This window comes from Endozoicomonas sp. 2B-B (assembly GCF_053470045.1).
On sequence record NZ_JBLZMU010000001.1, the window covers coordinates 4,471,777 to 4,529,447 of the forward strand.

The 57,671-nt window shown below is 44.5% G+C and carries 38 protein-coding genes (2 of these 38 only partly in view); 4 read left to right on the top strand and 34 right to left on the bottom strand.

Annotation, left to right across the window (positions count from 1 at the left end):
• The 7 genes from ACOMHB_RS17430 to ACOMHB_RS17460 all read right to left on the bottom strand — a co-directional run.
• Positions 1-452, bottom strand: the 5' portion of a protein-coding gene (locus ACOMHB_RS17430) for a WD40 repeat domain-containing protein (RefSeq protein WP_448217576.1). 529 nt of this gene lie to the left of the window's left edge; only the first 452 of its 981 coding nucleotides appear in the window; it begins with the start codon at positions 450-452; its stop codon lies off the left edge, out of view.
• A 30-nt stretch (positions 453-482) separates the two neighbouring features.
• The gene (locus ACOMHB_RS17435; protein WP_448217577.1) at positions 483-1,145 is read right to left on the bottom strand and encodes an F-box protein; all 663 of its coding nucleotides are present in this window, start codon (positions 1,143-1,145) and stop codon (positions 483-485) included.
• A gap of 384 nt (positions 1,146-1,529) precedes the next feature.
• Positions 1,530-3,332: an F-box/WD repeat-containing protein gene (locus tag ACOMHB_RS17440; RefSeq protein ID WP_448217578.1), complete on the bottom strand. Its 1,803-nt coding sequence runs from the start codon at positions 3,330-3,332 to the stop codon at positions 1,530-1,532.
• A gap of 178 nt (positions 3,333-3,510) precedes the next feature.
• Positions 3,511-5,313 carry an F-box/WD repeat-containing protein gene (locus ACOMHB_RS17445; protein ID WP_448217579.1) on the bottom strand — a complete coding sequence of 601 codons (1,803 nt, stop codon included), beginning with the start codon at positions 5,311-5,313 and terminating at the stop codon, positions 3,511-3,513.
• Between the two features lie 178 nt (positions 5,314-5,491).
• Positions 5,492-7,297: an F-box/WD repeat-containing protein gene (locus ACOMHB_RS17450; protein WP_448217580.1), complete on the bottom strand. Its 1,806-nt coding sequence runs from the start codon at positions 7,295-7,297 to the stop codon at positions 5,492-5,494.
• 340 nt (positions 7,298-7,637) lie between these two features.
• Positions 7,638-9,443: an F-box/WD repeat-containing protein gene (locus ACOMHB_RS17455; protein ID WP_448217581.1), complete on the bottom strand. Its 1,806-nt coding sequence runs from the start codon at positions 9,441-9,443 to the stop codon at positions 7,638-7,640.
• 177 nt (positions 9,444-9,620) lie between these two features.
• Positions 9,621-11,426: an F-box/WD repeat-containing protein gene (locus tag ACOMHB_RS17460; protein ID WP_448217582.1), complete on the bottom strand. Its 1,806-nt coding sequence runs from the start codon at positions 11,424-11,426 to the stop codon at positions 9,621-9,623.
• A gap of 113 nt (positions 11,427-11,539) precedes the next feature.
• Here ACOMHB_RS17460 and ACOMHB_RS17465 point away from each other — a divergent pair, with 113 nt between their 5' ends.
• The gene (locus tag ACOMHB_RS17465; RefSeq protein ID WP_448218589.1) at positions 11,540-12,625 is read left to right on the top strand and encodes an IS630 family transposase; all 1,086 of its coding nucleotides are present in this window, start codon (positions 11,540-11,542) and stop codon (positions 12,623-12,625) included.
• On the opposite strand, the gene ACOMHB_RS17470 is transcribed toward ACOMHB_RS17465, so the two are convergent.
• From ACOMHB_RS17470 to ACOMHB_RS17490, 5 genes are all read right to left on the bottom strand, one after another.
• Positions 12,617-14,416, bottom strand: coding sequence for an F-box/WD repeat-containing protein (locus ACOMHB_RS17470; RefSeq protein WP_448217583.1), 1,800 nt, complete (start codon positions 14,414-14,416; stop codon positions 12,617-12,619). The two genes, ACOMHB_RS17465 and ACOMHB_RS17470, sit on opposite strands and share 9 nt — an antisense overlap.
• 314 nt (positions 14,417-14,730) lie before the next feature.
• A complete protein-coding gene (locus ACOMHB_RS17475; protein ID WP_448217584.1) occupies positions 14,731-16,539 on the bottom strand; it encodes an F-box/WD repeat-containing protein in 1,809 nt (602 codons plus the stop codon).
• Positions 16,540-16,555: 16 nt separating this feature from the next.
• Positions 16,556-18,397 (bottom strand): F-box/WD repeat-containing protein, encoded by a 1,842-nt coding sequence (locus tag ACOMHB_RS17480; protein WP_448217585.1) that lies wholly within the window; start codon positions 18,395-18,397, stop codon positions 16,556-16,558.
• 166 nt (positions 18,398-18,563) lie between these two features.
• Positions 18,564-20,354, bottom strand: a complete 1,791-nt coding sequence (locus tag ACOMHB_RS17485) for an F-box/WD repeat-containing protein (RefSeq protein ID WP_448217586.1) — start codon at positions 20,352-20,354, stop codon at positions 18,564-18,566.
• A gap of 174 nt (positions 20,355-20,528) precedes the next feature.
• The gene (locus ACOMHB_RS17490) at positions 20,529-20,660 is read right to left on the bottom strand and encodes a hypothetical protein (RefSeq protein ID WP_448217587.1); all 132 of its coding nucleotides are present in this window, start codon (positions 20,658-20,660) and stop codon (positions 20,529-20,531) included.
• Between the two features lie 288 nt (positions 20,661-20,948).
• Between ACOMHB_RS17490 and ACOMHB_RS17495 the strand changes: the two genes are divergently transcribed.
• Positions 20,949-21,560: a hypothetical protein gene (locus tag ACOMHB_RS17495; RefSeq protein ID WP_448217588.1), complete on the top strand. Its 612-nt coding sequence runs from the start codon at positions 20,949-20,951 to the stop codon at positions 21,558-21,560.
• Positions 21,561-21,693: 133 nt separating this feature from the next.
• Here the strand turns inward: ACOMHB_RS17495 and ACOMHB_RS17500 are convergent, their stop codons facing one another.
• The 11 genes from ACOMHB_RS17500 to ACOMHB_RS17550 all read right to left on the bottom strand — a co-directional run bounded on the left by ACOMHB_RS17500 (position 21,694) and on the right by ACOMHB_RS17550 (position 42,841).
• Positions 21,694-23,538, bottom strand: coding sequence for an F-box/WD repeat-containing protein (locus ACOMHB_RS17500; protein ID WP_448217589.1), 1,845 nt, complete (start codon positions 23,536-23,538; stop codon positions 21,694-21,696).
• Between the two features lie 162 nt (positions 23,539-23,700).
• The gene (locus tag ACOMHB_RS17505; RefSeq protein ID WP_448217590.1) at positions 23,701-25,494 is read right to left on the bottom strand and encodes a WD40 repeat domain-containing protein; all 1,794 of its coding nucleotides are present in this window, start codon (positions 25,492-25,494) and stop codon (positions 23,701-23,703) included.
• Between the two features lie 103 nt (positions 25,495-25,597).
• Positions 25,598-27,418: an F-box/WD repeat-containing protein gene (locus ACOMHB_RS17510; RefSeq protein WP_448217591.1), complete on the bottom strand. Its 1,821-nt coding sequence runs from the start codon at positions 27,416-27,418 to the stop codon at positions 25,598-25,600.
• A 262-nt stretch (positions 27,419-27,680) separates the two neighbouring features.
• Positions 27,681-29,498: an F-box/WD repeat-containing protein gene (locus ACOMHB_RS17515; RefSeq protein ID WP_448217592.1), complete on the bottom strand. Its 1,818-nt coding sequence runs from the start codon at positions 29,496-29,498 to the stop codon at positions 27,681-27,683.
• Positions 29,499-29,676: 178 nt separating this feature from the next.
• Positions 29,677-31,494, bottom strand: coding sequence for an F-box/WD repeat-containing protein (locus tag ACOMHB_RS17520; protein ID WP_448217593.1), 1,818 nt, complete (start codon positions 31,492-31,494; stop codon positions 29,677-29,679).
• Between the two features lie 176 nt (positions 31,495-31,670).
• Positions 31,671-33,476: an F-box/WD repeat-containing protein gene (locus ACOMHB_RS17525; RefSeq protein WP_448217594.1), complete on the bottom strand. Its 1,806-nt coding sequence runs from the start codon at positions 33,474-33,476 to the stop codon at positions 31,671-31,673.
• Between the two features lie 265 nt (positions 33,477-33,741).
• Complete coding sequence (locus ACOMHB_RS17530) at positions 33,742-35,445, bottom strand: F-box/WD repeat-containing protein (protein WP_448217595.1); 1,704 nt, start codon at positions 35,443-35,445, stop codon at positions 33,742-33,744.
• Between the two features lie 166 nt (positions 35,446-35,611).
• Entirely contained in the window at positions 35,612-37,411 is a 1,800-nt protein-coding gene (locus ACOMHB_RS17535; protein WP_448218650.1) for an F-box/WD repeat-containing protein, read from the bottom strand.
• A 1,693-nt stretch (positions 37,412-39,104) separates the two neighbouring features.
• Positions 39,105-40,916, bottom strand: coding sequence for an F-box/WD repeat-containing protein (locus tag ACOMHB_RS17540; RefSeq protein WP_448217596.1), 1,812 nt, complete (start codon positions 40,914-40,916; stop codon positions 39,105-39,107).
• Positions 40,917-41,179: 263 nt separating this feature from the next.
• Positions 41,180-42,391, bottom strand: coding sequence for a WD40 repeat domain-containing protein (locus tag ACOMHB_RS17545; RefSeq protein ID WP_448217597.1), 1,212 nt, complete (start codon positions 42,389-42,391; stop codon positions 41,180-41,182).
• A 117-nt stretch (positions 42,392-42,508) separates the two neighbouring features.
• On the bottom strand, positions 42,509-42,841 hold the full coding sequence (locus ACOMHB_RS17550) for an F-box protein (RefSeq protein ID WP_448217598.1): 333 nt from the start codon (positions 42,839-42,841) through the stop codon (positions 42,509-42,511).
• Between the two features lie 459 nt (positions 42,842-43,300).
• On the opposite strand from ACOMHB_RS17550, the gene ACOMHB_RS17555 reads away from it, so the two are divergent.
• Positions 43,301-44,488: an RING finger protein gene (locus ACOMHB_RS17555; protein ID WP_448217599.1), complete on the top strand. Its 1,188-nt coding sequence runs from the start codon at positions 43,301-43,303 to the stop codon at positions 44,486-44,488.
• Positions 44,489-44,642: 154 nt separating this feature from the next.
• Here ACOMHB_RS17555 and ACOMHB_RS17560 read toward each other — a convergent pair whose 3' ends face one another.
• The 5 genes from ACOMHB_RS17560 to ACOMHB_RS17580 form a co-directional block, all read right to left on the bottom strand.
• Positions 44,643-45,683: a ShET2/EspL2 family type III secretion system effector toxin gene (locus ACOMHB_RS17560; RefSeq protein ID WP_448217600.1), complete on the bottom strand. Its 1,041-nt coding sequence runs from the start codon at positions 45,681-45,683 to the stop codon at positions 44,643-44,645.
• A gap of 64 nt (positions 45,684-45,747) precedes the next feature.
• Positions 45,748-46,803: a ShET2/EspL2 family type III secretion system effector toxin gene (locus ACOMHB_RS17565; protein ID WP_448217601.1), complete on the bottom strand. Its 1,056-nt coding sequence runs from the start codon at positions 46,801-46,803 to the stop codon at positions 45,748-45,750.
• 207 nt (positions 46,804-47,010) lie between these two features.
• A complete protein-coding gene (locus ACOMHB_RS17570; RefSeq protein WP_448217602.1) occupies positions 47,011-47,142 on the bottom strand; it encodes an aminopeptidase N C-terminal domain-containing protein in 132 nt (43 codons plus the stop codon).
• Positions 47,096-48,235 carry a hypothetical protein gene (locus ACOMHB_RS17575; protein ID WP_448217603.1) on the bottom strand — a complete coding sequence of 380 codons (1,140 nt, stop codon included), beginning with the start codon at positions 48,233-48,235 and terminating at the stop codon, positions 47,096-47,098. Before ACOMHB_RS17575 ends, ACOMHB_RS17570 begins: the two co-directional genes overlap by 47 nt.
• A 255-nt stretch (positions 48,236-48,490) precedes the next feature.
• A complete protein-coding gene (locus tag ACOMHB_RS17580) occupies positions 48,491-49,513 on the bottom strand; it encodes a hypothetical protein (protein WP_448217604.1) in 1,023 nt (340 codons plus the stop codon).
• Between the two features lie 527 nt (positions 49,514-50,040).
• On the opposite strand from ACOMHB_RS17580, the gene ACOMHB_RS17585 reads away from it, so the two are divergent.
• Positions 50,041-50,493: a hypothetical protein gene (locus ACOMHB_RS17585; RefSeq protein ID WP_448217605.1), complete on the top strand. Its 453-nt coding sequence runs from the start codon at positions 50,041-50,043 to the stop codon at positions 50,491-50,493.
• A gap of 108 nt (positions 50,494-50,601) precedes the next feature.
• On the opposite strand, the gene ACOMHB_RS17590 is transcribed toward ACOMHB_RS17585, so the two are convergent.
• From ACOMHB_RS17590 to pepN, 6 genes are all read right to left on the bottom strand, one after another.
• On the bottom strand, positions 50,602-51,039 hold the full coding sequence (locus tag ACOMHB_RS17590) for a hypothetical protein (RefSeq protein WP_448217606.1): 438 nt from the start codon (positions 51,037-51,039) through the stop codon (positions 50,602-50,604).
• Positions 51,024-51,818 carry a hypothetical protein gene (locus ACOMHB_RS17595; RefSeq protein ID WP_448217607.1) on the bottom strand — a complete coding sequence of 265 codons (795 nt, stop codon included), beginning with the start codon at positions 51,816-51,818 and terminating at the stop codon, positions 51,024-51,026. Before ACOMHB_RS17595 ends, ACOMHB_RS17590 begins: the two co-directional genes overlap by 16 nt.
• A 272-nt stretch (positions 51,819-52,090) precedes the next feature.
• A complete protein-coding gene (locus ACOMHB_RS17600) occupies positions 52,091-53,185 on the bottom strand; it encodes a ShET2/EspL2 family type III secretion system effector toxin (protein ID WP_448217608.1) in 1,095 nt (364 codons plus the stop codon).
• An 89-nt stretch (positions 53,186-53,274) separates the two neighbouring features.
• A complete protein-coding gene (locus ACOMHB_RS17605) occupies positions 53,275-54,504 on the bottom strand; it encodes a hypothetical protein (protein WP_448217609.1) in 1,230 nt (409 codons plus the stop codon).
• Positions 54,505-54,784: 280 nt separating this feature from the next.
• Positions 54,785-55,894 carry a hypothetical protein gene (locus ACOMHB_RS17610; protein ID WP_448217610.1) on the bottom strand — a complete coding sequence of 370 codons (1,110 nt, stop codon included), beginning with the start codon at positions 55,892-55,894 and terminating at the stop codon, positions 54,785-54,787.
• A gap of 204 nt (positions 55,895-56,098) precedes the next feature.
• A protein-coding gene (pepN, locus tag ACOMHB_RS17615; RefSeq protein ID WP_448217611.1) for an aminopeptidase N crosses the window boundary here: on the bottom strand, positions 56,099-57,671 show its 3' portion. It continues 1,064 nt past the right edge of the window; 1,573 of the gene's 2,637 nt are visible here — the last part of the coding sequence; the start codon falls outside the window, past its right edge; its stop codon occupies positions 56,099-56,101.

Below are 57,671 nucleotides of genomic sequence, written 5' to 3' on the forward strand. Positions count from 1 at the left end.
GATCCATCGTCCTTCAGACCGTAGATTTTCGCTGTGTTATCTTCACTGGCCGTTACCAAATGGCGGCCATCGGCACTAAAGGCAGCTGAGTTGACCTTATGATCATGAGAAATGACGGTTTCCTCTTCCCATGAACCATCGGTCTTTTGACCATAGATTTTCACTGTGCCATCGTTGGAGGCTGTCACCACACGGCGACTATTGGCACTGAAGGTGACTGAGTTGATCCGTTGGTGATGAAAAATGGTGATTTTTTTTACCCATGATCCATCGACTTCCTGACCATAGATTCTTGCTGTGTTATTGAAACTGGCGGTCACCAAATGGCTGGCATCGGCGCTGAAGGCGGCAAAGTGGACCCAGGCATCATGGACAATGGTGAGTTTTTCTTCCCATGACCCATCGTCTCCCTGAACACAGATTTTCGCCGTGTTATCCTTACTGGCGGTCACCAGTTGGCGGCCATCAACGCTAAAGAGGGCTCATTTGACAACATCGTCATGGGAAATGACGCCTTTTTTTTCCCATGTTCCATCAGTCCTCTGGCCATAGATTATCGCCGTTGCGTCGTCACTGGCCGTCACCAAGTGCCTACCATCGACGCTGAAGGTGGCTGAGTTCACCTTATCGTCGTGAGCAATAACGGCCTCTATATCGACATTATACGTTTCGTATTGAGACATCAGTCGGGCTTTGGCGAAATGGAAAAGGGCAGGAAAATAAACGGCCTCTCGGTGTGTTATGAGTGATTCAACTAACGCCTGATCTCTCGTAAACGGTCGCAGCCAATTTCGGAGATGTTCTTTATCCTCTACAGGAAGGCTTTTTTTCAATTGATATTGATGTGATAAAGAAAACCGGCCATACCATGTCCTTTCCAGAACATGTTCGTTTTTAATAAACCTGTTTAAGTGAGTAGATACCTGTTGCAAACTGACAATATCCCGAAGTTCCAAAAAGCGAAAAATTTTGAGGGTTAATTCCTCGGGCAAATCGTGTAATAAAACTGTTTTCTCTATTTCTTTGTCAACAACAGCGACGGACCTGCCCGCACCGACAGCCGATGGTTCTTGCGCCAATGAAGTGCTTACAGCTGGTAGCGAAGGTGAACCGGCTATGTCGGAATGATTAACGTCAGAATACATATCTGGTTTCTCTTAAGTCTTCACCTCCCCCGATGGGCAAAGACATTCAAAATGAATGAAGTCTGTTAAGTACTCAACCATACGGAATCGAATATTTCTGGCTTATTGGGCAGGTGCTCTGCAAGGCGCAACGACGGGAACATAGCAAGCTATGTGACCAGAGTTGCAACGCATCACGACTGCATGGATGCAGGAGCTAGAGCAACGCAGGAGCAGTTGCCGCGAGTGCCTGAACAATAAGTCAGAAAATATGATTTCGTATGGTTGAGTACTTAGAGTCAGCTTTGAAATAAAAGTTCATAATAGGTTGTTAATTGCCACTAAAGAAATTTCTGCCTTTCAGCACACCCGCAATGGCCTCCCTTTATTGATCACAGCAAACAATCAATCCTTCATCGACAGCTTATAAATCGTCAAAATATTATCGGGAAAAGGCGAAACCAGATGGTGGCCATTGGCGCTGAGGGCAGTTGATTCAGCCGTACCTCCATGGGTAACAGTGGCTTTTTCTACCCATAATCCATTGGTCATCTGGCCATAAATTTTTGCCGTTCCATCTTTACTGGTGGTCACCACCAGGCGACCATCGGCACTGAAGATGGCTGTTTTGAGTGAAGCCTCATGGGAAATGATGACCTTCTCGACCCAGGATCCGTCAGCCTTCAGACCATAGATTTTCGCTTTGCCATCAAAACCGGCGGTCACCAGGTGTCGGTCATCGGGGCTGAAGGTGGCTGAGATGACACCGTGACCGTGGTAAATGGTGCGCTTTTCTTCCCATGATCCGTCGTCCTTCTTACCATAGATTTTCGCTGTGTCATCATAACTTGTCGTCACCACATGGTGGCCATTGGGGCTGAAGGCGGCTGAGTCGACATTGCGATTATGGGAAATGATGGCTTCTTCTCGCCATGATCCATCGTCCTTCAGACCATAGATTTTCGCCGTGTTATCCTCACTGGCCGTTACCAAATGGCGGCTATCAGCACCAAAGGTAGCTGAGTTGACCCTGTCATCATGGGAAATGATGATTTCTTCTTCCCATGAGCCATCGTTCTTTTGACCATAGATTTTCGCTGTGCCATCGGTAGAGGTCGTCACCACACGGCGGCCATCAGCGCTGAAGGTGACTGATTCGATCAGTCGGTCATGGAAAATGGTGATTTTTTTTACCCATAATCCGTCAACTTCCTGACCATAGATTCTTGCTGTCTTATCGTCGCTGGCGGTCACCAAATGACGACTATCGGCACTGAAGACGGCAAATTCGACCCAGCCATCATGGGAAATGGTGAGTTTTTCTTCCCATGACCCATCGTCTCCCTGAGCACAGATTTTCGCCGTGTTATCCGAACTGGCGGTCACCAGATGGCGGTCATCGGCACTGAAGGTGACTGAGGAGAAACTGCCATCATGGAAAATGCTCAGTTTCTCTGCCCATGATCCCTCGACCTGACCATAGATTTTTGCCGCTCCAATGACACTTTCGGTCACCACATGGCGGCCATCGGCACTAAAGAGGGCTGATACGATATCGCGGTTATGGGAAATGATGGTTTCTTCTTCCCATGATCCATTGGCCTTCTGGCCGTAGATTATCGCCGTTGCATCGTCACTGGCCGTCACCAGGTGGCTACCATCAGCGCTGAAGGTGGCTGTGTTCACCTTGTCTTGATGAACAATAACGGCTTCTGCATCGACATTGTACCTTTCGTATTGAGACATCAGTCGGGCTTTGGCGAAATGAAAGAGAGCAGGAAAATAAACGGCCTTTCGGTGTTTTATGAGTGATTCGACTAACGCTTGATCCTTCGTAAACGGTCGCAGCCAATTTTGGAGCTGTTCTTTATCCTCTACAGGAAGGCTTTTCTTCAATTGATATTGGTGAGGTAAAGAAAACCGGCGATACCATGTCTTTTCCAGAACATATTCGTTTTTAATAAACCTGTTTAAGTGTGCAGAGACCTGTTGCAAACTGATGATATCGCGAAGCTCCAAAAAGCGAAAAATTTTTAGGGTTAATTCCTCGGGCAAATCGTGTAATAAAGGGGTTTTCTCTATTTCTTTTTCAGTCACAGCGACGGACCTGCCCGCACTGACACCCGATGGTTCTTTCCCTGGTGAAGTGCTTACAGGTGGTAGCGAAGGAGAACCGGCTATGTCGGAATTATTAACGTTATAATACATATCTGGTTTCTCTTAAGTTTTCACACTTCCCGGTTAGTAAAGACATTCAAAATTGATGAAAACGATTAGAGTCGGCTTTGAAATAAATGTTCATAATAGGTTGCTATTTGCCACTAAAGAAATTTCTGCCTTTCAGCACATGCGCAATGGCACCCCTTTTATAGATCACAGCAAACAATCAATGATTCATCGATAGCTTATAAATTCTCAATTTATTATGGCGAAAGGGCGAAACCAAATGATGGCCATTGGCACTGAGGACAGTTGATTGGGCCAAACCTCTATGGGCAACAACGGCTTTTTCTACCCATAATCCATCGGTCATCTGGCCATAAATTTTTGCCGTTTCATCTGTACTGGTGGTCACCACAAGGCGGCCATCGGCGCTAAAGGTGGCTGAAATGACAACACCCAGATGGGAAATAATGGCCTTTTCGCCCCAGGATCCGTCAGTCTTCAGACCATAGATTCTCGCCATGCCATCGTTACTGGCCGTCACCAAATGGCGGCTATCGGGGCTGAAGGTGGCTGAGCGGACGTAGTGATCATGGGAAATAGTGCGTTTTTCTTCCCATGATTCGTCATCCTTCTTACTAAAGATTTTCGCCGTGTTATCGAAACTTGTCGTCACCACATGGCTGCCATTGGGGCTAAAAGCGGCTGAGTTGACATAGCGATTATGGGAAATGATGGCTTCTTCTCCCCATGATCCATCGTCCTTCAGACCAAAGATTTTCGCCGTGTTATCCACACAGGCCATAACCAAATGGCGGTCATCGGCACTGAAGTTAGCTGAGTTGACAAGGCAATCATGGGAAATGATGGTTTCTTCTTCCCATAAGCCATCGTCCTTTTGACCATGGATTTTCGCTTTGCCATCGTCAGAGGCTGTCACCAAACGGTGACTATCGACGCTGAAGGTGGCTGATTGGATCAGTCGGTCATGGGAAATGGTGATTTTTTTTACCCATGATCCATCAGCTTCCTGACCATAGATTCCTGCTGTGTTATCGTGACTGGCGATCACCAAATGACGACTATCGGCGCTGAAGGCGACAAAGTGGACCCAGGTATCATGGGAAATGGTGAGTCTTTCTTCCCATGCCCAATCGTCTCCCTGAACACAGATTTTCGCCGTGTTATCCTCACTGACGGTCACCAAATGACGGCCATCGGCACTGAAGGTGACTGAGGAGAAACTGCCATCATGGAAAATGCTAAGTTTCTCTGTCCATGTCCCATCGATTTGACTATGGATTTTTGCCGCACAATCCCAACTGACGGTTATCACATGGCGGCCATCGGCACTGAAGATGGCAAATCCGACACCGTCTTGATGATAAATGGCGCCTTTTTTTGCCCATGATCCATTGGCCCTCTGACCATAGATTTTCGCCGTTGCATCGTTACTGGCCGTCACCAGTTGGCTACCATCGGCGCTGAAGGTGGCTGAATTCACGCTGTCTTTATGAGCAATGACGGCCTCTGTATCGACATTATACTTTTCGCATTGAGACATCAGTCGGGCTTTGGTGAAATGGAAAAGGGCAGGAAAGTAAACAGCCTCTCGGTGTGTTATAAGTGATTCGACTAACGCTTGATCTCTCGTAAACGGTCGCAGCCAATTTCGGAGCAGTTCTTTATTCTCTAAAGGAAGGCTTTTTTTCAATTGATATTGGTGTGATAAAGAAAACCGGCGATACCACGTCTTTTCCAGAACATATTCATTTTTAATAAACCTGTTTAAGTGTGTAGATACCTGTTGCAAACTGATGATATCCCGAAGTTCCAAAAAGCGAAAAATTTTGAGGGTTAATTCCTCGGGCAAATCGTGTAATAAAGCTGTTTTCTCTATTTCTTTTTCAGGCACAGTGACAGACCTGCCCGCATTGACACCCGATGGTTCTTTCTCTGGTGAAGTGCTTACAGGTGGTAGCGAAGGTGAACCGGCTATGTCGGAATTATTAACGTTATAATACATATCTGGTTTCTCTTAAGTTTTCACACTTCCCGGTTAGTAAAGACATTCAAAATTGATGAAAACGATTAGAGTCGGCTTTGAAATAAAAGTTCACAGTATGTTGTTAGATGCCACTAAAAGAAATTTCTGCCTTTCAGCACATGCGCAATGGCGTTCGTTTATTGATCACAGCAAACAATCAATGACTCATCGATAGCTTATAAATTCTCAAAGCGTTACGGCGAAAGGGCAAAACCAAATGGTGGCTATTGGCACTAAGGGCGTTTGATTCGTTCTTACCTCCTCCATAGGTAACAACCGCTTTTTCTAACCATGATCCGTTAGCCCCCTGACCATAAATTTTTGCCGTTCCAACCATACTGATGGTTAGCACAAGGCGGCCATCAGCACTGAAAGTAGCTGTTTTGATTGAATTTTCATGGAAAATAATGACCTTTTCGACCCAGGATCCGTCAGTCTTCAGACCATAGATTTTCGCCTTGCCATCGTTACCGGCAGTCACCACATGACGGTCATCGGGGCTGAAGGTGGCTGACCTGATACCGTAACCATGGGAAATGGTGCGTTTTTCTTCCCATAATCCGTCGTCCTTCTTACTTAAGATTTTCGCCGTTTTATCGCTACTTGTTGTCACCACATGACGGCCATCGGGGCTGAAGGCGGCTGAGTCAACATTGCCCTTATGGGAAATGGCAGCTACTTCTCCCCAGGATCCATCGTCCCTCTGAACACAGATTTTACCCGTTTTATCGTTACTGGCCGTAACCAAATGGCGGCTATCAGCACTGAAGGTAGCTGAGTTGACCCAGTGGTCATGGGAAATGATGGATTCTTCTTCCCAAGAGCTATCGATCTTTTGACCATAGATTTTCACTGTTTCATCGATAGAGGCCGTCACCACACAGCTACTATCCGCGCTAAAGGCGGCTGATCTGATCAAATAATTATGAGAGATGGTGACTTTTTCTTCCCATGATCCATCGTCCCGCAGGCAGAAGATTTTTGCTGTGTTGTCGTAACTGGCAGTCACCAAATAACGACTATCGTCGCTGAAGGTGGCCAGGTGGACCCAAGCACCATGGCAAATGGTGAGTTTTTCTTCCCATGACCCATCGTCTTCCAGCACAAAGATTTTCGCCGTTTTATCCTTACTGGCGGTCACCAAATGGCAGCCATCAGCACTGAAGATAATTGAAGTAACATCGTTATCATGGGAAATGGTGAGCATCTCTTCCCACGTCCCATCGACTTGACCATAAATTTTTGCTGTGTGATCCCAACTGGCGGTCACGACATGGCGGCCATCAGCACTGAAGATGGCAGATCTGACACCACCTTGATGAGAAATGGCGCCTTTTTTTGCCCATATTCCATCAGTCCCCTGGCCATAGATTATCGCCGTTGCATCCTCACTGGCCGTCACCAGGTGGCTACCATCGGGGCTGAAGGTGGCTGAGTTCACCCTGTCTTCATGAGCAATAACGGCCTCTGTATCGACATTATACTTTTCGTATTGAGACATCAGTCGGGCTTTGGCGAAATGAAACAGGGCAGGAAAATAAACGGCCTTTCGGTGTTTTATGAGTGATTCGACTAACGCTTGATCTCTCGTAAACGGTCGCAGCCAATTTCGGAGCTGTTCTTTATTCTCTAAAGGAAGGCTTTTTTTCAATTGATATTGGTGTGATAAAGAAAACCGGCGATACCATGTCTTTTCCAGAACATGTTCGTTTTTAATAAACCTGTTTAAGTGTGTAGATACCTGTTGCAAACTGATGATATCCCGAAGTTCCAAAAAGCGAAAAATTTTGAGGGTTAATTCCTCGGGCAAATCGTGCAATAAAGCGGTTTTCTCTATTTCTTTTTCAGGCACAGTGACGGACCTGCCCGCATTGACACCCGATGGTTCTTCCTCCAATGAAATGCTCACAGGTGGTAGCGAAGGTGAACCGACTATGTCGGAATGATTAACGTCAGAATACATATCTGGTTTCTCTTAAGTCTTCACCTCTCCGATAAGCAAAGACATTCAAAATTGATGAAGTCAGTTAAGTACCTGGCCAGTTGGTTTCGCATATTCTGGCGAGTGGATTTTTTCATCCTTCAAGGCGCAACGACGGGCGCGTAGCCATAGCTACGCAACCAGAGTTGGAACGCAGAAGGATGGAAAAAGCCGCCGTCCAGAATAGGCGAAACCAACTGGTTAGGTACTTAGAGTCGGCTTTGAAATAAAAGTTCACAGTGTGTTGTTAGATGCCACTATAAGAAATTTCTGCCTTTCAGCACATACGCAATGGCGTTCGTTTATTGATCACAGCAAACAATCAATGATTCATCGATAGCTTATAAATTCTCAAAGCGTTAAGGCGAAAGGGCAAAACCAAATGGTGGCTATTGGCACTGAGGGCAGTTGATTTGGCCGGACCTGAATGGGTAACAACGGCTTTTTCTACCCATAACCCATTAGCCCCATGACCATAAATTTTTGCCGTTCCATCCATACTGGTGGTCACCACAAGGCCGCCATCAGCGCTGAAAGTAGCTGTTTTGAGTAAATCTTCATGGGAAATAATGGCCTTTTTGACCCAGGATCCGTCAGTCTTCAGACCATAGATATTCGCCTTGCCATCGTAACCGGCGGTCACCACATGACGGTCATCGGGGCTGAAGGTAGCTGACCTGATACCGCAATCATGGGAAATGGTGCATTTTTCTTTCCATGATCCGTCGTCCTTCTTACTAAAGATTTTCGCCGTTTTATCGCCACTTGTTGTCAACACATGACGGCTATCGAGGCTGAAGGTGGCTGAGTCAACATTGCCCTTATGGAAAATGACAGCTTCTTCTCCCCAGGATCCATCGTCCCTATGAACACAGATTTTCGCCGTTTTATCCATACTGGCCGTAACCAAATGGTGGCTATCAGCACTAAAGGTAGCTGAGTTGACCCATTGATCATGGGAAATGATGGATTCTTCTTCCCAGGAACCATCGATCTTTTGACCATAGATTTTCGCTGTGTGATCGTTAGAGGCCGTCACCACATAGCTACCATCAGCGCTGAAGGCGGCTGATCTGATCAAATAACTATGGGGGATGGTGACTTTTTCTTCCCATGACCCATCGTCCCGCAGGCAGAGAATTTTTGCCGTGTTGTCGTAACTGGCAGTCACCAAATGACGACTATCGTCGCTGAAGGTGGCCAGGTGGACCCAACTACCATGGCAAATGGTGAGTTTTTGTTCCCATGCCCCATCGTCTCCCCGAACATAGATTTTCGCCGTTTTATCCATACTGGCCGTAACCAAATGGCGGCTATCAGCACTAAAGGTAGCTGAGTTGACACATTGATCATGGGAAATGATGGATTCTTCTTCCCAAGAGCCATCGATTTTTTGACCATAGATTTTTGCCGTACAATCCCAACTGGCGGTCACCACATGGCGGCCATCAACGCTAAAGAGGGCTGATCTGACAGCGTTTTGATGGGAAATGACGCCTTTTTCTTCCCATGATCCATCGTCCCGCAGGCAGAGGATTTTTGCCGTATTGTCGTAACTGGCAGTCACCAAATGACGACTATCGTCGCTGAAGGTGACTGAGTTCACCCTGTCTTCATGAGCAATAACGGCCTCTGTATCGACATTATACTTCTCGTATTGAGACATCAGTCGGGCTTTGGCGAAATGGAAAAGGGCAGGAAAATAAACGGCCTTTCGGTGCTTTATGAGTGATTCAACTAACGCTTGATCCTTCGTAAACGGTCTCAGCCAATTTCGGAGCTGTTCTTTATCCTCTAGAGGAAGGCTTTTTTTCAATTGATATCGATGTGATAAAGAAAACCGGCGATACCATGTCTTTTCCAGAACATGTTCGTTTTTAATAAACCTGTTAAAGCGAGTAGATACCTGTTGCAAACTGACAATATCCCGAAGCTCCAAAAAGCAAAAAACTTTGAGGGTTAATTCCTCGGGCAAATCGTGCAGTAAAGCGGTTTTCTCTATTTCTTTTTCAGGCACAGCGACGGACCTGCCCGCACTGACACCCGATGGCTCTTCCCCCAATGAAGTGCTCACAGGTGCTAGCGAAGGTGAACCGGCTATGTCGGAATGATTAACGTCAGAATACATATCTGGTTTCTCTTAAGTCTTCACCTCTCCGCTGAGCAAAGACATTCAAAATGGATGAAGTCAATTAGAGTCGGTTTTGAAATAAAAGTTCACAACAGGTTGTTAAGTGCCACTAAAGAAATTTCTGCCTTTCAGCAGATGCGCAATGATGTTCCTTCTATTGATCAAAGCCAATAATCAAGTATTCATAGATAGCTTATAAATTCTCAAATTGTTATTTAGAAAGGGCGAGACCAAATGATGGCTATTAGCACTGAGGGCAGTTGTTTTGGCCAAACCTCTATGGGCAACAACGGCTTTTTCTACCCATAATCCATTAACATCCTGACCATAAATTTTTGCCGTTTCATCTGTACTGGTGGTCACCACATGGCGGCCATCGGCGCTAAAGGTGGCTGATTTGACGACACTCAAATGAGAAATGATGGCCTTTTCGACCCAGGATCCGTCAGTCTTCAGACCATAGATTCTCGCCATGCCATCGTTACTGGCCGTCACCAAATGGCGACTATCGGGGCTGAAGGTGGCAGAGCTGACATAGTTATTATGGGAAATAGTGCGTTTTTCTTCCCATGATTCGTCGTCTTTCTTACTAAAGATTTTCGCCGTGTTATCGTAACCAGTCGTCACCACATGGCAGCTGTTGGGGCTGAAGGCGGCTGAGTTGATGACATTGCGATGATGGGAAATGACGGCTTCTTCTTCCCATGATCCATCGTCCTTCAGACCACAGATTTTCGCCGTGTAATCCTCACTGGCCGTTACCAAATGGCAGTTATCGGCACTAAAGGTAGCTGAGTTGACAAGGCAATTATGGGAAATGATGGTTTCTTCTTCCCATGAGCCATCGTCCTTTTGACCATAGATTTTCACTGCGCCATCCTTAGAGGCTGTCACTACACGGTGACTATCGGCACTGAAGTTGACTGATTGGATCCGTAGGTCGTGGAAAATGGTGATTTTTTTTACCCATGATCCATCAACTTCCTGACCATAGATTCTTGCTGTGTTATCGCGACTGGCGGTCACCAAATGACTGCTATTGGCGCTGAAGGCGGCAAATTCGACCCAATCACCATGGCAAATGGTGAGTTTTTCTTCCCATGTGCCATCGTCTCCCAGAACACAGATTTTCGCCGTGTTATCCTTACTGACGGTCACCAAATGGCGGCCACCCGCACTGAAGGTGACTGAGTAGAAATCATCATCATGGGAAATGGTGAGCTTCTCTTCCCATGTCCCATCGATTTGACTATAGATTTTTGCCGTGCAATCCCAACTGACGGTCACCAGATGGCAGCCATCGGCGCTGAAGATGGCAGATTTGACAATGTCTCGATGGGAAATGACGCCTTTTTTTGCCCATGTTCCATCAGTCCCCTGGCCAAAGATTATCGCCGTTGCATCGTCACTGGCCGTCACCAGGTGGCTACCATTGGCGCTGAAGGTGGCTGAGTTCACCCTGTCTTCATGAGCAATAACGGCCTCTGTATCGACATTATACTTTTCGCATTGAGACATCAGTCGGGCTTTGGCGAAATGGAAAAGGGCAGGAAAATAAACGGCCTCTCGGTGTTCTATGAGTGATTCGACTAACGCTTGATCCTTCGTAAACGGTCTCAGCCAATTTCGGAGCTGTTCTTTATCCTCTACAGGAAGGCTTTTCTTCAATTGATATTGGTGTGGTAAAGAAAACCGGCGATACCATGTCCTTTCCAGAACATGTTCGCTTTTAATAAACCTGTTAAAGTGAGTAGAGACCTGTTGCAAACTGGCAATATCCCGAAGCTCCAAAAAGCGAAAAACTTTGAGGGTTAATTCCTCGGGCAAATCGTGCAATAAAGCGGTTTTCTCTATTTCTTTTTCAGGTACAGCGACGGACCTGCCCACACTGACACCCGATGGCTCTTCCCCCAATGAAGTGCTCACAGGTGGTAGTGAGGTTGAATCGACTACGCCAAAGTTGTCAGCATTAGGATGCATGTCTGGTTTCTCCTGAATCAGACGCCCCTAGTGTAGTGCGACCTAATTAACAGTACATAAAGACTCCTAACGGTCTACTATGGATGTTATTCCAACCACTGCCTGTTTTTACTATGCGAGTTGCCACAGAGATAATACTTGATGCTTCTGAAGAAATACGACTCAGAAAGATTACTTCATCAAATACTTGCCCTCTTCGCTTGGCCCGCCGTGCCCAGATTGTTCTTCTCTCTGCAGAAGGAAAAAGCAATCTTGAGATTGCGCAAATACTGAAGATCGGTCGTCATCAGGTCAGCCGCTGGCGTGACCGATATGCTCAGGAAGGCTTCTCCGGGATTGAACAGGATCGAGCTCGCAGTGGCCGTAAAAAGAAGATTGATGCTGCTGAGATTGTGAGTCTGACCACAAACACCCTTCCGGAAAATGCCACTCACTGGAGCACCCGAACTATGGCTGCTGTTAGCGGTATCAGTGAGAGAAGTGTTCGCCGGATATGGCATGCATATGGCCTCAAGCCTCACCTGGAAAAGACATTCAAGGTGTCCCGAGACCCGAAATTTGTGGAGAAGCTTGAAGATATTGTCGGACTCTATCTGTCTCCTCCTGAACATGCGTTGGTGCTGTGCTGTGATGAAAAAAGTCAGGTTCAGGCACTCGATCGAACACAGCCTGGCTTACCGTTGAAGAAAGGGCGTGCCGCAACAATGACTCATGATTATAAACGACATGGTACAACCACTCTCTTTGCAGCACTGAATGTACTTGATGGTGCTGTCATCGGTCAGTGCCAGCAGCGTCATACCCATGTGGAATGGTTGAAGTTTCTTAAACAGATAAATAGGGAAACGGCAAAAGACAAAGAGCTGCACCTGATTTGCGACAACTATGCGACTCACAAACACCCGAAGGTGCGAGAATGGCTGGAAAAACATCCTCGTTTTCATATGCACTTTACGCCAACGTCAGCATCATGGTTAAACATGGTTGAGAGATTTTTTCGGGATCTCACGAGTCAGCGTTTACGCCGTGGTGTGTTTGTCAGTGTGCCACAGCTAGTCAGTGCGATTGATGAATATATTGAAAAGCATAATCAAAATCCAAAGCCGTTTATCTGGACTGCTAAGGCAAATGATATCTTAGAAAAAGTCGTTCGGGCTAATCGCCGGTTAAGTTGCAAAAAGAACGACGCACTACACTAGCCTATAAATTTGCACCCTGCCATCGGTACAGGTGGTCACTACATGATGGCCATCAAAGCTAAAGCTGGCTGAGTCAATCGAACCATCATTGAAAATGATGGCTTTTTCGACCCATGATCCATCCATCTCCTGACCATAGATTTTTACCGAACCATCGCGAGTGGCAGTCAACACGTGGCGACCATCGGGACTAAAGGAGGCTGTATTGATCCGGGAATCATGGGAAAGGGTGACTTCTTCCTGCCATGATCCATCGGTCTTCAGGCCATAGATTTTTGCCGTTCCATCTTTGCTGGCTGTCACCACACTGCGCCCATCGGCACTGAAGGTGGCTGAGATGATTGAGTTACGATGGGAAATGGTGACTTTTTCTTGCCATGATCCATCATCCTTTGGACCACAGATTTTCGCCGTTTTATCCGCACTGACGGTTACTGTGTAGCTGCCATCGGGACTAAAGGCGGCTGAATAGACACCGAGACTGTGGGAAATGGTGGTTTCTTCTCTCCATGAACCATCGGCCTTCAGACCAAAGATTTTCGCCGTCTTATCCCAACTGGCGGTCAACAGACGGCTGGCATCAGGACTGAATATGACTGAGCTGACCCAGTGAGCGTGGGAAATAGTGAGTTTTTCTCGCCATAATCCATCGTTCTCCTGGCTGTGGATTTTCACCTCGAAAGCGCGACTCATGGTCGCCAAATGACGGTCATCGGCGCTAAAAGTGGCTGATTCGATCCAGCTATCATGGGAAATGGTGGCTTTTTCTTGCCATGACCCATCAGTCTGTCGGCTAAGGATTTTTGACGTCATATCGTAGCTGGCGGTTACTACATGAAAGCTATCAGCGCTGAAGGTGGCTGAGTTGATCTGGTGATTATGGGAAATGGTGAGTTTTTGCTCCCATGACCCATCAACGCCCAGACCATAGATTTCTGCCGTGTTATCGTTGCTGGCGGTCACTACATAGCAGCCATCCGGGCTGAAGGTAGCTGACACGACGAAGCCTTCATGGGAAATGGTGGTTTTTTCTTCCCAGGACCCATCGGCTTTCTTACCATGGATTTTCACCTTGTTATCCCAACCGCAGACGGTCAACACGTGGCGGTCATCTGCACTAAAAGTGGCAGAATTGACAATGTGATTATGAAAAATGGTGATTCTTTCTACCCATTTACCATCGTCCTCCTGGTCATATATTTTCGCCGTGTTGTCGTAACTGGCCGTCACCAGATGGCGGCCATCGGTGCTAAAGACGGCTGATGAGACCCCAATATTATGTGCAATGGTAGCTTTTGTATCCAAATGGAATGTTTTACATCGAGACATCAATCCAGTTCTGGTGAAATGGAACAAAGCAGGAAAACAAACTGTCTTTCGATATTTTATGAGTGATTTTACTAAGGCTTCGTCCTTCGTAAACGGCCGCAGCCAATTACGAAGTTGTTCTTTATCCTGTGCAGGAAGGATTTTCTTTAGTTGATATTGATGTGGTGAAGAAAACCGTTGATACCATGCCTTTGCCAGAGCATGATCGTTTTTAATAACCCTGTACAAGTGACTCGACACCTGTTGCAGTCGGGCAATATCCCGAAGTTCCAACAAGCGAATAATTTTGACGGTTATTTCCTCGGGCAAACCTTGCAATGAAGCGGTTTTCTTTATTTCTGTGTCAGGTAAAGTGACAGTCCTGCAGACCATGACAGCAGATTCTTCACCCTCCGGTCTTGCCAGATTGGCCGGTAGCGAGTACGAGCCGGATATGCCGGAGTGACTAAAGTCAGAATGCATATCTGATTTCCCCTGAGCTATTATCCCCCCTCGATTAAGAGGCTGTCGCAAAACTCTAACAACTCGTTCCCACGCTCTGCGTGGGAATGCATACCTCCCCTGAAAAGCGGACTCTGCAGCGCGAGATGGGTATGGGTTCCCACGCTGGAGCATGGGAACCAGAGTTTTGCGACACCCTCTTAACAAAGAGGTTCTAAATTGATAAAAACAATTAGAGACGGCTTTGAAATAAAAGTTCCTGACAGGCTCTTAAGTTTCTATCTTTCAGCGAATGCAGAATGGCATACCTTTTATTTGTCACAGTAAACAAACAATCATTTATTCCTCTTGAGTTTATTAATTCGCACTTTGTTATCGTCAGATACGGTTACAAAGTGGTATCCATCGGCACTGAAAGTAACCGAGTTGATCCGGCTTTTGCGGGAAATAATGACTTTTTCGACCCATGATCCATCAGTCTTGTGACCATAGATTTTTGCTGTTCCATCCCGACTGACGGTCAGTACATGGCAGCCATCGTCACTAAAGGTGGCTGATTTGACCCCACCTCTATGGGAAATGATGGCTTTTTCGACCCATGATCCGTCAGTCTTCTGACCGCAGATTTTCGCCTTGCCATCCATACTGGCAGTCACCACATGGCGGCTATCGGGGCTGAAGGTGGCGGAGATGACATCGTCATTATGGGAAACGCTGAGCTTTTTTTCCCAGACTCCATCGTCCTTCTGACTACAGATTTTCGCCTTGCGATCCTTACTGGCAGTCACCACATGGCGGTCATCGGGACTAAAGCAGGCTGAGTTGACCCAATTATCATGCAAAATGGTGACTTCTTTTTCCCATGAGCCGTTGAATCTCTGACCACAGATTTTTGCCTTGCCATCTCTGCTGGCGGTCACCACACGGCAACCATCGGAGCTGAAATTGGCTGAAGTGACCCAGCAATCATGCAAAATATTGACTTCTTTTTCCCATGAACCATCAGCCCCCAGGCTATGGATTTGTACCTTGTTGCCTGTACCGGCGGTCACCACTAGACGGCTATCAGCACTAAAGCTGGCTAAGTAGACATTGTGATCAAGGGAAAGGGTGGTTTCTTCTACCCATGATCCATCGGTCTTCTGACCATAGATTTTCGCCTTATTATCTCTACTCATAGTCACCAGATGACGGCCATCGGGGCTGAAGGTGGGCGGGTTGAGCCAGTTATCATGCAAAATGGTGATTTTTTCTTCCCATGATCCATCGTCCTTTTGCCCACAGATTTTCGCCGTATTATCCTGACTGCTGGTCACCAGATGGCAACTATCGGGGCTGAAGGTCACTGAGTTGATATAGTCACCATGAGAAATGGTGGCTTTTTCTTCCCATGACCCATTGGCCTTCTGGCTATGGATTTTCAACTTATTATCCCAACCACTGACGGTCACCAGATGACTGCTATCTGCACTGAAGGTGGCTGAGTCGACAAAGTGATCATGCATAATGGTCCTTTTTTTTACCCATTTCCCGTCGTCCTTCTGGCCATATATTTTCGCCGTGTTATCAAGGCTGGCCGTCACAACATGGCGGCCATTGGAGCTGAAAGTGGCTGAGTTGACCCAGATATGGTGGGTAATGGTAACTTTTTTAACTACTCTGAAGGTTTCGCATTCAGACATCAGTCGGGCTTTGGTGAAATAGAACAGCGCAGGAAAATAAGTTTTCTTCCGTTTTTTTATGAGCGATTTGACTAACGCTTTATCCTTTGTAAATGGTCGCAGCCGGTGACGGAGTCGTTTTTTATCCTCTGCAGGCAGGATTGTCTTTAATTGAAATTGATCTGCTGAAGAAAACCCCTGATACCAAGCCTTTGCCAGAACATGATTGCGTTTAATAACCCCATGTAAGTGAGTCGACACCTGTTGCAAACGGGCAATATCCCGAAACTCCAACAAGCGAATAATTTTGATGGTTAATTCCTCGGGCAAATCGTGTAATGAAGCTGTTTTCCTTATTGCTTCGTCAGCTACAGTAACAGACCTGCCCGCAGTGATAACAGAGGGTTCTCGCTCCGATCGTGGGAGCTTGGTTGGGGGCGAGGATGAACCAACCATGCCGGATTTATTATTTACAGTATCCATATCTTATTTACAGTGATCAGGGTGGTGGGCTTATGGATCGTGGAAAAGCTCTGAACGTATACTTCTTCAGCAGCTGATCAACGGGTGCTAAAAAACTGGTGGTCAGCACATGGTGACCGTCAGCGCTAAAAGTCGCTGAGTGAATCGAAGCATTCTGTAGAATGATGGCTTTTTCGACCCATGATCCATCAAGGTTCTGACCATGGATTGTGACTGTTCCATTAATACTGGCGGTCATCACATGGCGGCCATCGGAGCTGAAGGAGGCTGAGCTGATCCAGTGATCATAGGAAATGGTAGCTTCTTCCCTCCATGATCCATCGATCTTGAGACCATAGATTTTTGCCGTTCCATCTTTACTGGCGGTCACCACGCGGCGTCCATCGGCACTGAAGGTGGCTGATTCGATAAAGTGATTATGGGAGATGGTGATTTTTTCTTCCCATGATCCATCAACCTTCGGACCACAGATTTTCACCAGGTTATCGTCACCGAAAGTCATTACGTAGCAGCCATCGGGGCTGAAGCTGGCTGATAAGACCCTGAGATGGTGAGAAATGGTGACTTCTTCTTCCCATGAACCACCCGTCTTGAGACCAAAGATTTTTGCTGTGTAATCGTTACTGGTGGTCACCACTCTGTGACTATCAGCACTGAAAGTGACCGAGCCGATCCAGCGATCGTGGGAAATGGTGACTTTTTCTTCCCATGATCCATCGACCTCAAAGCTGAGAATTTTGGCCCTGCTATCATTGCTGACGGTCACCAAATGGCGGTCATCGGGACTAAAGGTGGCTGAAGTGACCCAATTATTATGGAAAATGGTGGTTTCTTCTCTCCAGGTTCCATCGGTCTTCTGACCATAAATTTTTGCCATGTTATCGCAACCAACGGTCACAAGATGTTGGCTATCGGCGCTGAAACAGGCTGAGATGACCCTACCACTATGAGAAAGAGTGAGTTTATGTTCCCATGAGCCATCGCCGCTCTGACCGTAGATTTTTGCCGTGTTATCCTTGCTGGCGGTTACCACATAGCAACCGTCTGGGCTGAAGGAGGCTGAGTTGACCCATTCATCATGGGAAAAGGTAGCTTTTTCTTCCCATGAGCCATCGGCTATCTGTCCATGGATTTTCACTATATTTTCAAAACCACTGAAGGTCACCAGATGACTACCATCTCTGCTAAAGGTGGCTGACATGATCCAGTAATCTTGGGGAAAGTTCACTTTTTCAGCCCATGAACCGTCGACCTCCTGCCCATACAATTTCGCGTTCTTATGATTACAATTGGTTGTCAACACATGGCGGCGATCGTCGCTGAAGGCTTTTGAAAAAACACAATTGTTTGAAATGGTCGCCTTTGTATCTAAATTGAATGTCTTACATTGAGACATCAGTACAGTTTTGGTGAAATGGAACAAAGCAGAAAAATGAACGTTCTCTCGCTTTTCTATGATTGATTCAATTAACGCTTCATCCTTCGTAAACGGTCGCAGCCAGTTACGAAGTTGTTCTTTATCTGTGTTTAGAAGGATTTTCTTAAGTTGATATTGATGTGCTGAAGGAAACCGTTGATACCATTCCTTTGCCAGAGCATGATCGTTTTTAATAACCCTGTTTAAGTGAGTCGACACCTGTTGTAAACGGGCAATATCCCGAAACTCCAACAAGCAAATAATTTTTATGGTGAGTTCCTCGGGCAAATCGTGCAATAAAACGGTTTTCTTAATGTTTGTATCTGCTACAGCCACGGTTCTACCCACACTGACACCCGATGACTCTCTCTCTATTTGTGCGAGATTGTTTGGGGTCGAGAATGAATCGACTGAGCCTGAGTTATTAGCATCAGAAAGCATCTCTGAAGTTTCCTGAGTTAGTACCGCCCCGATAAATAAAGACGTTCAAAATTGATAAAGAAAATTAGAATCTAATTTGAAATAAAAGTTCAAAACAGGGTCTTAAAAAGTTTCTGTATTTCAGCACATGCAGAATGGCGTTCCTTTTATTTCTAAAAGCAAACAGTCAATCATTCATCGAAAGCTTATAAATCATCACGCTGTTATCGTCAAAGGGCGCCACCAGATGGTGGCCATTGGGGCTAAGGCGATTTACTTTGGTCGAATCTCTATGTCTATGGGTAACGATGGCTTTTTCTACCCAGAATCCAAAAGTATCCTGACCATAGATTTTTGCCTTCCCATCCGAACTGGTGGTCACCACAAGGCAGCCATCAGCACTGAAAGTGGCTGATTCGACAAAACTTAGATGGGGAATGATGGCCTTTTCGACCCAGGATCCGTCAGTCTTCAGACCATAGATTTTCGCCGTGTAATCGAGACTGGCCGTCACCACATGGCGGCCATCGGGGCTGAAAATAGCCGAGAGGACACGGTCATCATGATAAATAATGCGCTTTTCTTCCCATGATCCGTCGCCCTTCTGACCATGAATTTTCGCTGTTTTGTCGTCACTTGCCGTGACTACATAGTGGCCTTTAGGACTGAACGCGGCTGAGTTAACACGGTCATCATGGAAAATAACGGTTTCTTCTTCCCATGAGCCATCGATCTTCTGACCAAAGATTTTCGCCGTCTTATCGTAACTGGCCGTTACCAGATGGCGGCTATCAGCACTAAAAGTGGCTGATGTGACCGTATCATCATGATCAATGGAGACTTCTGACGCCCATGATCCATAGACGATTTTCACCTTGTGATCGTAACCAACAGTCACCACATGGCGGCTATCGGGGCTGAAGGTGGCTGAGAGGACAAATTTATCATGGAAAATGTTGGCTCTTTCTACCCATGATCCATCAGTCCTCTGACAATAGATTTTGGCCGTGTTATCGTCACTGGCCGTCACCACATAGCAGCCAACCGGACTGAAGCTGGCTGTGTTGACAGAACCATCATGGGAGATGGTGAGTTTTTCTTCCCATGATCCATCGGCTCCCTGAACGCAGATTTTCGCCGTTGTATCCATACTGGCGGTCACCAAATGGCGACTATCGGCGCTGAAGGTGGCTGAGTTAACCCAATCATCATGGGAAATGGTAAGTTTCGCTTCCCATGACCCATCGACCTGACTATAGATTTTTGCCGTTCGATCTTTGCTGGCGGTCGCCACATGGCGACCATCTGTACTGAAGGTGGCTGATCTGACATTGGTGACATGGGAAATAAAGATTTCTTCTTCCCAAAACCCATTGGCCTTCTGACCACAGATTTTCGCCCCATGGCTACCGGCAGTCACCAGTCGGGTTCCATTGGCGCTAAAGATGGCTGAGAATACATCTTCATCATGGCCAATGAAGATTTCTCTATCTACTTTAAACCTTGCGCATTCAGACACCAGTCGAACTTTGGTGAAATAGAATAGATCAGGAAAATAAACTTGCTCTCGTTGTGTTATGACTGATTCGACTAACGCTTCATCCTTCGTAAACGGTCTCAGCCAATTACGAAGTTGTTCTTTATCCTTTGCAGGAAGAATTTTGTTTAATTGATATCGGTGTGGTGAGGAAAACTGTCGATACCATGCTCTTTCCAGTTCATGATCGTTTTTAATAATACCGTTAAAGTAATGACAAACCTGCTGTAAGCAGGCAACATCCCGAACCTCCAACGAGCGAATAATTCGTGTTGTTACTTCTAAAGGTAAATTAAAAAATAAACTTTGTTCCGCTTCTTCCTTTACAGGTATGGCGGATCTACCTGCACTGACACCCGACAATTCTGCCTTCGATTGAGCGCGACTGGTTGACGGCGAAAGTGAACCGATCATGGTGGATATATTATCCGTAGCTTCCAAACCTTATTCCTCCTGGTAAGCATTCTCCCCGGATTAAAAAGGGTGTTAAAGATTAAGACAGTAAATCAGACTCGGTTTTGAAATAAAAGTTCCTGACATTGTCTTAAAGAGGCTTCAGTCGTTCAGCGCATGCACAATGTTGTCTCCATCGGCGCTGAAGCTGGCCGAGTTGACTCAGAGATGCAAGGCAATGGTGACTTTTCTGACTGCTCTTGGCGTTTCACATTCAGACATCAGTCGGGCTTTGGTGAAAATGATAGCGGCTTTTTGATGCATGCAACTTTTGACAGGATAATAAGTACTCAACCATACGAAATCATATTTTCTGACTTATTGTTCAGGCACTCACGGCAACTGCTCCTGCGTTGCTCTAGCTCCTGCATCCATGCAGTCGTGATGCGTTGCAACTCTGGTCACATAGCTTGCTATGTTCCCGTCGTTGCGCCTTGCAGAGCACCTGCCCAATAAGCCAGAAATATTCGATTCCGTATGGCTGAGTACTTAGTGCTGACTTCAGCGCTATTGTCTTCCTGCAGAATAATAAAAAAGTGCTACCTTCAGGGTTAGTTTTCAAAGTAAAGAAACCTGAAGCACATGAAAAATCACAGAGCCATTGCAATCACTCGAATTATTTTTATTATTTCTGTTTTTTACACATATAATGCCAATGCATCACCGCTCTATAATGCGTTCAACAGTCTGGCCACCCTCATTGATGAGTTACATTTAAAAGAGTTTCGACTAACTGGACAGGTCTTATACACTTTTTCTCATTCCGTGTTGAATAGAAATCTCGAGATGCTAGATCTATACCGCGCTTCATTACTTGCCAGAGAGCAGCCAGGAGCAGTTTCTTCAAAAAAGTTCTATGCAAGAAAAATGAAAGAACGACTGCTTCGCCGTGTGCCTGAATGTTCTTTGCAACATGAGGAGCAGAATTTAGATCAGTTAATATCTCGTTGTGAAGGAGTGGGTTACTTTCCATTTCATGAAAGAGGAGAAGTATATGATGACTGCCAAACTGTAACTTTTTCTGACATAGATAAGCTGGAAGATAAAGAAATCAGCGAAAAGGCAAAAGATTTTTTATCAAAATTCTACAATTTGTTGAAAAATGATGAGCTTTTTTTAACAAAGTGTACTAATTCTGGCTTGGAAAGTGAGCACAAAATAACGTTGGATTTAATGAGCGCAGCGTTACATTAACAGCCTGAACAAAATTGCCAGTAAATGGGTGTATTGCACGAAAGGTGACTGCTTAAGGTACCGGGCTTGCATAGTACCTGCTATCGGCCACCTATTCAGCCTTTCATATCAAGCTTTGTCCCGAAATTGTCCCCTATAAAGGTGGCGGGCTTATGGATCCCGGAAAAGCACTGAACGTATACTTCTTCAGCAGCTGGTCAACAGGTGCAAAAGAACGGGTAGTCACTACATGGTGACCGTCAGCGCTAAAAGCAGCTGAGTCAATTGAACCATTCTGTACAATGATGGCTTTTTTGACCCATGATCCATCAATCTGCTGACCATAGATTGTTGCTGCCCGATCTTTACTGGCGGTCACCACGTGGCGACTATCGGGGCTAAAGGAGGCTGAGTTGACCGAGGAAGCATGGAAAATAGTGACTTCTTCCCTCCATGACCCATCGGCCTTCAGACCATAGATTTTTGCCGTTCCATCTTTACTGGCGGTCACCACACTGCGTCCATCGGCGCTAAAGGTGGCTGAGTTGATTAAGTCATCATGAGAAATGATGGCTTTTTCTTCCCATAATCCATCAACCTTCAAACCACAGATTTTCACCTTGTTATCGTTACTGACGGTGATTACATGGCAGCCATTGGGGCTGAAGCTGGCTGAGTTAACCCTGTGATCGTGGTTGATGGTAACTTCTTCTTCCCATGTCTCACCCGTCTTGAGACCAAAGATTTTCGCTGTGCAATCGTTACTGGTGGTCACCATTCTGCGACTATCAGCACTGAATGTGACCGAGCTGATCCAGAGATCGTGGGAAACTGCGACCTTTTCTTCCCATGATCCATCGAGCTGAAAGCTGAAGATTTTCGCAATGTTATCATCGCCGACGGTCACCACATGGCGGTCATCGGGGCTAAAGCTGGCAGAGGTGACCCATTTACCATGGGAAATGGTGGCTTCTTTTCCCCATGATCCATCTGTCTTCTGACCATAAATTTTTGCTGTGTTATCGCAACTGATAGTCGCCAAATGTTGACTATCGGCACTGAAACAAACTGAGTAGATCCAATCATTATGGGAAATGGTGAGTTTTTGTTCCCATGAGCCATCGCCGCTCTGACCATAGACTTTTGCCGTGTTATCGTTACTGGCGGTTACCAGATAGCAACCATCCGGGCTGAAAGAGGCTGAGTTGGTGTAGTCATCATGGGAAATGGTCGTTTTTTCTTCCCATGAGCCATCGGCTTTATGACCATGTATTTTCACCTTGCCATCGGAACTGCTGAGGGTCATCACATGGCTGCCATCTGCACTGAAGGAGACTGAGTCGATCAAGTCATCATGGGAAATGGTTACTTTTCTTACCCAAGACCCATCGACCTCCCGGCTATAGACTCTCACCTTTTTATGATCACAGCCGTACGCCACCAGATGACAGCCACTGGCGCTAAAGGCTTCTGAAATGACCCAACTATTTGAAGTGGTGTTTTTTGTAACTAAATTAAATGTTCTACAGCGAGACATGAGTCCAGTTCTGGTGAAATGGAACAAAGCAGAAAAATAAACGCTCTTCCGCCTTTTTATGAGTGATTCAATTAACGTTTCATCCTTCGTAAATGGTCGCAGCCAACTGCGAAGTTGTTCTTTATCATTGGCGGGAAGGATTTTCTTAAATTGATCTTGATGTAATGAAGGAAACCTTTCATACCATGCCTTAGCCAGAGCATGATCGTTTTTAATAACCCTGTTTATGTGAGTCGATACCTGTTGTAAACGGGCAATATCCCGAAGTTCCAACAAGCGAATAATTTTAATGGTTAATTCCTCGGGCAAATCGTGCAATAAAACTGTTTGCTTGATTTCTCTGTCAGGTATAGTGACGGATCTACCCACACTGACACCAGGCGACTCTGCCTTTAATCGTGCGAGCTTGGTTGGGGTCGAGGATGAACCGACTATGCCTGATTCTTTAGCAGCATAAAGCATACCTGGCTTTTCCTTATTACCGCCCCGAAAAACAAGGACGTTCAAAATGGATGAAAGAGATTAGAATCAATTTTGAAATAAAAGTTCAAAACAGGGTCTTAAAAAGTTTCTGTATTTCAGCACATGCAGAATGGCGCCCCTTTTACTTCTGAAAGCAAACAGTCAAGCATTCATCGACAGTTTATAAATGATCACACAGCTATCGTTAAGAGGTGCCACCAGATGGTGGCCACTGGCGCTAAGGCGATTTATTTGGGTCGATTCTTTATGTCTATGGGTAACCATGGCTTTTTCTACCCAGGATCCAAAAGTATCCTGACCATAGATTTTTGCCTTACCATCGGAACTGGTGGTCACCACAAGGCACCCATCGGCGCTGAAGATGGCTGATTTGACATCACCCTGATGGGAAATAGTGGCCTTTTCGACCCAGGATCCGTCAGTCTTCAGACCGTAGATTTTCGCCGTGCGATCGAGACTGGCTGTCACCAGATGGCGGCCATCGGGGCTGAAGATGGCTGAGAGGACACGGTCATTATGGCGGATAGTGCGCTTTTGTTCCCATGATCCGTCACCCCTCTGACCGTAGATTTTTGCAGTCTTGTCCCAACTGGCGGTTACCACATGGCGGCCATTGGGGCTAAAGACGGCTGAGTTGACATAGCAATCATGGGCAATGATGACTTCTTCTTGCCATGACCCATCATCCTTTTGACCACAGATTTTTGCCGTTTTATCGCAACTGGCCGTTGCCAAATGTCGGCTATCGGCACTAAAGGTCGCCTCGACGTTGCCATCATGTTCAATGGAGGCTTCTGTTCCCCATGATCCGTAAACGATTTTCACCTTGTGATCGACACCGACAGTCACAACATGGCAGTTATCGGGGCTGAAGTCGGCTGATATGATACTAGCGTCATGGAAAATGGTGACTTCTTCTTCCCAGGATCCATCGTCCTTCTGCCCATAGATTTTTGCAGACTTGTCCAAACTGGCGGTCACCAAATGGCGACTATCGGCACTGAAGGTGGCTGAGACAACCCATTCATCATGGGAAATAGTGAGTTTTTCTTCCCATGTCCCATCGTCTCCCTGAACACAAATTTTCGCCGTGTTATCGCGGCTGGCGGTCACTAAATGGTGGCCATCGGCACTGAAGACAAGATCGGAGCAATCGTTATCGTGGGAAATGGCGAGTTTCTGTGCCCATATCCCATCGACTTGACCATAGATTTTCACCCTATAATCAAAAGTGGCGATCGCCAGGTGGCGGCCATCGTCGCATAAGATGGCCAATTCAACATTGTCTTCGTGGGGAATGAAGATTTCTCTTTCCCATGATCCATTGGCCCTTTGGCCGTAGATTTTCACGCCATCGCCTCCCTCGGTCATCAGGCGGCTGCCATCGGCACTGAAGGTGACTGAATACACACCGATTTCATGGGTAATCTCGACTTCTCCGACTGCATTATAGGTTTTGCATTCAGACATCAGCCGGGCTTTGGTGAAATAAAAGAGAGCGGGAAAATAAACTTTCTCTCGATCATTTACGAGTGATTCAACGAACGCTTCATCCCTGGTAAACGGTCGCAGCCAATGACGGAGTTGTTCTTTAGTCTTTGTAGCAAGGATTTTCTTTAATTGATCCTGGTGTGGTATAGGAAACCGGCGGTACCAGGCCCTTTCCAGTGCATGATCGTTTTTAACAGCCCAGTTAAAGTAATTACAAACCTGCTGTAAGCGGGTAACATCTCGAAACTCCAACAAACCAATAATTTTATTGGTTGTTTCAATAGGTAAATCGAAAAATAAAGATTTTTTCGTTTTTCTCTTATCAGGTATAGCGACGGACCTGCCTGCGCTGACACCGGATAATCCCTCCCCCTCCGGTTGATCACGATTAGTTGACGGCGAGAGTGAACCAAACCTGGTGGATTTATTATCGGTAGCTTCCAAACCTTGTGACTCCTGGTAAGCATTTTCCCCGGATTAAAAAGGGCGTTAAAAATTAAGTCAGCAAATCAGACTCGGTTTTTAAATAAAAGTTCATGACATTGTCTTAAGTGCCATTAAAGTTCAGCGCATGCACAATGGCGTCCCTTTTATTTGTAACGTCCCGAAATTGTCCCCTACAGGGCGGGCTTATGGATCCTGGAAAAGCAGTGAACGTATACTTCTTCAACAGCTGGTCAACGGGTGCAAAAGAACGGGTAGTCATTACATGGTGACTGTCAGCGCTAAAAGTGGCTGAGTCAATCGAACCATTCTCTGTAATGATGGCTTTTTTGACCCATGATCCATCAATTTCCTGACCATAGATTTTTGCTGTTCGATCTTTACTGGCGGTCACCACATGACGGCCATCAGGGCTAAAGGCGACTGAGTTGACCGAAGAGGTATGGAAAATGGTGACTTCTTCCCACCATGATCCATCGGCCTTTAAACCATAGATTTTTGCCGTTCCATCTATACTGGCGGTCACCACACTGCGTCCATCGGCGCTGAAGATCGCTGACTTGATAAAGTCATCATGGGAAATGGTGGCTTTTTCTTCCCATACAGCATCAACCTTCAGACCACAGATTTTCACCATGTGATCGTTACTGATGGTAATTACATAGCAGCCATTGGGGCTGAAGGTGGCTGAGGTGACCTCGTGATCGTGGTTAACGGTAACTTCTTCTTCCCATGACCCGCCCGTCTTGAGACCAAAGATTTTCGCTGTGTAATCGTTACTGGTGGTCACCACTTTGCAACCATCAGCACTGAAAGTGACCGAGTTGACCCAGGTATCGTGGGAAATGATAGCTTTTTCTTCCCATGATCCATCGTCCTTCAAACAGTGAATTTTGGCCATAAAATCATCGCCGACGGTCACCAGATGGCGGTTATCGGGGCTAAAGGTGGCTAAAGAGACCCAACCAGTATGGGAAATGATGGCTACTTCTCCCCATGACCCATCGACCTTCAGACCATAAATTTTTGCCGTGTTATCGCAACTAACGGTCACCAGATGGTGGCTATCTGCACTGAAACAGGCTGAGTTGATCCAATCGTTGTGGGAAATGGTGAGTTTTTGTTGCCATGAGCCATCGCCGCTCTGACCATAGACTTTTGCCGTGTTATCGTTACTGGCGGTTACCAGATAGCAGACATCCGGGCTGAAAGAGGCTGAGTTGATGTATTCATCATGAGCAATGGTGGCTTTTTCTTCCCATGAACCACCGGCTTTCTGACCGTGGATTTTCACCTTTTTAGCCAAACTGCTGAGGGTCACCACATGGCTACCGTCTTCACTGAAGGTGACTGAGTCGATCCAGTCATCATGGGAAATGGTCACTTTTCCTAGCCATGACCCATCGACCTCCTGACCATATATTTGTACCTTTTTATGATCACAGTCGAAGAACGCTACCAAATGGCGGCCATCCGCGCTGATGGTTTCTGAAATGACCCAATTATTTGAAATGGTGTCTTTTGTACCTAAATTAAATGTTTTACATCGAGACATAAGTCCAGTTCTGGTGAAATGGAACAAAGCAGAAAAATAAACGCTCTTACGGCTTTTTATGAGTGATTCAATTAACGTTTCATCCTTCGTAAATGGTCGCAGCCAACTACGAAGTTGTTCTTTATCATTGGCAGGAAGGATTTTCTTAAGTTGATATTGATGTAAAGAAGGAAACCTTTCATACCATGCCTTTGCCAGAGAATGATCGCTTTTAATAACCCTGTTTATTTGAGTCGATACCTGTTGTAAACGGGCAACATCCCGAAGTTCCAACAAGCGAATAATTTTGATGGTTAATTCCTCGGGCAAATCGTGCAATAAAACTGTTTTCTTAATTTCTCTGTCAGGTATAGTGACGGATCTAGCCACACTGACACCAGGTGACTCTCCCTCTAATCGCGCGAGCTTGGTTGGAGTCGAGGAGGAACCGACTATGCCTGATTTATTAACATCATAAAGCATATCTGGTTTTTCCAAAGTTAGTAACGCCGCAAAAACAAGGACGCTCAAAGTTGATGAAGTAGCTTAGAATCGATTTTGAAATAAAAGTTCAAAAAATGCTCTTAAAAAGTTTCTGTATTTCAATACATGCAGAATGACGCCCCTTTTATTTGTCACAGCACACAGACAATCATTTATTTTTCTGTAGTTTAATAATTCGCACCTTATTATCGTACGAATTGGTCACAAGGTGATGTCCATCGACGCTGAATTTGGCTGATTTGATCGGACGTTTGCCAGAGATGATGACTTTTTCGACCCATGACCCATTCTTCCTGAGACCATAGACTTTTGCCGCTCCATCTTCACTGGTAGTCAGCACTTGGCAGCCATCGGCGCTGAAGCTGACTGAATCGACCAGAGATTCATGGAAAATGGTGGTTTTTTCGACCCATGATCCGTCAGCCTTCTGACCACAGATTTTCGCCTTGCCGTCTTTACTGGCGGTCACCACATGACGGCTATCGGGGCTGAAGATGGCTGAGGTAACAGCTTTATCATGGCAAATGGTGAGCTTATTTTCCCATGATTCATCATCGTCCCTCAGACTAAAGATTTTTGCGGTCTTATCGTGACTGGCGGTCACTACATGGTGGTCATCAGGGCTAAAGATGGCCGACTCGATACAACGATCGTGGAAAATGGTGGCTTCTTGTTCCCACGAGCCATTGTCCTTCCGACGAAAAATTTTTGCTGTGCCGTCTCCGCTGCCGGTCACCACGCGGCGAGAATCGCCGCTGAAGTTGGCTGAGTAGACCCATTTATCATGCAAAATGCAGACTTCTTTTTCCCATTGACCATCAGCCTTCTGGCTATGGATTTTTACCTTCTTGCCATCGCCTGCAGTCACCACAAGACGGCTATCGTTGCTAAAGCTGGCCTGGTAGATATGATCTTTATGAGAAATGGTAGCTTCTTCCTGCCATGATCCATCGGTCTTCAGACCACAGATTTTCGCCTTTTTATCCGAACTGACGGTCATTACATGACGGCAATCGGCACTGAAGGTGGTCAGGAAGACCATATGATCATGCAAAATGGTCAGTTTTTCTTCCCAGGATCCATCGTCATTCTGACTGCAAATTTTCGCAGTTTGATCCCAACTGCCGACCACCAGCAGGTGACGACTATCGGGACTGATGGCAACTGTGCTGATCGAATCATTATGGAAAATAGTGTGTTTATGTACACATGACCCATCAGCCTTCAGATCATGGATTTTTGCCTGATTATCCCATCCGGCGGTCACTACCTGGCAGCTATCGGGGCTGAAGATGGCTGAGTTGACATAGCCATCATGGGAAATAATGGCTTTTTCTACCCATGATCCATTGGTCTTCTGACTATAAATTTTCGCCGTATTATCGTAGCTGGCTGTCACAATGTGGGAACCATCAGGGCTGACGCGGATTGACGCGAGCAAGTCATCATGGTTAATAATCGCTTTTGTAACTGTTTTAAATGTTTTACATTCAGACATCAGTCGAGCTTTGGTGAAATAAAACAGAGCAGGAAAATAAGAAATCTTTCGTTTCTTTATAAGTGAGTTGACTAATGCTTTATTACTTGTAAAGGGCTGCAGCGGTAGCCAAAGACAAAGTTGTTTTTTATCCTCTACAGAAAGGATTGTCTTTAATTTATCTTGATCTTGAGCAGTAAACCGCTGATACCATGCTTTCTCCAAAGCATGATCATTTTTAATAACCCTGTTAAAGTAAGTACTGACCTTCCGTAAACGTACAATATCCCGAAACTCCAGCAAGCGAATAATTTTGATGGTTAACTCCTCGGGCAAATCGAGCAATGAAGCTGTTTCCTTTAATTCTTTGTCAGCTGCAACGATGGACCTGCGAGCACCAAAATCAGATCGTTCTCCGCCGAACCGTGCCACCTTGGTTGAGGGCAATGGCGAACCGGTCATGCCTGAGTTGCTAGTCTTGATATCCATATCTGGTTTCTCCTTAATGAGTCCCCCCCTCGATTAACAAGGACTTTTTAAATTGATGGAGTAAATTAGAGTCGGGTGCGAAATAAAAGTTCAAAACAGGGTCTTACGTACAATTAACGAAGTTTCTGTCTTTCGCCGCATGCAGAATGGCGTCCCTTTTATTTGCCACAGTCAACGATCAATTATTGCTTGAATCCAACTTCATTCTTAACTTATTAATTCGCACTATGTGATCGCTAGTGATCGTCACCACGTAGTCGCCACCAGCCATAAAGCCGACTCTTGTGATCCAATCATTATGGGAAATAATAACTTTTTCGCTCCATGATCCATCAATTTCCTGACCATAGATCCTTGCTGTTCTATCTTTGTGGGTGGTCAGCACTAAGCGGCCATCGGGGCTGAAGATAGCTGGGTTATACGGATTATCACGGGAAATGATGGCTTTTTCGACCCATGATCCATCAACCTTCTTGCCAGATATTTTCTTGGTACCATCTCTGCATCTGGTTAACACATGGCAACCATCCGGGCTGAAGATGGCTGAGATAATATTGCTATCATGGGAAATGGTGAGTTTTTCTTCCCAAGATCCACCGTCCTTCTGGCCGCAGATTTTCGCCTTGTTAAGACTGATGGTCACCACATGGCGGCCATTGTGGCTAAAAGTGGCTGATCTGACGCCGCAATCATGGGAAATTGAGGCTTCCTCTTCCCATGAGCCATCGGTCTTCTGACCGAAGATTTTCGCAGTGTCATCGTCACTGGCCGTCACCACTCGGCAACCATCGGCGCTAAAGGTGGCTGAGTTGACCAATCGTTTATGGGAAATGGTGACTTTTTCTACCCATGATCCATCGACCTTCTGGCCATGGATTTTCGCCTTGCAATGACCACTGAGGGTCAACACGTGGCGGTCATCAGCACTAAAAATGGCCGACTTGAGAAAGTCATGATGGCGAATGGTGGTTTGTTCTTCCCATGAGCCATCGGTCTTCTGACAATAGATTTTCGCGGTTTTATCATAGTTGGCCGTCAACAGTAAGCGACCATCGGCGCTGAAGGTGGCTGCTTTGATCAATGAGTTGCAGATAGTGACTTTTTCTGACCATGATCCATCGTCTTCCTGACTATAGATTTTTACCCCCTTTCCGAAAACATCAGTCACCAAATGACTACCATCGGCACTTAAGACGGCAAATTGGAACCAATCATCATGGGAAATGGTGAGCTTTTCTTTCCATGATCCATCGTCTCCCTGACCAAAGATTTTCAACCTATCATCTCTGTAATTGCCAAACACCAAATGGCTGCCATCGGCACTAAAGCTGGCTAATCTGATATCGTCTCCATGGAAACAGGAGAGCGTACACTGCCATGACCCATTAACCTTCTGACTAATGATCTTCACCTCACCATCTCTACTGGCGGTCAACAAATGGCGACCATCGACGCTGCAGGTGTCAAAGTACACATGGCTATGATGAGCAAAGACAGCCTCTGTAACTAAATAATACTTTTTGTATTGAGACATCAGTCGAGCTTTGGTGAAATGGCAGAGAGCAGGAAAATAAGCTCTCTCTCGCTGTTCTACAAGTGAATTGACTAACGCTTGATCCTTCGTAAACGGTCGCAACCAATTACAGAGTTGCTCTTTATCCTTTATAGGAAGAATCTTCTTTAATTGATATTGATGTGGTGAAGAAAGCCGACGATACCATGCCTTTTCCAGAGCATAATCGTTTTTAATGACATTGTTAAAGTGAGTACAAACTTGCTGTAAGCGGGTAACATCTCGAAACTCCAGCAAACGAATAATTTTGATTGTTATTTCGAAAGGAAAATAGAGCAATAAAGATTTTTTGTTTTTTTCTTTTTCAGGTATAGTGACGGTTCTATCCGCACTAATACCAGATAGTTCTTCCCCCAACTGAGTGCGATTGGTTAACAGCGAGAGCGAACCGGCCATACTGGATTTATTATTCGTAGGATCCAAATCTGATTTCTCCTTTGTTAATATTCTTCCTGTAAAAAGATCATTAAAGATTGATACGGTTGATCAGACTCGGTTTTGAAGTAAAAGTTCATTAGAGGGTCTTAAGTGCAACTAATAAACTTTCAGTCTTTCAGCACAGTTAGGATTGAGTCCCTTTTATTTGCCACAGTCAACCATCATTCACTCGTCCGCAGTTTATTAATTCGCACTTCATTATCGCTGCTGATGGTCAATACATGGTTACCATCGGCGCTGAAAGTGGCTGATTTGATCGAGCGTTTGTGGGAAAGTATGGCTTTTACGACCCATGATCCATCAGTGTGCTGGCCAATAATTCTCGCCGTGCAGTCATCACTGGCTGTGACCACATGGCGACCATCAGGGCTAAAGGTGGCAGTGTTGACAGAATGATTATGGTAAAAGGTACGTTTTTCTTCCCATAATTCGCCCTTCAGGCCGAAGATTCTCACGGTGCCATCGTTACTGGCGGTCAGCAAATGACGATCATCAGGGCTGAAGGTGGCAGAGTTGACACTGCCATCATGGGAAATGGTGACATTTTCTTTCCATGATCCATTGGCCTGCCGACTGTGAATTTTGACCTTGTCATTTCTACCGACGGTCACCACATGGTGGCCATTGGCCGTTAACCTGGCTGATTCGACCCAGTGATTATGGGTAATGGTGGCTTCATGTTCCCATAATCCATCAGTCTTCTCACCATAGATTTGCGCCGTGTTATCAACACTTGCCGTCGCCACACGGTGGCCATCAACGCTGAAAGTAGCTGAATTCAAACGGTAATCATGGAAGATGGTCACTTTTTCTAACCATGATCCGTTCTCTTCCAGATGGTGGATTTTCGCCTTGTAATCACCACCGACGGTCACCGCATGGCGGCCATTGGCAGAGAAGGTGGCTGATAAGACCCAGTGATCATGGGTAATGGAGGCTTCTTCTTGCCATGAACCATCAGTCTTCTCACCATAAATTTTTGCCGTGTTATCAAAACTGGCAGTGATCAAATGACGACTATCCGAGCTGAATGCGACAGATGTGACCCAATTATTATGGGAAAGGATGAGTTTTTCTTCCCATAATCCATCATCCTCCTGGCTAATAATTTTTGCCGTGAAGTCGTCGCTGCAAGTTACCAAATGGCGACCATCAGGACTGAAGGAGGCTAAGCCGATAAAACCATTATGGGAAAGGGTGAGTTTATGCAACCATACCCCACCGACTTCCTGACCATAGATTTTCGACGTGTTATCCACACTGACGGTCACCACATGGTGGCCATCGGCACTGAATGTGGCTGAGGTGACGTGACCATGGTGGGAAATGACGGCTTCTTTTACCCATAATCGCTTATTATCATTCTGACCATAGATTTTCGCCTTTCTGTCGTTACTGGCGGTCACCAGATGACGGCTATCGGCGCTGAAGTTGGCTGATCTGATACGGTTACGGTTGGCAATGGTTGCTTTATTCTCTAAATCAAATGTTTTACATCGAGACATCAGTCCAGCTCTGGTGAAATAGAACAAAGCAGGAAAATAAACTTTCTTTCGGTATTTTATGAGTGATTCGACTAACGCTTCATCCTCCGTAAACGGCCTCAGCCAAAGACGAAGTTGTTTTTTATCTTCTGAAGGAAGGCTCGTCTTTAATTGATATTGGTGTGGCAAAGAAAACCTCTGATACCATGCCTTTGCAAGGGCATGGTTGTCTTTAATAACCCTGTGTAAATGGGTAGATACCTGTTGCAAACGGGCAATATCCCTGAGCTCCAACAAGCGAATAATTTTGAGGGTTAATTCCTCGGGCAAATCGTGCAATGAGGGTGTTTTTTTTATTTCTTTTTCAGCGACAGCGACAGACCTGCCCACACTGTAACCCGATAGTTCTAATGCCGATCGCGCAAACTTGATTGTGGGCGAGGAATAACCGACCATGCTGGATTTATTATTTGCAGCATCCATCACTGATTTTCCCTGAATTAGAGTAACCGACGATTGATAAGGAGGCTCAAAATTGATGAAGCAAATTAGAGTCGGTTTTGAAATAAAAGTTCAAAAAGTAGTGTCCTGAGTTTCTGTCTTTGAGTACATGCAGAATGGCGCCCCGTTTATTTATCACAGCAAAGAATCATTCACTCATCCATAGTTTAATAATTCGCACTTTATTATACCTACTGATAGTCAATACATGGTTACCATCGGCGCTGAAAGTGGCTGATATGATCGGTCATTTATGGGAAAGGATGGCTTTTACGACCCATGATCCATCAGTGTGCTGGCCAATGATTCTCGCAGTGCAATCGTCACTGGCAGTTACCACATGGCGGCCATCAGGGCTAAAGGTGGCTGAGTTGACAGAATCATTGTGGTAAAAGGTACGTTTTTCTTCCCAAGATCCGTCCTTCAGGCCGAAGATTCTCACCGCGCCATCGTTGCTGGCGGTTAGCAGATGGCGGTCATCAGGGCTGAAGGTGGCTGAGTTGACAGTGCCATCATGGGAAATGGTGACATTTTCTTTCCATGATCCATTGTCCTGCTGGCTATGGATTTTGACCTTCTTATCTTCACTGGCGGTCACCACATGGCAGACATCAGAACTGAAGGCGGCTGAAGTGACCCAGTAAACATGGGAAATAGTAGCTTCTCGTTCCCATGAGCCATCAGTCTTCTCACCATAGATTTTCGCCGTGTTATCCAAACTGGCCGTCACCAAATGATGGCCATCGTCGCTGAAGGTAGCTGACTGCACAAAGTCATCATGGGAAATGGTCACTTTTTCTAACCATGATCCATTCTCTTCCAGGTGGTGGATTTTCGCCTTGCGATCATCACCGACGGTCACCGCATAGCTACCATCAGCACTAAAGGTGGCTGATCTGATCCAATGATCATGGGAGATGGTGACTTTTTCTTCCCATGATCCATCGTCCCGCAGGTGGAGGATTTTCGCAGTGTGATCGGCACTGACGGTCAACACATGACGGCTATCGGCGCTGAAGGTGGCATAGTTGACCCAATCATTATGGGATAGGGTGAGCTTTTCTTCCCAGGATCCATCATCCTTCTGGCTAATTAATTTTGCTGTGTGGTCGTCACTGGCGGTTATCAAATGCTGACCATCTGGGCTGAAAGAGGCTGAATTGATGTAACCATTATGGGAAATGGTGAGTTTATGTACCCATGCCCCATCAACTCCCTGACCATAGATTTTCGACGTATGATCGAAACTGAGAGTCACCACATGACGGCTATCGACACTGAAGGTGGCTGAGTTGACATCAAAATTGTGAGCAATAGTTGCTTTTTCTACCCATTTTCCCTTGTCATTCTGGCTATAGATTTTCGCCTTTCTGTCGTCACTGGCAGTCACCACATGACGACTATCGGCGCTGAAGTTGGCTGATCTGACAATATCACGATGGGCAATGGTCGTTTTTTTCTCTGAATTAAATATTTTACATTGAGACATAAGTCCAGTTTTGGCGAAATGAAACAAAGCAGGAAAATAAGCTTTCTTTCGGTATTTTATGAGCGATTCGACTAACGCTTCATCCTCCGTAAACGGCCTCAGCCAAAGACGGAGTTGTTTTTTATCTTCTGCAGGAAGGCTTGTTTTTAATTGATATTGGTGAGGTGAAGAAAACCGCTGAAACCATGCCTTTGCCAGAGCATGATTGTCGTTAATTACCCTGTGTAAGTGAGTCGATACCTGTTGCAAGCGGACAATATCCCGAAGTTCCAACAAACGAATAATTTTGAAGGTTAATTCCTCGGGCAAATCGTGCAATGAGAGTGATTTCTTTATTTCTTTTTCAATGACGGCGATAGACCTGCCCGCTCCGTCACCAGAGGGTTCTCCGCCCGATCGTGCAAGCTTGGTTGGAGGCAAGGAAGATCCAACGACGCCGGAGTTGTTATTTGCGCTATGCATACCTGATTTTCCCTGGACTAGTCTTGCCGTCGATAAACAAGGAGGTTCAAAATTGATGGAGAAAATTAGAGTTGGATTTGAAATAAAAGTTCAAAACATGGACTTAAAAGTTTCTGTCTTTAAGCACATGCAGAATGGCGCCCCTTTTATTTGTCACAGGAAACCATCACTCACTCATCCGTAGTTTAATAATTCGCACTTTATTATCCCTACTGATAGTTAATACATGGTTACCATCGGCGCTGAAAGTGGCTGATTTGATTGAACGTTTATGAGAAAGGATGGCTTTTACGACCCATGATCCATCAGTTTGCTGGCCAATGATTCTCACCGTGCAGTCATCACTGGCGGTTACCACATGGCAACCATCGGGGCTAAAGGTGGCAGAGTTGACCCAATCATTACAGAAAAAGGTGCGTTTCTCTTCCCATGATCCATTGATCTTAAGGCCACAGATTTTCACCGTGCCATCCATACTGGCGGTCACCACATGGCGGTCATCAGGGCTGAAGGTGGCTGAGTTGATCCAATCATTATGGGGCAGGGTGAGCTTTTCTACCCATGATCCATTGACCTGCCGGTTATGGATTTTGACCTTGTAATCTCTACCGACAGTCACCACATGGCGGCCATTGCCAGTTAAGTTGGCTGATGTAACCCAGTGATTATGGGAAATAATGGCTTCTTGTTCCCATGAGCCATCAGTCTTCTCACCATAGATTTTCGCCGTGTTATCCAAACTGGCCGTCACCAGATGATGGCCATTGACGCTGAAGGTAGCTGACTCCACGTAGTTATCATGGGAAATGGTCACTTTTTCTAACCATGATCCATTCTCTTCCAGATGGTGGATTTTCACCTTGTGATCATCACCGGCGGTTAGCGCATGGCTACCATCAGCGCTAAAAGCGACTAACTGGATCCAGTAATCATGGATAATGAAGGCTTCTTCCTCCCATGATCCATCAGTCCTCTCACCATAAATTTTCGCCGTGTTATCGAAACTGCCGGTCATCACACGACGGCTGTCAGAGCTGAATGTGACAGAGTCGACCCGGTCATTATGGGAAATGATGAGCTTTTCTTCCCATGATCCATCATCCTTCTGGCTAATAATTTTTGCCGTGCGGTCGATACTGCCGGTTATCAAGTGCAGACCATCCGGGCTGAAAGAGGCTGAGATGACGAAACCATTATGGGAAATGGTGAGTTTATGTACCCATGACCCACCGACTCCCTGCCCATAGATTTTCGCCGTGCGATCCTTACTGATCGTCAACACGTGGCGGCCATCGGCACTGAATATGGCTGAGTTGACGTGACCATCGTGGGAAATGGTGGCTTCTTTTACCCATAATCGCTTATTGTCATTCTGGCCATAGATTATCGCCTTTTTGTCGTTACTGGCGGTCACCACATGACGGCTATCCGCGCTGAAGTTGGCCGATCTGACACGGTCATAGTGGGCAATGGTAGCTTTTTTCTCTAAATCAAATATTTTACATTGAGACATTAGCCCAGTTTTGGCGAAATAAAACAAAGCAGGAAAATAAACTTTCTTTCGGCATTTTATGAGTGATTCGACTAACGCTTCATCCTTCGTAAACGGCCTCAACCAAAGACGGAGTTGTTTTTTATCTTCTGCAGGAAGGCTTGTCTTTAATTGATATTGGTGCGGTAAAGAAAACCGCTGAAACCATGCCTTTGCCAGAACATGATTATCTTTAATTACCCTGTGTAAGTGTGTCGACACCTGTTGCAAGCGGACAATATCCCGAAGTTCCAACAAACGAATAATTTTGATGGTTAATTCCTCGGGCAAATCGTGCAATGAGGCTGTTTTCTGTATTTCTTTGTCGGGTACAGCGATGGATCTAACTTTACTGACACCTGATGATTTTCCCTCCAATCGAGCGTAACCATCTGACAGCAAGACTGAACCGGCTACGCCGGATTCACTATTCATAGAATCCAAACCTGGTTTCTCCTATGTTAGAACTTTCAATCAATTAAAAAAGAGCTTTCAAAACTGATGCAATTAATAAGTACTCAGCCATACGGAATCGAATATTTCTGGCTTATTGGGCAGGTGCTCTGCAAGGCGCAACGACGGGAACATAGCAAGCTATGTGACCAGAGTTGCAACGCATCACGACTGCATGGATGCAGGAGCTAGAGCAACGCAGGAGCAGTTGCCGCGAGTGCCTGAACAATGAGTCAGAAAATATGATTTCGTATGGTTGAGTACTTAAGAGTAGATTTCGAAATAAAAGTTCATTAATTGGAGTTAAGTGCTGATTGCCATTCTCCCCCACCTGAATCGAGGCTGTCGCAAAATTCTGGCTCCCATGTTTCAGCGTGGGAACCGGGTTTTGGAACACCGTATTCAGATGGAGAAGGATGTTAAATTCTTCATGATTACCCGGAAACGGTCAACTGGAGTGGAAGAGCGGTAAGAAAAGACGGAAAAGGCTCTATATCAGAATGCATACTCCTGTTCTGAAAAGGCTTGCAATCGATGCAGACGAATGACTAAGAATCATGAGTTGCAATAATCGATTCTATCGTGCTGTTGGGCGAATCAAGGCTTTGAAGGCTCATAAGTACAGTTCAATTATGGTTTTGTGAGTTAAATTATTGTAGTCGTTTATTTTGACTGTTTGATTCATTTTTTTGGTCTTATACTTCATCATTTTTACTGAATAACTTTGGTGAGATGACATTGTGTGTCTTTTAAAACCTATGCAGTCGTTTTTCAACGCTTTATTGAGTTTGCCGCTATTACCAAAGTAAAAGTTTGAGCCGTTGCGGTGAATCTTAAGCAAGATGAATTATAAATTAGTTTCTAATTTATAAAATTTTTGCGTGACCAGACTTTTTCTATTTTTGATTTATCTCCTTATTTATTATTTATTCTTTATTCTTCGCTTCGAAAGGCTGGGGATAAGGCCCAATAACTACTAAAAATCGAGATAAGGACGCAAACGGTGAACTTGATTCAGGTGCTTTGCTATTCCAGGTATCCAATGCTACTTTTTCATCGTAATGTAAATTTGAGACCACTTTAGTATGAGACTCACAAATACGATTTTAGTGTTATTAATATGTTTACTTCCTTGTTATTCAAGGGCAACAGTCCTCTCAACTGCTACTCGCCTCATCTCATTGAATGACAAAGCTTTAACAATATCATTTAAAAAAATCGAAGCTAGCCATACAATGCTTTTGAATGCTTTTGAATGCTTTTGAATGCTTTTGAATGCTTTTGAATCATCCAGGCTTTCAACAATGATTGTGTCAGTTAGAATGATGAGAGCAGTGCTTTTAAGTGAAGGTCAAACTAACCCGACAGATCCGAAAGATATATTTAGGGCAATTATGGAACTTGGTAGAAGCCGGCGTTGGCAATACTCCGTCTAATCTTTTAAGTACTTTTGCTAGCGATTCTCCATTGACCGGGCCAGGTGGTGTACTTGATACAACTCTTCAGGGTTTGCAAGAAAACAAAGGTTTGAATGAAGACTTAAAGAAGGTCTTGCTCATGGCTTCGTACGCGGTTGCAGCCAATTACGGAGTTATTCTTTATCCTCTGTAGGAAGGCTTGTCTTTTTGTCTTTCACAACCAGAATGGCGCCCCTTTTATTTATCACAGTAATCAATCATTCACTCATCCGTAGTTTATTAATTCGCACTCTATTATCACTACTGAAAGTCAATACATGGTTACCATCGGCGCTGAAAGTGGCTAATTCGATCGAACAATCATGGGAAAGGATGGCTTTTACGACCCATGATCCATCAATCTCCTGACCATGAATCTTTGCCGTTCCATCTAAATGGGTAGTAAGCAAATGGCGGCCATCGGTACTGAAAACGGCTGGGCGAAAAGAATCTCTATAGCAAATGATGGCTTTTTCGACCCATGATCCATCAGCCTTCTTGCCAGAGATTTTGCTGGTACCATACTTACAGCAGCTTAGGACATGGCAACCATCGGGGCTGAAGATGACTGAGATAATATTTTTATCATGGAAAATAGTGAGCTTTTCTTCCCATGATCCATCGTCCTTATGACCGTAGATTTTCACCGTGTTATTACAATCGGTGGTCACCACATGGCGGCCGTTAGGGCTAAAGCTGGCTGAGTTGACCCAGTGATCATGGAAAATATTAGCTTCTTCTTCCCATGCTCCATCGGTCTTCAGACCATAGATTTTCACCGTATTATCCTCACTGGCCGTTACCACTCGGTAACCATCGGTGCTGAAAGTGGCCGAGTTGATCAGTCGGTCATGGGGAATGGTGACTTTATCTACCCATAACCCATTGAGCTTCTGGCTGAGAATTTTTACCTTGTAATCTCGACTGACAGTCAACAGATGCTGATCATCAGCACTAAAGATGGCGGATTCGACAAATTCATCATGGGGAATAGTGGTTTCTTCTTCCCATGAACCATCATTCTTCTGAACATAGATTTTCGCAGTTTTATCAACACTGGCCGTCACCACTCGGCGACTATCGGCGCTAAAGGTGATTGAGGCGATTGTCAGATTATGGGCAAGAGTCAGTTTTTCTACCCATGATCCATCGACTTCCTGACCATAGATTTTCGCCGCAGTAAAGTTACTGGCAACCACCAAATGACGACCATCGGCGCTGAAGGTGGCTAAGTAGGACCAACTGCAATGTGAATGGGAAATGGTGAGTTTTTCTTCCCATCGCCCATCATCACCCTGACTACAGATTTTCGCCGTTTTATCCACACTGACGGTCACCAAGTGCTTGCCATTGGCACTAAAGACGGCTGATATGAGACCGTTTTCATGGGAAAGGGTGAGTCTTTGCTCCCAAGACCCATCGCCCTTCTGAGCAATGATTTTCACCTCGCCATTTATACTGCTGGTGACCCAATGGCGGCCATCGGTGCTAAAGTCGATTAGGTTCGGACTGCCATTATGAGCAATGACAGCTTCTGTATCCAAATAATACTTTTTGTATTGAGACATCAGTCTAGCTTTGGTGAAATAGAACAAAGCAGGAAAATAAACTTTCTCCCGGTGATTGATGAGTGATTCAACTAACGCTTCATCTTTCGTAAAGGGTCGCAGCCAATTACGGAGTTGTTCTTTATCCTTTGTCGGAAGGATTTTCTTTAATTGATCCTGGTGTGGTAAAGAAAACCGGCGATACCATGCCTTTTCCAAGGTATGATTGTCTTTAATAAGACTGTTAAAGTGAGAAGATACCTGTTGTAAACCGATAATATCCCGAAACTCCAACAAACGAAAAATTTTGATTTGTAATTCTTCGGGCAAAGAGTGCAATGAAACTGTTTTCTCAATGTCCTTACCAGGTAGAGCAATGGATCTGCTCGCACTAACACCCGACGACTCTCTCTCTATTGGAGTGTTCACAGGCTGTAGCGAGAGTGAAGCGACTGTGCTGGAAATGTTAGCGTTAGAGTCCATGCTGGGTTTCTCCTGAGTTACTACCTCCCCGTTTAAAGAGGGCATTCAAAATTGATGCTGTAAATTGGATTCGATTTTGAAATAAAAGTTCCATTAAAAAACTCAAAATACAATCACCACACATCCCAAAGAAAAATCAGGAAATCTACTTTCAAGAAGCTTATCATCCAACAGCACAGTTTTTTCCAATAAAGAATACAAGGAAACACAATACAAAGATTCTGCCCTTACATACGAAAAAGTTGTCTACGCTCATTCAACCATCAATCCTTCTTGCGTAGTTCAGTGATTCTCACCTTGTTATCTCGACTGACGGTCACCACATTGCGGCTATCAGCGCTGAAGCTGGCTGCGGTGAATTCTGTCTTTTTTTGAATGGCGGCTTTTTGCAGCCATGAGCCATTGGCCTGCAGGCCATAAATTGTTACGACACCATCGATACTGGCGGTCACCACATGGCAAGCATCGGCACTGAAGCTGGCCGAGAGAACCTTATCCTGGTGGACAATGTTGGCTTTTAGTTTCCATGATCCATCGGTCTGCAGGCTACTGATTTTCGCCGTGCCATCATCACTGACGGTCACCACATGCTGGCAATCGGCACTGAAGTTTGCAGAGGAGACCTTGTTATCGTGGACAATGCAGGCTTTTTCTTTCCATGATCCAGCATTCTGGCTATGGATTTTCGCCTTATGATCGTCACTGGCAGTCACCACATGGAGGCAGTCCGCGCTGAAATTGGCTGATTTGACCCAGAAATCATGTTTGATTGTGCCCATTTTTTTCCACGATCCATCAGCCTGTAGGTCACAGATTATCGCTGTGCTAGCAAAAGTGATGATGACCAGATGGCAGCTATCGGCACTGAACTGGGCCGGGCCGACTCCGCCCTGCTCTGTTTGAATGCTAGATGTTACTGCCCATAATCCAGCAGCTGACTGACCAAGGATTTCAATAACGAAACTCGCAGGATTGAAAATTATCATGTGATGGCCATCAGGGCTAAGTAGGGTCGAGTAGGTCGTATCTTTATGAAAAGCGTCCTCTAGTTCCCATGATCCATTGTTCCCCCGACCAGTGATTTTCACCGAATCACCAAGAGCGGCAGTCACTACGCGGCGACCGTCACCAATAAAGGTGGCTGAAAGGAGGAGATTATTATGGGTAATGATGGCTTTTTCTTCCCATGAGCCATCGTCCTCGAGACCATAGATTTTCGCTGTTTGATCGTGACTGGCGGTTATCAGATAGCGGCCATCGGGGCTAAAAATGGCTGATTTGACCCATTCATTATGTGTAATAATGGCTTTTTGTTTCCACGAGCCATCATCCTCCAGACCATAGATTTTCGCTGTTTCATCGCGACTGGCGGTTGCCAGATGCTGGCCATCCGGGCTGAAATTGGCTTCAAGGACACTATCACCATGGGTAATTTCCAGTTTTTCCACTAACTCGAATTTTTTACATAGAGACATCAGTTTACTGTTGGTGAAAAGTAACTGAGTAGGAAAATGAATATTCTTTTGTTGTTTTATGAGCGGCTCAATGGTCTCCTTATTTGCAAACGGCTTCAACCAATCACGGAGTTGATGCTAACCTTTTGTCTTAATAGTGGTCTTCAGTTGATATTGGTGTGATGAAGGAAAACGGCGATTCCATGCTCTTTCCAGCGCTTTATTTTTTTTAACACGATGACGAAAATATCTGCATACCTTTGCTAAACGAATAACATCACGTAAACCCAGACAGCGAATAATTTTTGAATGTATCAATTCGGGCAACTCAAAGAATGGAGAGTTATTGTTGTGATCCAGAGTAACCTCCCTGCTTTCACTGACACCCGTTGCTGCTTCTTCCCGTTGGGTTTGCTCAAATGTTCGCGAGACTGGTTCGTGTATGCTGAAATTGCTCTTAATAGGGTACATTCCTGATTTTCCCACAGCTCCAAAGTCATTATTTATCCTCCCTTAGAAAGGACATTTAAAATTAATTAAATCTGTTAGAGTGGGGTTTATAACGGAAGTTCAAAATATTGAGGTCATTGAAACCAGGGAAAAGAAGAGTTCTGAACTGTGAAAATGATAGAAAAAAGCTCTTTCATTGAGAGGCCACTATAAAATTGTCATTGGGCCTCGATATAACCTCTGGTTCACAGTTCTTTGGAACCGTTTGATGACCTTTTCTTCGACACACTGCCTCAAAAAAGAAAAATTGTATTTTTCATCAACGAAAACAGCCAGTTAGAAGCATTTTGGCTACATGAACCCCCAACAGTCGGCGATACCTCCATTAGAACGAAACCTCCTGTATGCCCGGTTAGGAACTTTTTCTTGTGGAAATAGTCAAAGATATGAAATTAACCAATAAGATAAGTGAGGTACAACATGAATAACATCAGCAATGGCACACAGCCCAAATGCGCTATGCCTGAGAATAAAGCCCATACTTCGGAATCAACGTCTCCAGCTAATAATGCAAACTTTAAGGGACACCAACTTCAAGCTACAAAGTCATCTCGGCGAGTAGAAGCTGCTCTTCAAGGTAAGTGCAGTATTTGCCTGGATCTTTTCACCAATACTGAAATCAAACCATTATCCTTGTTGCCATGCTTCCATGTGTACCACTCAGAATGCCTTACTAAAACATTAAACAAAAAGTCCTGTCCTGATTGCAGGGATCTTGCCAGTCCTTCAACGATTAAAATTTACGATAATAGCACATCATTAAGAGAAAATTTGCCACTGGAATGCGCTGATAACCTTTGTTCTGTGGTAGGTGACAATGCCTCCATTAGCTCCGGCAAGAAAGCGCTCTGCCCTTATCCTCTTGCAACTTTCCCATATCAAGCGGCAGAAAACTTTCTGGAGAACAACCATGCTCCAATTATTGAATGGCTCCGTGAGTCATTTGCTGAAAAAAAGTACAAAACCGCTCATGTGCATTATGATGAAAAACATTGCGTAACAGACCAATTCGTACACCTTCACGAGAAACCAGCGATTGCCCTTTCTGTGCAGCTCAAACCCAACCAGCCCGAGATAGAATTGTCCTATTGGGCTGAAGATATTAACAAAGCGAAAACTCCGGAAGCTGCTTTCAAAAATCTTCTGGAAGACATGCGAACCGATTTGTTATTTCTCAGCCTGAGAAACACGCATCCAGCCATTTTTGACCTAAGCACAGATCTATACATCTTCCATCATGATTTATGGAGATACAACGCTATTTTCATCAATGACGAACATAACTCCGTGCCTCTTCGCACCATTTTCGATCCATCTACTAAATCTTTTAGCTGGGATAGATTGAAACAGGAGCTGGAAAAAAAGGGTTTTGAATATAAGAAGTTATTCGAAACAACCCCTTCTGAAAAATTTTTAGCTTTTAATCAATTTTCTCGGATGGGAGCTTATGAGAGGCCGGAGGTTGATTCTTTTGACGATTTTCATTCCAATAGCCGGGGGGGAACTGCGGTCTCAGATTGTATCACGCCCAGCTATCAACGTCCTGTTAGTGAAAGCAGGTCAGAAATTCCCTCTGGGGAGTTGGATACCGATAGTTTCTTATTCTGATCTGAAGAAGCTTAAGTACTCAACCGGGCGACACTCAATCACCACGAATTAACTCAGGTGATTAGGTGTATTAGTCAAGCATCAATACGTTTGTACTTAATTCGATGGGAACCAGCAAAATCTTCACCTAAATGGTTCACCTAAAGGCACGCATTTACCGCCGTGGTATTTCGGGATAATGCCCAATTGCTATTTTTATATGACGACTCATCACATTGGGCGAAGCACCAAAGCACTGAACATCACATTGATTAGAAAATCTCTTAAAATCATCAATATTAATCAGTGCTCCATGAGAGAGGAAGCTGGTTTGAAGATCGTCGCCGGTAATGTGTGCAGCCAAATCTGGTTCCGAGAGAAGGATTGTTCTGTGCATGAGTGTAGCGTTAGGGTCATAAAAAATAACCTTCATGCATCCATCCTGTTTCTTTAATCTCAAGGCCATTGCGTGGTCAATTGTGCCATCGTTTTGTGAACGAAAATAAAAGTTCTTTTCAGCGCCAGCCGACATATTCCAATATTTTTTTACCAGCCCTGTAAGAGCCTCAGAAAACTTTCCCTCAAGGAAATAATATCCATCAGCAAATATTCCATATTTAGAATAGTCTACTACTTCGTATGGAAAATTAGATGTATTTGCAAAGGTTGACTGTATTTTTTCTGGGGTATTTATTCTTTCAAAAGTATCTTTCCCACGGCCAAATACATTTTTGCCGTAAGCCCAGGCAAAATGTCGGCAGACTATTTTTTCTCCAGGTGCTCTAATGTCATTATCAGAACGGCAGACTTGATCATTGAGGTTTTTTCGAAACCAGGAATTATCAGAGTTATACATAGGAATTGGAACGATAGAACCATACTGTTTGAAAACAAGTTTAACCTGAAGACTTCGCCCTTTTTCATGCAGTTGTTTTATCTTGTTGGCAACATAGCAAGTTGATCTCTGGCAGGCTGACGGGATGTTAATGTTGTAAGCACTTAATGGTTTGTGGAGTGCTTTAGTAAACCATGCATCAGGGTGTTCTTTCATCAGCTTTGTGGTGAGACAACGCAAAGCACTGACAGAATAACCACCAAAACATGCCTTAATGCCATTAACAAGGGATGTTATGGCCCTGACTGGCAGTAAGGATTTTGAATGACTGTGCCATGAATGTGAAAGTGCCGACTGAACACCAAGATTTATTTGATCCATTAGCTGTTGCTGTTATCCTTTTTTTAATTAACCATAAGTACTCAACCATTACCTGCAGGGTGATCTATCTAAAGACACGCATTTGCCATCGTGCTATTTCGGGATAATGCCCAGGTGCTAAAACTATATGATGACTCATCACTTTGGGTGAGGCACCAAAGCACTGAGTATCACATTCATCAGGAAATTCCTTACCATCATCAATATTAATCAGTGCTCCATGAGAAAGGAGACTGGCTTGAAGATCTTCGCCGGTAATGTGCGCAGCCAAATCTGGTTCCGAGAGAAGGATTGTTCTGTGCATGAGTGTAGCGTTAGGGTCGTAAAAAATAACCTTCATGCATCCATCCTGCTTCTTTAATCTCAAGGCCATTGCGTGTTCAAATGCTCCATCGCCTCGTGAATGAAAATAAAAGTTCTTTTCTTTGCCAGCCGACATATTCCAATACTTTTTTACCAGCCCTGCAAGAGCCTCAGAAAACTTTCCCTCAAGGAAATAATATCCATCAGCAAATATTCCATATTGATAATAGTCTGCAGCTTCGTATGGAAAATTAGATGTATTTGCAAAGGTTGACTGTATTTTTTCTGTGGTATTTATTCTTTCAAAAGTATCTTTCCCACGGCCAAATACATTTTTGGCATAAGCCCAGGCAAAATGTCGACAGACTATTTTTTCTCCAGGTGCTATTTTGTCATTGTCAGAGCGGCAGACTTCACCATTAAGGTTTTTTGGAAACGAGCAATTATCAGAGTTATACATGGGAATTGTAACGATAGAACCATCCTGCTTGAAAACGAGTTTAACCTCAAGACTTCGCCCTATTTCATGCAGTTGTTTTATCTTGTTGAAAACATAGCAAGTTGATCTCTCGCAGGCCAGCGGAATGTTAATGTTATAAGCACTTAATGGTTTTTGGAGTGCTTCAGTAAACCATGCATCAGGGTATTCTTTCATCAGCTTTGTGGTGAAACCCAAAGCACTGACAGAATAACCACCAAAACATGCCTTAATGCCATTAACAAGGGATGTTATGGCCCTGACTGGCATCCAGGAGTCTGAATGTCTGTGCCAGGAATGTGAAAGTGCCGACTGAACATCTAGTTGGATTTGATCCATTATGTGATTCCCCGTCTTTTTTTTAATTACCATGTTCCATTTGCTGAATACATATTTAGAGTATTAAAGTATTAATAAGTTCCACCACTGTTGATCTTTTGAGGAAAAAGTAGAGTTTGCTTTGCAGGAAGGATGCCTTAACAGGGTATCTGTTAAATGGGTTTTGCCCTGCTTCCAACTCGGCAGCAGGGTAGAAAGAGGCAGAGATTACAAACTCTTGGCGACTACTTCATAAATATCGGCAGACAGATCAGGCACAGACTTGATCCGCTTCAGCGCTTTTCTCATGCGCTCACTTATAACTGCCTGGCATTTCTTCCAGCGTGTCAATGGCGTCATCAGACGAGAAGCGAAACCAGTCCCACCGTGCTATTACTTCGGGATGATCAACATGCGCTTTTGCTATTACTAAAAGATGAAGCAAGTTGATGGGTGCGGCACCAAAGCACTGAACATCACATTCATCAGAAGATTTCTTCCCATCATCAATATTAATAAGTGCCCCAACCGAGAAACAATAAGTTAGAAGATCTTCGCCGTTAATGTGTGCAGCCAGATCGGGTTCCGAGAGAAGGAATGTTCTGTGCATGAGTGTAGCGTTAGGGTCGTAAAAAATAACTTTCATGCATCCATCCTGCTTCTTTAGTCTAATGGCCATTGAGTGGCCAATTGCTCCATCGTCTCGTATTTTAAAATGAAAATTCTTTTCATTGCCAACCGAGATATTCCAGTACTTTTTTACCAGCCTCGTAAGAGCCTCAGAAAAATTTTCCTTATGGAAATAATATCCATCAGCAAAATAGGGATTATCAGTCATTTCGCCTTCTGCTAATCCATCTGGACGAAAATCTTCTTCATGTAGAAGATCAGATGTATTTGCAAAAGTTGACTGTACTTTTTCAGGGGTGTTTATTATTTCAAAATCCTTCCGTCGACCAAACACTCTTCTGGCATAAGCCAAAGTGAAATGACGGCAGGCTATCTCTTCACCTGGTGCTATGGTGTCATTATCAGAGCGACGGACTTTACAATTAAGGTTTATAGGTAACTGGGAATTATCGGAGTTATACATGGGGATTGGAACAGTGCTGCCATCCTCCTGGAAAGCAAGTTTAACCTGAAGACTTCGCCCTTGATCATGCAGTTGATTTACCTTGTTTTTAACATAGTGAGTTGATCTCTCGCAGGCTAGCGGGATGTTAATATCATAAGCACTTAATGGTTTATGGAGTGCTTTAGTAAACCAGGCATCAGGGTGTTCTTTCATCAGTTTTGTGGTGATACAGTGCAAAGCGCTGACACAATAACCACCAAAATATGCCTTGATGCCATTAACAAGGGATGTCATGGCCCTGACTGGCATCAAGGATTCTGAATGATTGTGCCATGAATGTGAAAGTGCCGACTGAACACCCAGTTTGATTTGATCCATTACGTGCCTCCACTCTTTTTTTAATGACCATAATCCATTTGCTCACTATATATTTAGAGCACTAAAGTGCTAATAAGTTCCGCAGCTGTTGCTCTGTTCAGGAAAAAGTAAAGTTTGCTGTTGTAGGCAGGATACGCTGGTATTTCTTCCAGTGTGTCAAAGGAGTCTCGGTTTGCGGGTTCTGTTTGTTCTGGGTAATGATCGAGTCTGCCAGGTATTCATAGCCTTCGCCCGCTATAGTAAGACAGATTGCTGTCATGACCGGGAGGGGCCGGGGTAACCGCTATCAAAAGGGCCAAGGTTCTCGGCGGTCTGATCCTGCTTGAGGTTTTTACTGGATAGCCTTTGCATCATTGCTTGAAACCAGTCCCACCGTGCTATTACTTCGGGATGATTAACATGCGCGGTTGCTATTACTAAAAGATGAGGCAACTTGATGGGTGCGGCACCAAAGCATTGAACATCACATTCATCAGAAGATTTCTTCCCATCATCAATATTAATAAGTGCCCCAACCGAGAAACAATAACTTAGAAGATCTTCGCCGTTAATGTGTGCGGCCAGATCGGGTTCCGAGAGAAGGAATGTTCTGTGCATGAGTGTAGCGTTAGGGTCGTAAAAAATAACTTTCATGCATCCATCCTGCTTCTTTAGTCTAATGGCCATTGAGTGACCAATTGCTCCATCGTCTCGTGTTTTAAAAATAAAATTCTTTTCATTGCCAACCGACATATTCCAGTACTTTTTTACCAGCCTCGTAAGAGCCTCAGAAAAATTTTCCTTATGGAAATAATATCCATCAGCAAAATAGGGATTATCAGTCATTGCGCCTTCTGCTAATCCATCTGGACGAAAATCATCTTCTTCAAGTGGAAGATCAGGTGTATTTGCAAATGTTGACTGTATTTTTTCAGGGGTGTTTATTATTTCAAAATCCTTCCGCCGACCAAACACTCTTCTGGCATAAGCCGAAGCGAAATGACGGCAGGCTATCTCTTCACCTGGTGCTATGGTGTCATTATCAGAGCGACGGACTTTACAATTAAGGTTTATGGGGAACTGGGAATTGTCGGAGTTATACATGGGGATTGGAACAGTGCTGCCATCCTCCTGGAAAGCAAGTTTAACCTGAAGACTTCGCCCTTGATCATGCAGTTGATTTACCTTGTTTTTAACATAGTGAGTTGATCTCTCGCAGGCTAGCGGGATGTTAATATCATAAGCACTTAATGGTTTATGGAGTGCTTTAGTAAACCAAGCATCAGGGTGTTCTTTCATCAGTTTTGTGGTGATACAGTGCAAAGCGCTGACACAATAACCACCAAAATATGCCTTGATGCCATTAACAAGGGATGTTATGGCCCTGACCGGCAGTAAGGAGTCTGAATGACTGTGCCATGAAAGTGAAAGTGCCGACAGAACACCAAGATTGATCTGATCCAATTCGTGATACCTCTTTCATTTTAAAAATCATGATCAATTTTCTTGAACCTATAGAGTTCAAAGGTGCTAATAAGTTCAAATAAAATAATACTTTTCGATACTCATTCCCTCCGTCCTCTTAATACAGTATGAGTCTCATGCCCAGGCGTCATCGCTAGATGATTCCTCAACAATCAGATATATTGGCAACGGTTAAGTGTATTTTTTTTGAGGTGTTTTTTTAAAAGTATCTTTCCACCGACCAAACACTTTTTTGGCATAAACGACTTAACATGCCTTTTAACCGCGTTCACAGTAGGTTGATACCTCTGTATCACTATATGCTAAATTGCCTCAATGACTTGTTCTTTGGAGTCAACATCATGATACAGAAAGAATATGTACGCTGTGCTGTATTGATTGTCGCACTGGTAATTTGTTCGGCTGCACAGGCAAAATCCGCTGATTTATATTTTAAAAGCAATACAGATAACAGCTACTGGGCCAAGCACACGGATGACGGTAAGTGTATGGATGATAATCCTATGGATAATATTAGTTTCAAGGGAAATAGAGCCTGGGCTGTGACACATATATACTATTCCTCGTCAATTTTTTACTGCGGATGGCATCAGTCCTGGTTCGATTTCGTTGTCAGTGATGCCCAAGGACATAAGGCAAAAATAAGGTGGTACAAGCGCGCAGGTGGCTACTTACCTTTTTTATGGATACGAAGTGACCCCAACCATCTGATTAAAAACTGGAATTCAGAGTATCATGATAACGATATATCACGAGGAGGATATTACTCTACGACTATAGCCCTAAACTATTGAAAGCCATATCAACGCTGTGTCAAAATCAGTCGAATTGTCGCCAACCAGGACCTGCCGTTTATCTGGCAGATGTTTCTTTTTTCTTGGTTCTTTGAGTCTATAGCAACGTCACCTTATATGGTAAGGCAGTTTGCTGTCATGACGGGAAGTGGCCGGGGCTTCACCATCAAAAGGGTCAAGGTTCTCGGCGGGCTGACCCTGCTTGAGTTTTATACTGGATAGCCTTTGCATTATCGCTTTAAGCAAGCCCCAATGTGCTATTACTTCGGAATGTTTAACATGCCCCTCTGCTATTACCCAACGATGAGTATGCCTGAAGGGTCCGGCACCAAAGCACTGAACATCACACTCATCAGAAGATTTCTTCCCTTCATCAATATTAATAAGTGCCCCATACGAGAAACTGTTAGCTTGTAGAATTTCGTTGGTCGTGTGTGTAGCCAGATCAGGTTCCGAAAGAAGGAATGTTCTGTGCATGAGTGTAGCGTTAGGGTTGTAAAGAATCACTTTCATGCATCCATCCTGCTTCTTTAATCTAATAGCCATTGCGTGCCAGTTACTCCATCGTCTCGCGTATTAAAATAAAAGTTCTTTTCATTGCCAACCGATATATTCCAGTACTTTTTTATCAATCTCGTAAAAGCCTCAGAAAAATTTTCATTATCGAAATAATATCCATCAGCAAAATAGGCTTTATCAGTAATTGAGTCATCTGCTAAACCATCTGGACGAAAATCTTCATCTACATTATTTAGAAGATCAGATGTATTGGCAAAAGTTGACTGTATTTTTTCAGGGGTGTTTATTATTTCAAAATCCTTCTGCCAACCAAAGACTCTTCTGGCATAAGCCCAAGCGAAATGACGGCAGGCTATCTCTTTCCCTGGTGCTATGGTGTCATTATCAGAGCGATGGACTTCACAATTAAGGTTTGTGGGGAACTGGGAATTATCGGAGTCATAGATGGGGATTGGAACACTAATACCATCCTCCTGGAAGGCAAGTTTAACCTGAAGACTTCGCTCTTGATCATGCAGCTGATTTACCTTGTTTTTAACATAGTGAGTTGATCCCTCGCAGGCTAGCGGGATGTTAATATTATAAGCACTTAATGGTTTATGGAGTGCTTTAGTAAACCATGCATCAGGATGCTCTTTCATCAGTTTAGTGTTGGTAGAGTGCAAAATGCTGACAGAATAACCACCAAAACATGCCTTGATGCCATTAACAAGGGATGTTATAGCCCTGACTGACATCAAGGATTCTGAATGATTGTGCCAGGAATGTGAAAGTGCCGACTGAACACCAAGATTAATCTGATCCATTTCATGATATTCCTTTCATTATCAACAATCATAATCAATTTTCTTAAAGCTATAAGTACCTAACCAGTTACTTAGAGTTCAAACTTGCCAGTAAGTTCAAATTAAATGAAAAATTAAATAACACCCAGTGTTTACCAGAAACCCAACTCAAAACAAACCTCTATAAATCGCCAAAAAATTTATAATTACCTTATAAATCTTTGGATAATATCAAGTGCCTGTATAGTTGCCTATCTGAAACAAAAGTACTATTTTCCGAATACTTATTTCCACTATCCCCTTAATACAGCATGAGTCTCATGCCCAGGATCTATCATTAAATGATTACTCTTCAGTGAGCCACCAAAGCTCCGGATATCACTTTCATCATAAGATTTCTTCCTATCATCAATATTCATAAGCACTCCATAAGAGAGGAAGCTGGCTTGAAGATCTTCACCGGCGATATATGCAGCCAAACCTGGTTCCGAGAGAAGGAATGTTTTGTGCCTGAGTGTGGCGTTAGGGTCGTAAAAAATAACCTTCATGCATCCATTCTGCTTCTTTAATCTCAGGGCCATTGAGTGAGAAAATCTTCCATGTTCTCGGGAACGGAAAAAAAAATTCTTTTCATCACCATCCGACATATTCCAGTACTTTTCTACCAGCCTTGTAAGAGCTTCTGCAAACTTGCCTTTATGAAAATAATACAAGTCAGCAAAACAGGATCTCTTAGTCATTTGACCATCTGCCAATCTAACTGGAAGATAGTATGACTCTCTTAATGGATCATCAGCTGTATTTGCAAAGGTTAACTGTATTTTTTCTGGGGTATTTATTATTTCAAAATCCTTCCGCCGACCAAAGACTCTTCTGGCATAAGCCCAAGCGAAATGACGGCAGGCTATCTCTTTCCCTGGTGCTATGGTGTCATTATCAGAGCGATGGACTTCACAATTAAGGTTTGTGGGGAACTGGGAATTGTCGGAGTCATAGATGGGGATTGGAACACTAATACCATCCTCCTGGAAGGCAAGTTTAACCTGAAGACTTCGCCCTTGATCATGCAGCTGATTTACCTTGTTTTTAACATAGTGAGTTGATCCCTCGCAGGCTAGCGGGATGTTAATATTATAAGCACTTAATGGTTTATGGAGTGCTTTAGTAAACCATGCATCAGGATGCTCTTTCATCAGTTTTGTGTTGGTAGAGTGCAAAATGCTGACAGAATAACCACCAAAACATGCCTTGATGCCATTAACAAGGGATGTTATAGCCCTGACTGACATCAAGGATTCTGAATGATTGTGCCATGAATGTGAAAGTGCCGACTGAACACCCAGTTTGATTTGATCCATTGCGTGATCCCCCCCTTTTTTAATTACCATGATCCATTTGCTCACTATATATTTAGAGCACTAAAGTGCTAATAAATTCCGCAGCCGTTGCTCTGTTCAGGAAAAAGTAAAGTTTGCTGTCATGACCGGGGAGTGGCCGGGGTAACCGCACTATCAAAAAAGCCAAGATTCATGGTGAACTGACCCTGCTTGAGCTTGAGGTTAATGCTGGATTGCATTTGCATTATTGCTTTAAACCAGTCCCACCGTGCTATTACTTCAGGATGATTAACATGCCCGTCTGCTATTACACTACGATGATTAAACCTGAAGGGTACGGTACCAAAGCACTGAACATCACATTCATCAGAAGATTCCTTCCAATCACCAATATTAATAAGTGCCCCATATGAGAAACGGTTAGCTTGAAGAATTTCGTTGGTCGTGTGTGCAGCCAGATCGGGTTCCGAGAGAAGGAACGTTCTGTGCATGAGTGTAGCGTTAGGTTCGTAAAAAATCACTTTCATGCATCCATCCTGCTTCTTTAATCTAATGGCCATTGCGTGGCCATGTTCTTCATAGCCTTCTGTGTGAAAATAAAAGTTCTTTTCATTGCCAACCGGCATATTCCAGTACTTTTCTATCAACCTCGTAAAAGCCTCAGAAAAATTATTACTATGGAAATAGTATCCATCAGCAAAATAGGGTTTATCAGTCATTGAGCCATCTGCTAAACCATCTGAACGAAAATCTTTATCTGCATCGTTTAGAATATCAGATGTATTTGCAAAAGTTGACTGTATTTTTTCACGGGTGTTTATTATTTCAAAATCCTTCCGTCGACCAAACACTCTTCTGGCATAAGCCAAAGCAAAATGATGACAGGCTATCTTTTTCCCTGGTGCTATGGTGTCATTATCATGGCGACGGACTTTACAATTAAAGTTTCTGTGGAACCAGGAATTATCGGAGTTATACATGGGGATTGGAACAGAACTGCCATCCTCCTTGAAAGCAAGTTTAACCTGAAGACTTCGACCTTGATCATGCAATTGATTTACCTTGTTGACAACATAGTCTGTTAATCTCTTGCAAGCTAGCGGGATGTTAATATTATAAGCACTTAATCGTTTATGGAGCCTTTTTGTAAACCATGCATCAGGGTGTTCTTTCATCAGTTTTGTGTTGGTAGAGTGCAAAATGCTGACAGAATAACCACCAAAACATGCCTTGACGCCATTAACAAGGGATGTTATTGCCCTGACCGAAATCAAGGATTCTGAATGATTGTGCCACGAATGTGAAAGTGCCGACAGAACACCTAATTTGATTTGATCCATTGCGCGATCCCCCCCTTTTTTAATTACCATGATCCATTTGCTCACTATATATTTAGAGTACTAAAGTGCTAATAAGTTCCACAGTTGTTGCTCTGTTCAGGAAAAAGTAAAGTTTGCTGTTGCAGGCAGGATGCTTTAGCAGGGTATCTGTTAAATGAGTTTTTTCTGTTTCCAGGGGCTTAGTGTATTAACGGTCAATAATCAGGAGGAACATGTGATCGGCTTGAAGGAAAGGCAGTGGACGACCGTTCAAATTTTGGGCATTTTTTACGAGTCGATGTATTCCTGATAGGGGTGGTGAAAGGCGGGTCTACAGTTGGAATTGTTGAATAATTGCTTCAAAAAAGTCCCACCGTGCTATCACTTCAGGATGATTAACATGCTCCTTTACTATTACTGAACGATCAGTAAACCTGGAGGGTGCAGCACCAAAGCACTGAACATCACATTCATCAGAAGATTTCTTCCCATCATCAATATTAATAAGCCCCCCATACGAGAAACTGTTAGCTTTAAGAATTTCGCCGGTAATGTGTGCAGCCAGATCTGGTTCAGAAAGAAGGAATGTTGTGTGCATGAGTGTAGCGTTAGGATCGTAAAGAATTACTTTCATGCATCCATCCTGCTTCTTTAGTCTAATGGCCATTGCGTGGCCAGTTATTCCATCGTCTCTTGATTTAAAATAAAAGTTCTTTTCATTGCCAACTGACATATTCCAGTACTTTTTTACCAGCCTCTTAAGAGCCTCAGAAAAATTTCCCTTATGGAAATAATATCCATCAGCAAAATAGGGTTTATCAGTAATTGAGCCTTCTCCTAATCCATCTGGACGAAAATATTCATCATTTAGAAGATCAGATGTATTTGCAAACGTTGACTGTATTTTTTCAGGGGTGCTTATTATTTGAAAATCCTTCCGTCGACCAAACACTCTTCTGGCATAAGCACAAGCGAAATGACGGCAGGCTATCTCTTTCCCTGGTGCTACGGTGTCATTATCAGAGCGACGGACTTTACAATTAAGGTTTATGGGGAACCGGGAATTATCGGAGTTATACATGGGGATTTGAACAATACTGCCATCCTGCTTGAAAGCAAGTTTAACCTGAAGACTTCGCCCTTGATCATGCAGTTGATTTACCTTGCTTTTAACATAGTGAGTTGATCCCTCGCAGGCTAGCGGGATGTTAATGTTATAAGCACTTAATGGTTTATGGAGTGTTTTAGTAAACCGTGCATCAGGGTGCTCTTTCATCAGGTTTGCGGTGTTAGAGTGCAAAATGCTGACAGAATAACCACCAAAACATGGCTTGATGCCATCAAAAAGGGATGTTATTGCCCTGATTGGCATGAAGGAGTCTGAATGATTGTGCCATGAATGTGAAAGCGCCGATTTAGCACCCAGTTTGATTTGATCCATGACGTTTACTTCCTCTTTTTTTAATTACCATGATTCACTTGCTCAATATTTATAGAGCACTAAAGCACTAAGAAGTTCCACAGCTGTTGCTCTATTCAGGAAAAAGTAAAGTTTGCTGTTGCAGGCAGGATACTTTAGCAGGGCATCTGTTAAATGGTTTCTACCCTGCTTCCAACACGACAGCAGGGTAGAAAGAGGCAGAGATTACAGACTCTTGGTGACTACTTCATAAATATCGGCAGACAGATCAGGCACTGCCTTGATCCGCTCCAGCGCTTTTCTCATGCGTTCCCTTATAACTGGCTGGTATTTCTTCCAGCGTGTCAATGGCGTCATCAGACGTGAAGCGGTTTGTGGGTTCTGTTTGTCCAGGGTAATGATCCAGTCCGCCAGGAACTCATAGCCCTCGCCTGTGCCAGAGTGGAACTGCTTCATATTCCCGCTGGCAAATCCGCCCAATAAAGCTCTCAGCTTATTCGGGCTGGTGCTGTCAAAAGATTCATGCTCCTGAAGTGACCTCAGATGCTCCAGAGTACCCAGAGACGGACTGCTGCTTTGCAGCATAAACCAGCTGTCCATGACCACTGCATCATCTTTATAACGATCCAGATAGTCATTAAGCAGAGAATCAATGGTTTCCCGACTCTGATAACTGGAATTAATGACGGCGCCCATGGCTGCACGCAGGTCGGTCATATTGCTGGCATTGTTGTACTGATCTTCAGCCAGTTGTTGCAGACTGTCGTCTTCCAGTTCAACCAGGTAGCCGAGACAGATATTTCTCAGGGTACGTTTGGCAATATCTCCGGCTTCCGGGCGATACTCACCCTTCAGCTTCAGAGTTTGATAAAGCTCCAGCAGTTTATCTTTGTGAGCCTCAGCAATGGCTTTACGAACACGACTTCTGGATTCACAGATCTGCAGAGGGTGAATTTCTTCCGCCTGCTCAGCCAGACTCGCTTCAGAGGGCAGTTTCAACATTTCTGCTTTAGCCGCTTTGTCCAGCTCTTCATCGGCGAGCACAACACCAAAAGCATCAATGAGTCTTGAATCAATCCCGGTTTCTTTGCCCTTCAGCAGTCCGTCGACCAGATCTTCAATAACCGCAGTGGCCAGACGCTGACCTGCATCCCAACGATTGTAACTATCGCTGTCGTACTTCATCAGGAAAACCAGATCTTCACGACGGTAATCGTATTTGACACGAACGGGCGCAGAGAAGTTTCTCAGAATAGACGGCAATGGATTTTCAGTCAGTCCTTCGAATGTCCAGGTGTCTTCAGCCGCTGTAACATGCAGAACCCGTTCAGTCTCACCGGCTTCGTTCAGTGGCAGGGCTTTGCCATCCTTGTCCAGCAGGGCAACAGCCACAGGAATATGAAAAGGCAGCTTAGTCTCCTGACCCGGAGTGGCCGGACAACTCTGAGCTATTGTCAGAGTGTACCGACCTGACGCCTGATCAAAGCTGTCGGTCACAGAAACAACCGGCGTTCCCGCCTGGTTATACCAATGACGGAACTGACCGAGGTCAACGCCGGAAGCCTCTTCCATGGCTTTTACAAAGTCTTCACAGGTCGCTGCTTCACCGTCAAAACGGTCAAAGTACAGGTCTGAACCTTTGCGGAAATGGTCTTTACCGACAATGGTCTGAATCATCCGAACCACTTCACAACCCTTTTCGTAAATGGTCAGGGTGTAAAAGTTGGAGATCTCGATAAATGACTGCGGACGTATAGGATGAGCCATGGGGCCTGCATCTTCAGCAAACTGTGCCGTC

Coding starts and splice junctions, on each gene's coding strand:
- ACOMHB_RS17435 (WP_448217577.1), bottom strand. CDS start 1,145: ATGTATTCTGACGTTAATCATTCCGACATAGCCGGTTCACCTTCGCTA.
- ACOMHB_RS17440 (WP_448217578.1), bottom strand. CDS start 3,332: ATGTATTATAACGTTAATAATTCCGACATAGCCGGTTCTCCTTCGCTA.
- ACOMHB_RS17445 (WP_448217579.1), bottom strand. CDS start 5,313: ATGTATTATAACGTTAATAATTCCGACATAGCCGGTTCACCTTCGCTA.
- ACOMHB_RS17450 (WP_448217580.1), bottom strand. CDS start 7,297: ATGTATTCTGACGTTAATCATTCCGACATAGTCGGTTCACCTTCGCTA.
- ACOMHB_RS17455 (WP_448217581.1), bottom strand. CDS start 9,443: ATGTATTCTGACGTTAATCATTCCGACATAGCCGGTTCACCTTCGCTA.
- ACOMHB_RS17460 (WP_448217582.1), bottom strand. CDS start 11,426: ATGCATCCTAATGCTGACAACTTTGGCGTAGTCGATTCAACCTCACTA.
- ACOMHB_RS17465 (WP_448218589.1), top strand. CDS start 11,540: ATGCGAGTTGCCACAGAGATAATACTTGATGCTTCTGAAGAAATACGA.
- ACOMHB_RS17470 (WP_448217583.1), bottom strand. CDS start 14,416: ATGCATTCTGACTTTAGTCACTCCGGCATATCCGGCTCGTACTCGCTA.
- ACOMHB_RS17475 (WP_448217584.1), bottom strand. CDS start 16,539: ATGGATACTGTAAATAATAAATCCGGCATGGTTGGTTCATCCTCGCCC.
- ACOMHB_RS17480 (WP_448217585.1), bottom strand. CDS start 18,397: ATGCTTTCTGATGCTAATAACTCAGGCTCAGTCGATTCATTCTCGACC.
- ACOMHB_RS17495 (WP_448217588.1), top strand. CDS start 20,949: ATGAAAAATCACAGAGCCATTGCAATCACTCGAATTATTTTTATTATT.
- ACOMHB_RS17500 (WP_448217589.1), bottom strand. CDS start 23,538: ATGCTTTATGCTGCTAAAGAATCAGGCATAGTCGGTTCATCCTCGACC.
- ACOMHB_RS17515 (WP_448217592.1), bottom strand. CDS start 29,498: ATGGATATCAAGACTAGCAACTCAGGCATGACCGGTTCGCCATTGCCC.
- ACOMHB_RS17525 (WP_448217594.1), bottom strand. CDS start 33,476: ATGGATGCTGCAAATAATAAATCCAGCATGGTCGGTTATTCCTCGCCC.
- ACOMHB_RS17530 (WP_448217595.1), bottom strand. CDS start 35,445: ATGCATAGCGCAAATAACAACTCCGGCGTCGTTGGATCTTCCTTGCCT.
- ACOMHB_RS17535 (WP_448218650.1), bottom strand. CDS start 37,411: ATGAATAGTGAATCCGGCGTAGCCGGTTCAGTCTTGCTGTCAGATGGT.
- ACOMHB_RS17540 (WP_448217596.1), bottom strand. CDS start 40,916: ATGGACTCTAACGCTAACATTTCCAGCACAGTCGCTTCACTCTCGCTA.
- ACOMHB_RS17545 (WP_448217597.1), bottom strand. CDS start 42,391: ATGTCTCTATGTAAAAAATTCGAGTTAGTGGAAAAACTGGAAATTACC.
- ACOMHB_RS17550 (WP_448217598.1), bottom strand. CDS start 42,841: ATGTACCCTATTAAGAGCAATTTCAGCATACACGAACCAGTCTCGCGA.
- ACOMHB_RS17555 (WP_448217599.1), top strand. CDS start 43,301: ATGAATAACATCAGCAATGGCACACAGCCCAAATGCGCTATGCCTGAG.
- ACOMHB_RS17560 (WP_448217600.1), bottom strand. CDS start 45,683: ATGGATCAAATAAATCTTGGTGTTCAGTCGGCACTTTCACATTCATGG.
- ACOMHB_RS17565 (WP_448217601.1), bottom strand. CDS start 46,803: ATGGATCAAATCCAACTAGATGTTCAGTCGGCACTTTCACATTCCTGG.
- ACOMHB_RS17570 (WP_448217602.1), bottom strand. CDS start 47,142: ATGACGCCATTGACACGCTGGAAGAAATGCCAGGCAGTTATAAGTGAG.
- ACOMHB_RS17575 (WP_448217603.1), bottom strand. CDS start 48,235: ATGGATCAAATCAAACTGGGTGTTCAGTCGGCACTTTCACATTCATGG.
- ACOMHB_RS17580 (WP_448217604.1), bottom strand. CDS start 49,513: ATGAAAGAACACCCTGATGCTTGGTTTACTAAAGCACTCCATAAACCA.
- ACOMHB_RS17585 (WP_448217605.1), top strand. CDS start 50,041: ATGATACAGAAAGAATATGTACGCTGTGCTGTATTGATTGTCGCACTG.
- ACOMHB_RS17590 (WP_448217606.1), bottom strand. CDS start 51,039: ATGGCTATTAGATTAAAGAAGCAGGATGGATGCATGAAAGTGATTCTT.
- ACOMHB_RS17595 (WP_448217607.1), bottom strand. CDS start 51,818: ATGGATCAGATTAATCTTGGTGTTCAGTCGGCACTTTCACATTCCTGG.
- ACOMHB_RS17600 (WP_448217608.1), bottom strand. CDS start 53,185: ATGGTAATTAAAAAAGGGGGGGATCACGCAATGGATCAAATCAAACTG.
- ACOMHB_RS17605 (WP_448217609.1), bottom strand. CDS start 54,504: ATGGTAATTAAAAAAGGGGGGGATCGCGCAATGGATCAAATCAAATTA.
- ACOMHB_RS17610 (WP_448217610.1), bottom strand. CDS start 55,894: ATGGATCAAATCAAACTGGGTGCTAAATCGGCGCTTTCACATTCATGG.